The sequence below is a fragment of the Sphingomonas sp. Ant H11 genome (assembly GCF_000797515.1).
Lineage (GTDB): Bacteria > Pseudomonadota > Alphaproteobacteria > Sphingomonadales > Sphingomonadaceae > Sphingomonas.
In genome coordinates this window covers 1-57,671 of sequence record NZ_JSBN01000010.1, presented here as the reverse complement: position 1 = coordinate 57,671, position 57,671 = coordinate 1, and the positions used below count along the sequence as shown (strand labels likewise).

The window sequence follows — 57,671 nt, the reverse complement described above, 5'->3', positions numbered from 1 at the left end:
GCTGCCGCCGCGACCGGTGAGCTTGCGGCCCGATTTGAGCATGTCGTCCCAGATCATGATGGCAGCGGCATTGTTGGGCCAGATCGCCGAGTTCCACACTTCCAGCGAATCGAGCATGTCGAAGCTGAAACCGAAATGGTCCTTGCCGGCGGGATGGTTGCCCGAAAGGTGAATGCCGAGCGCTTTCTTGACCGCAAGGATGTTCGCGTCCCGCGCATCGCGCACATCGAACAGGCGCTGATGGTCGTAGGGCTTGGCCGAGAACACGTTGCCGTGGCCGCGCTCGGTCGTCCATTCGGCACCGTAGAGCAGGATCACCGACTTGGATTTGAATTCGGGATCGCTCCAGGTGTTGTGCGCGACATCACCCGCGACGTGATTGTCGTGATCGGTGATGGCGAGATAGTCGAAGCCCGTATCCTCGGCGAATTTGATGATCTTCGCTTCGGGATTGTTGGTCGAATCCTTGCTGTGGCGCGAGTGCAGATGGAGATCGCCCTTGAGCCACTGGCCATCGGTCAGGCTGGCGACCGGCGGGATGCGCGGGGAATCGCCCGCAGCGGCAAGCAACGGCGTTTGTGCCAGGACGAGCGCCAGCAGAGTAAGACCAACACGCACGGCAGGATCCTTTCGAACAGAGAAAGCGGCGCGCGGCGTGATGGCTTCACGCCGCGCCCGCGTCAGAAGCGGTAGGTGAGCGAGCCGCGGTAGTTGCGCTGATAGAGCGAACTGCCGATGTAGACGGGCTGCCCGGCCTGGCTGTTGTCGATCGTGCCCGCGCGCGGGTTGCCGTTGACCAGGCCAAAGGCATTGGTGACGTTCGCGACGATCAGCCCGAATTGCAGTTTTGGCGTGATCTGGAATTGCGCGTCGAAATCGACCGACCAATAGGATGGCAGCCGGATCTGGTTGGCGACGTCGGTATAGAGCGCACCAACATAATTGACGTCCGACTGGAGCCGCACCTTGCGGTCGAACAGCGTCAGGCCCGGCGTGATGCGGAAGGTATTGTCGGGCACGCCGTTGACGCGGTGGTGCGAATAATCGGTCAGCACGCCCGCGCTGTTGGTATAGACGAACTTGCTGAAGCGATTGTCCTGCCAGGTCCAGGAAGCGTGCAGATCGAACCAGTCCGTCGGCCGCCACGTCCCCTCAATCTCGGTGCCGGTGGTCTTGGTGTCGCCATAGACCGTGACCGGCGACAACAGGCCATTGGCGAGCTTCTGATAATCGCTGATCGCGTAGCTGTTATATACCGTGCGGAAGGCCGTTGCGTAGAGATCGATCTTGCCGCGCGAATATTTGACCCCGCCCTCGAGCATGTTGAGCGTCTGGACGACGGGCGCAGCATTGGCGTTGGTGATGAAGCTCGACACCGCAGGAAGCCGGAAGGTGTCGGTATAGCGCGCGAACACGCCGAAAAACGGACGGACCTGATAATTGGCGGCCGCGGTCCAGCCGACATGATCGTATTTGCGCGAAAAGGGCGTGAACACCCCGGTGCCGACGCGACCGAATCGTCGGCGCTGGTCGGGCTCTGGCCGAGATTGACCTTCTTGGTGCCCTCGACCTGCCCGCGCGTTTTGATCTGCTCGTAGCGCACGCCGCCCTCGAGCCTGAACTTGGGGGTCAGCTGCCACTCGTCGCTGGCATAGGCTGCGATATTGTCCGAACTACCGCTCGCATTGGCATATTCGGCACCGTATTGGATGACGCCATTGTCACTGATCTTGAACAGCTTGTTGCCCTTCGCGTCAACGAGATAGGCGTCGAGCACTTCGGCATGCGGCTTGACGTCGGTCAGCACGGCGGCGCTGAGCGCGTTATAATCTTCCTGCTCGCGCGCATAATAGACGCCGAACGCCAGGTTGTGCGTGCCGAGAAAATCGACCTTGCCGACCAATCGGGTGTCGGTGATGAATTCGTCGAGCGGCACGGTGTGCGTGCGCGCAAGGTCGATCAACGCCAAGCCGTTGCCGTTCTGATTGGCGAGATTGAAGGCCGCACCACTGTCGCGGTAGATTAGGGCATAGCTCGTCCCGGTCGGGGGTTTGCCGAAGGTGCTGGTCAGCAGCGCGCTCGCCGACGCGGCGACCGAATAGGGCGTGATGCTGTTCCGCTGCGTCCAGCTCGTGCGATAGCGGACATTCTCCTCGACCTTGAAGCTGTCGGTAATGTCGTAATGCGCCTGGAAGCTGAGCTGCGTCAGTTTGACGCTGCTGCCGACGCCATTGTCGAACTTGACCGTGCCGTTCGGCGTCAGAAAGGTGAAATAGCGCGTGTCGGGACCGACGACATTGTCGACCTTATTGTCCAGTCCAACCACATTGGCCGGCGTCCCGTCGGCATTGGCCTGATAAATGCCACCGCCCCAATAGCCAACGCGCTCGTCGATCCGCTTTACGCCGAAGCTGATCCCGCCGCGCTCGAACTCCTTCGACAGGTTCAGGCGGATCTGGCCGCCACGATCCTGCGTGAAGCCCGAATTGTGCGGACCATCCGACACGCGGTAATAGCCGCCGGTGAAAAAAATGCCACCCGGTCGCGCCAATCGGCCCGCCGATCCACCCGTCGATCCGGTGCGAATTGTAGCTCGCCGCTTCGTAGCGCGCGAGTGCTTCGAGCGTGTCGCCGCCCTTGCGCGTGATGAAGTTGATCGCAGCGCCCGGCGCATTCGAATAGAAGATCGCCGAGGGTCCGCCGCGCACCACTTCGATCCGCTCGACGCTCTGGTCGATGCGCAAAGACTGGTCGCCGTTGAGCCAGCCGAGCCCCGGGTCGCCCTGGATCGGGATGCCGTCCTCGAGCAAGGCGACGGTCTGATAGCCGTCGCTCGGGATGCCGCGCACGCGCACGCCGCCGGCGACTTCACCCGAGGTCGGTGCGCTGTAGAAGCCCGGCACCTGCTTGAGCGCCTCAGCCACGCCGATCGGCGCGCGGATGCGCAGATCCTGGTCCGAGATCGTCGAGATCGCATAGCTCGTCTCGACCTTGCGTTGGCGCGACGTGCCCGCGCGGCCGGTCACGACGATATCGTCACCATCGGCGACCTGCGTCTTATCCGGTTCCTGCTGCGCCGCCATGGCCTGATCGGCCACCGCATTGTGCTGCGCTTGCGCTGGAGTGGCGATCGCTGTGCCAGCCAGCAAGGTGGCGACCAGCGTCGATCGATGAACGATGGAATGGATCATTATGCGCCCCGAATGATTCGTGTCGACGCGCATATGATAGTATTCGGTATCGTTTTTATGACAGGTCGGGAATTGTCCCGTCAGGCGTCGGCCGATAGCGCAAGGCCCGAAGCCACAGTCGTCTGGGGCGTCGGCGGCACCCTTCCCAAATCGGGATGATAATAGAGCGAGCGAAAAATATAGGTCAGATCTTCAAAGACTTCCTCGCGCGAGTCCGCGTCTTCCTTGAGCATTTCATCCACCGAATAGGCGATCTCCACCGCCAGCCGCGTACGGCGGCGGACCAGCTCGCGCGGCACGCCAGGCAGATAGGTCATGTAAACGTCCGTCATCAGATCGGTGACAAAATGATGCGAAGCGAGTCGGATGTGGGTGAGGCTCGGCACTGCACGGAGGGCGCGCATAATCCAGATCGCGCCTGGCTGCTGACGCGTGATCGCGTCCATTTCGCGAACCAGATCTTCGATATGATCGACCAAGGTATCGTATCCCGCATCCCGATACCGGTCGATCCAGCGGGTCAGGGCTTCATTCTGGCGCTGCATCAGTCGTTCCGCCAATGCCTCGATAACGGCATATTTATCATCGAAATATCGATAGAATGCAGGAGAGGTCAGCTTGGCGCGCTGGACAATCAGGTTGCTCGAAATCCGCTCGATGCCAACCTCCTCAAGCAGCGTTTCCGCAGCCGAAAGCAGGAGCTCATAGGTTTTGCGCGACCGCTCCTGCATCGGCTTGCGATGATTGCTCAATACATCTCTCCTGTCGCGACCGGCGCGCTTCTCACGACCAGAGCATAGCGACAAGGCGATATTGATAGCTATCGTTTCTTGATGTCAACCGCGCGCGCGAATCCCGACCGGCACCGTCACGTTGGCGGCCGGTGGTTTCGCGGTCAGGGGCGACATCGCATGATCAGCGAAGGACGCTGTTTGTAAACCGGTCAATCACAACGGATTGCCCAGAGCACGGCCCCTGGCGCGATCACGCGCCCAATCGGACGGTCCTCGATCGCATCTTTCCACCGCCCCGCAAAGGGTAACGCCTGCGGCACATCACCGAAATTCGCAACGAGTACGACCGTATCGCTATCGCCGCCGCGTGACACGACCAGCAGGCCCGGCACATCGGCCTGCACGTTTGTAGCGGCCTTGGCGTCGAACGCCGGCAAGGTGGCCCGCACCGCGAGAAGCCGCTTGGTCAGCGCCAGCCATTCCGCCCCAGCGCCCTTCCCCGCCGCCGCGCTATCCGCGCGTGACCAGTCCATCGGCGGCCGATGCAGCCAGCGCGCATCGTCCGGCGCAGCGGGATCGACATGGTTGGGCAGCCCGATTTCGTCGCCCATGTACAACATCGGCATGCCTGGCAGCGCCAGCATCGTCGCCAGCAGCAAGCGGTAGCGGCCGAGCGCTTCTGGGCCCTTAGTGCCAACCAGCGAGGCGAGCATCCCGACGGTACTGGCGGCCGCGCCGGGGCGGGCCTGAAAGCGGCGGCCATCGCCGAACCCGCCCACACCGGTGTAGAAATCCGAAATACGATCCAGCGCTTCGGCGGACACCCGCCCATTGAGTGCGGACCAGATGATGTCGTCATGACAGCGCAGGTAGGTGAGCCACGCCGTATCGGGCCGCGTCAGCACGGTATCGCGAACCAGATCGCCGACGATCGCCGCGTCGCCCGTCGCCAACGCCACCCATAACGCCGCCATCACGCCATTGTGATAGGCAAGCTGCGCCGCGCGCGTGCCATCCTGTGGCTCGATATAGGGCAGCACGTCGGCGGTGCGTTCGATCGCTTCCGCCAACAGCGCGACACCGGGCGCGGCGATATCGAGACCGGCGCGGAGCGCGGCAACCAGCGTATGCGTTTCCGGCAGGTTGCGCGATACGCTCCCGCGCCGCTTCCACAGATAGGGGGCGCTATCGAGGCGAAAGGCATCCACGCCGATGTTCGACCAGAACAGCAACACATCGAGCATTTCGCGAAAGACCGCTGGGTTCGACCAGTCGAGATCCCATTGAAACGGATAGAAGCTCGTCCAAACCCACCCGCCGAGCGCGGGCTCATGCGTGAAATTGCCCGGCGCGGTATCGGGGAAAACCTCGTCCAGATCGCGCTCCCAGGCGGCGACTTCGGCAGCGTCGTCGACAATGCGGTAATAGCCACGCATCTCGCGATCGCCAGCCAGTGCGGCCTGCGCCCAGGGATGATCCCGCGCGGTGTGGTTCAACACACAGTCCATCGCCAGCGCCATGCCGCGCTCATGCAGATCGGCGGCCAGCGCCCGAACGTCGTCCAGGCTGCCAAGCGCGGGCTCGATCGCGCGATAGTCCGCGACCGCAAAACCGCCATCGCTGTGCTCCGACTGGCCCAATGTCATGGGCAAGGGATGGAGCAAGCGGATGCCCAGCGCTTCCAGCCATGGCAATCTCTGCCGCAACCCGGCGAGGGTCGCGGCGAACCGATCGACATAGAAGCTGTAGCCGACCATGTCGGGCGCACCGAACCAGGCGGGATGCGCCGCCCGGTCGGCGTCCAGCGCGCGCAAGGTCGGCGATCTGGTCCCGGCGGCGGCGGACACCGCCGCCGCGATACGGTCGCGCTCCACCGGCCAGGCAGGATGGCCTTGGTAGAGCGGTTCCAGCAGATCGAACAACGACTGCAACGTCTCGCTCATCGGGCCAGCATTTGGCGGAAGAAGGCCGCAGCTTCGCCGTACACTTCGCGCGATTCCGGCAGATCCGGATCGCGCTCGAAATCGCCGTGCGACAAGCCCTCATAGACGTTCAAGTCGCTAACGCCCCCCGCCTGCTTCAGCTTGCGATGAACCCTGATGGTGTTGGAGAGGAACAAATCGCGGGTGCCCGTCGTCAGCAAGGTCGGCGGAAAGCCGGTGAAATCGGCATTGACGGGCGACAGCTCCGGGTCGGCCATGTCGTGACCATTCGCATAGAGTCGTGCGGCCGCGCCTAGTAGTCCGTCATAGGACACCAGGGCATTGTCGATATGGTCATTGGTGAAATAGCTGTCCCCGACCTTGTCGAGTTGCGCCCACGGCGTGCCCGCCCACAGCGCACCGGGCAGTGGCAAATGATGCGCCTTGGCGCGCACCACCAGCGCCAGTGTCATCGCCCCACCAGTCGACGATCCGAACACGCCGACACGCTTGGCGGGATATTGGGCGACGACCGCCTTCCACACTGCCTCGGCATCATCGATCGCGGCCGGATATGGGGCGTCCGGGGCCATGCGGTAATCGACGCTCAGCACTCTAAAGCCACGCCCGGCGAGCAAGATGGCATCGCGTAGCCCGGCTTTGCCGGGGGCGAAAACATACGCGCCGCCGTGGAAGTTGAGCAGGATGCGGTCCCGGTTCTCCGACGGCACGGTTTCTGGCTCGACCCAGAACACCGGCACGCCGTTCATCCGGTCTGCGCGGATCGTGACCTTTTCGCGGGCCATCAGCGCCGGCAACGCGGTTTCAATGTCGGCGGCGTAAGTTTTGACCAACGCGCGCCACGCCTCCGCCGATGCCGGATGCTGATCCCAGCTCGGGTTCATCGGCGATCCGATCAGCCGTTGTAATTCAGGGCTAACCGTTTTCGGCACGGGCAAAGGCCGCGGTGGAACGACGACGGTCTCGTCCATCGCTGCCGCCCTGTCCGTCGCCCCGACCGACACAAGCACCGTGGCCATCGCCGCCACCGCAAACGCTCGCCCGCGCATCAAAAAACGCAGCGTCGCGGTGGCGCTGATGTTGCGCCCGGGGAAAGCGCGCGCGGTATCGATGCCGTCAGCCGGCACGCTGTCCGGCACCTGGCCGACCTCGGTAATTGCGATCACGTCGAACAGGTTCTGGACGTTCACCGAAAGCCGGATCGCTGGCGTTATCGCATAAGAGGCGAAGGCATTTGTCATGACATATCCCGGCATCTTCAGCGTGTTGACGTCAGCCGCGTAGGACGAGGTGGTGCCGGTGACGTTTGCGCCGATGTCGAACCGGTCGGTCCTGATCGAAGGCGTCGCCTGGAAGATCAAGGCCGCCTGGCGATACGGGATGTTGCCGTTCAGCGCCGGGGTTACCTGGCTCTCGGTAATCCGGGCATGGGTATAGGTGGCACCGGCCGTAAGGTGGAAAATGCCGCGATCGACCCCGCCTTCGAATTCCACGCCGTAAGACCGATATTTGTTGTTGATGATGGCTTGCTGCGGGATGACGATTTCATTGGCCTCGGCCGTGGTCGCGCGGAACGCCGTCAGGTTGACATAGGCCCCGCCTCGCCGGAACTTGATGCCCGCTTCCTGCTGATTGACGAAATTGACCGCGACTTCGTCCGCGACGCTGCCATCGGCCCGCACGCCGCCACCAAAGAGAATACGGTCCGCGTTGAACCGCGCACCGCGGCTCACGCGTGCGAAGAGCGCCAGACTCGGCATGACCTCATAGTTTGCACCGACCGAGTAGGTGAAATAGTTCTTCCGATAGTTGACGGGTGACGATGCCTGGGGATTGACCACGGGCACGCTGCGTTCCGGCGTCTGAATAATGCCGTCCTGGTTCACATCGACCACGCTCAGCCCGTTATTCGAGGCGTAATGTCCGCTGGCCCTCGAACTGTTGAAACGGACGCTCCCGTCCAGGTTCAATTTACCAATTTTGTACGAAACCGCCAGATAAGGGGCATCGATATTGTAATCGACATTGTAATAACGCTGGCAGCAATTGCCGAACACCGGTTCGCCATAAGCGATGAGTCCGTTTTGCGTAACCGACTGACGGCCGCATTATAGACGTTCAGCAGCGCCGCATCGCGCCCCTTCACTTCCTGAAGATAGCTGTTCCAGTGCCAATCCATCTGGATCGCCTGATAGGATTTGAAATAGCCGGCCGTCACATTGCCGGTGCCGCCACCGGCGCTGAAGTCGCGGTTCAGCGTCAGGATGTTGGTGGCATTGGTGAAATCGTTCAGCGTCACCCCGAAGGTCAGTGCGTTGATGCCGAGGCCGTTGCCATTGAGACCCGCCGGGTTGGCGATGACCTGCCCCGCATTTGGCCCGTTGGCATAGCGCAAGGTGGCTCCGACACCGCCGATTTCGCTCATCAAGGTGGTCAGCGGCGCGACCCGGCCCGGATAGGAGGTGGCGAAGCTGCCCGAATTGCTCGCAACGTTGAACTTGTCCTCGATGTGCCAGCCGCCGCCCAGATCGAATGATGCATCGGCACCGCCGCCGCGCGTCTTGACGCGGTAGCCGTCGCCCAGATCGGAGACGATCCGCTGCCCGCCGCTGCCGATCGCAATGTCCGAGCGGAAATAGGGCGACAGCGACGTTCCCGACCGCACGTCAAAACCCGGGAAGGACGAATAGGTCGGGTTCGCAGCGGTGCCGGTTACCCGAATGGGTGTCGGGACATAGATGGGCGAGCGATCGTCGAGATATTTGAAGTTCAGCCGGATGAAGCCGTTGGCGAAAGTCTTGGTGACGTTGCCCTTGATTTGGCCGCCGCGCTCCGACGTATAATCGGCGTTCCGCACGCCATTGCCGACGCGGTAAAACCCGCCAACATGAAACCGCCATCCTTCGCCGAGCGGCGCGCCATAATCGGCGTCGATCCGGGTACGGTTGAAATCAAGCCCCTTGGTGATGCCGACCGTTCCGCCGGCCACGTCGCCGGTTTTGCTGATGAAATTGATGATCGCGCCCGGCGCGTTGCTGGTGAAGGTCGAGGCGGAACCGCCGCGCACCACTTCGACGCGGGAAACACTATAGTCTGGGCGGACGAAGGTGTCGGCGGTCGCGAAGGCGATATCGCCGAAATCCAGCACCGGCAGGCCGTCTTCCTGAAACTGGACGAACTTGCCGCCACCGCTTGCCGCCGGCAAACCGCGGACCGCGATGTTGGCGTTGCTTTCGCCGCCTGAAGATTCGGCGCGCAGGCCCGGAATGTTGCGCAACAGGTCGGCGCTGCCCATTGGGGCGAGCTTGGCGATTTCCTGAGAGTCGACCGCGCTGATGGAGATGCTGGTCGTCAAACGGCGCTCGGGCCGAGCGGTACCTGTCACAATGATATCGGCGGCATCTGTTTTGGCTTCGGGCTCGACGGCCGCTTCCGGCGCGGGCACGGAACTCTGCGCGAGTGCGATCTGCGGCAGAAACGCCAAAGCCGTACCGGCGAGCAAAAGCGTTGCAAGCTTCATGATAACCCCTCCTAGTGTCCGCTGTATTGCGGCTTGAGGGATGCTCATAAGCGCTTCGCAATCGATTGCAATAATTTTTCGCAATCGTTTGTGAAAAGTTTGGATCGATGGTAGCGACCGCCGAAAGACAGGCTGTCACGAACAGGTTGGAGAGGGCGATGCAACAGAAGGCGGATGACGGCACGGGCAACGCGTCCGCAGGGGAGCGCAAGCCGCGCCTTTCCTTGGCGCGCATCTTCCAAATGAATATCGGCTTTTTCGGGCTCCAGTTCAGCTTCGGCCTGCAGCAAAGCAATATGGGGCCGATCTACAGTTACCTCGGGGCCAGCGAGGCGGCGATGCCGCTGCTGTGGCTGGCGGGCCCGATGACCGGGCTGCTGGTGCAGCCGCTCATCGGCGCGCTCAGCGACCGCACCATCAGCCGCTTCGGCCGACGCACACCCTATTTCCTGATCGGCGCAATCCTGTGCAGCCTGGGGCTGCTCGCCATGCCGTACAGCCCGACGCTGTGGGTGGCAGCATCGTTGCTGTGGGTGTTGGACGCCGCCAACAATGTGACGATGGAACCCTACCGCGCCTATGTCGGCGACCGGCTCGATGCAAACCAGCGACCGATCGGGTTCTTGACCCAGAGCGCCTTCACCGGCCTTGCGCAAACCCTGGCCTACCTCGCCCCCTCCATCCTGGTCTATGCGGGAATGAGCCGCGATGCCGTCGACCTGAACGGCATCCCGCACATTACGAAAGCAGCTTTTCTGATCGGCGCGGTGCTGTCCCTTTCGACGATCCTGTGGTCGGTTCTGTCGGTCCGCGAACTTCCCCTGACGGCAGCCCAGATTGCCGAGTTGCGCCGTGCCCCGTTATCGGCCCGTAGCACGCTGCGCGAGATTGGCGACGCGATCCGGGAAATGCCGCCGACGATGCGACAATTGGCGGTGGCGATGCTGTTCCAATGGTATGCGATGTTCTGCTACTGGCAGTACATCACCTTTTCGCTGGCGCGCTCGCTCCACGGCACGAGCGACCCCGCCTCCCCCGGCTTTCGCGCCGCCGCACTTGCGACCGGGCAGCTTGGCGGATTTTACAATTTCATCGCCTTTGTCGGTGCCTTTGCGCTGGTGCCGGTGACGCGGGCATGGGGCGCGCGCAACGTCCATGCGCTGTGTATGGTGGCGGCGGGCGCTGCGATGCTGACGATCCCCGGAATCACCACGCAAAACTGGCTGTTCTTGCCGATGATCGGCATCGGTCTGGGTTGGGCCAGCCTGATGGGGAACCCGTACATCATGCTCGCGGATTCGATCCCACCGGCGCGAACGGGCGTGTATATGGGCATCTTCAACATGTTCATCGTTGTGCCGATGATGATCCAGAGCCTGACGCTGCCCTTGCTGTACAATGGCGTGCTGCGGGGCGACCCACGCAACGTGCTATATCTCAGCGGCGTGCTGATGCTTGCCGCCGCGCTGGCGACGATGCGGGTCGCGCCAGCGCGAACGGTCGCGACAGCGGCCTGACGTCAGGCCACGCTCGACCCGCGCACAATCAGTTGCGGGTCCAGTTGCAGCGATTGCGCGGGTTCGCCCGCAATCCGGCGAAACAGAATCTCGATCAGCGCTTTGGCACCGACCACCAGATCCTGGCGGATCGTCGTCAGTGCCGGGGCGGTATGCGCCGCCAGCGTCACATCATCATAGCCGACCACGGCGACGTCCTGTGGCACGCTCAGGCCGCGCTCGCGCAACGCCCGCAAGGCGCTCATCGCGACCACGTCGGATGCCGCGAAAATCGCATCGGGAGCGGGATGCTCGGTAAGGTATTTGGCAATCGCAAGATGGGCTGCGTCGGGCGTCATGTGCAGGTCCAGCGCCGCTGCCGCCACGCCGGGACCGGCCCGCGACACCGCGTCTTGAAATCCGGCAAGCCGTTCCGCGAACTCGGGCGCGCTCGCATTGCCAAGATACAGGAGTCGGCGTCGGCCAATCGCGATCAGATGCTCGGCTGCACGCGCTCCGCCCAGTCGATTGTCCGATCCGACCGTCAGATAGCGTTGTCCCGGAAGGCGCGCGCCCCACACCACGATCGGGGCATAGCGTGCCGCGACTTTGTCGATCACGTCGCTCTGGTCGGACTGACCGATCAGGATCAGCCCATCGATCCGTCCGCTATCGACCAGGCGGTCAAGCCAGGTGCCATCGTGCGGGATCACCCGCGATAGAACCAAATCGTAGCCCCGTTCCGTCAGCCCATCCGCCAGATGACCGAGCAGCGACAGGAAAAACGGGTCGGACAGGTGCTGCCCGGCCTCGTGCCCAAGCGGCAGCACAAGCCCGATCGACTGCGTACGCTGCAACCGCAAGTTGCGAGCGAGACGGTTGGGTTGAAAGCCATGGGCGTCGGCCAGCTTCTGGATGCGCAGCCGGGTCTTTTCGTTGACCGACGAATGCCCCGATAGCGCGCGCGAAGCGGTCGATACCGACGTACCAGCGGCCTGCGCCAGATCGACAAGGCTTGCGATCGTCGTCACGTCGCCGGACGAGGGTGGAGGCGGCGGAGCTATCATGGGATGCGCCTAATGATGCGGGATGTAGGAACGCTTCGTCTAGGGCAGCGTCGTGAAACGATCAAATATCCTATGCTCTTGCGGTGCAACGCGCGCTCGTTCGCCACGCCGCAGGTCAGGTCGCCGTGCGGCCAGCGGTGCCGGCCATAAGGTCGCCGCGAGCCACCCGTCCCGGAGGCTTGTGTTGCAGTCTGCCGCAAGGCGCCTTGCGCCCGGCCTATACTCGCTACCTCCAGGGGCTACGTCCTACGCAGTTTGGTAGACGGATCAGCTCCGAATCCGCCAGTGCCGCTATATAATACCGCGCCTGTCATGGCACCGTCATTGTCCTGTGGTGACAGCGACCGGCGGCCTCACCCAATCGCCCGCATTTAACGGGACATAGTGAAACGTGATCGATCCCCTTCGTGAGCCGCGCGGATCGATCGCGTTCACCAATCGGGACGATGAGTCGTGATGCAGAAATGGCTTGCGGCGCTGGCATTGGCGTTGTGTGCCGCAGCGCCGATCGCGGTGCGGGCCCAGGATGTGCCGCTCAACGGGATGCACGTGCTTGGTTCCCACAATTCCTACCGTCCGGCATTGACGGAGCAGACGCTTGCCGAGCAGCGGCGCATCCTCGGGGAACACTCCGCCGCAGTCGAATATGGCCACCCGTCGATTGCACGGCAGCTCGATCTCGGGCTGCGCCAACTCGAATTCGATCCCGTCGCCGATCCCTTTGGCGGGCTGTTCGCCGCCCCCTATGTCGGCGATCCTGCCAGCTTCGCCGCTATGCGCCGCCCGGGCGCGAAGGTTTTGCATGTGCCCTTTGTCGACAGGCGCAGCCTGTGCCTGACGCTGGCAGACTGCTTCGCGCAGGTTGCATCGTGGTCGCGCGCGCATCCCGGCCATGCGCTGATCACCGTGGTGGTCAATGCCAGTGACGGGCGGGACGACAATCCGATCATGCCGCAATTGATGCCGTTCGACGCGGCCGCCTTGGCAGCGATCGATACCAGCGCGCGGACCACCTTCGGCACCGCGCATCTCATCACGCCCGATCAGGTTCGCGGTCGATGGCCGACCTTGCGCGCGGGCGTCCTGCATCGCGGGTGGCCCCGCCAAAGCGCCGCGAAGGGCAAGGTGATGCTGATCCTCGACACCAACGACCGTGTGCTCGACGCCTACCGACGCGGCCACGCTTCGCTGCGTGGTCGGGCGATGTTCGGCTTTTACGGCGAAGGCGATGCCGAAGCGCCATCTTCAACGTACAGAATCCGGTCGAGAACGAAGCGCGCATCCGTCAAGCCGTGGCGCAGGGCTTTATCGTGCGCACTCGCGCCGATTCCGACACGGTGGAGGCGCGCCGCGGGGACTATCGCCGGTTTCAGGCCGCGCTCCGTTCGGGCGCGCAGATCATCAGTACCGATTATTATCCGGGTGCGCCCGACCCGTTGCACCTCGGCTTTGTTGTGAGGCTTCCATGATGCGGCGTATGTTGGGCTGGCTTGCCGTCGTGGCGGTCGCGGCGAGCGCGGTCGGCGATGCGGCGGCGCAGACGCGCGCGCCTTTGACCCTGGAAAAGGTGGTGCTGCTCTACCGGCACGGCGTGCGTGCGCCGTTGGAATCGGAAGCCGCGATCGACGATTTACCGCATGCCCCATTGCCCGCCTGGCCAGTCTCGCCGAGCTTGCTCACCCCGCATGGCGCAGAGGCACTGCGCCGGATCGGCAGTTGGCGCCGGGCGCGCTTCCAGCGTAGCGGACTGTGGCGCGGGCGATGCCCGGCGGCACGCGATTTGGCGATCTGGACCAACACCGCCGCCCGTACCATCGCCAGCGGCGCGGCGCTCGCCAATGGCCTCGCACCGGGCTGCACGGTGCCGATCGGCCACTTGGCCGACGGCCAGACCGACCCGTTGTTCGAGCCGATGCGTATAAGCCCGATGCCATTTGACGGCGCAGCGGCGATCGCCTCGGTCCAGGCCTATACCGGTGGCGTGGCCGCGATGACCGCGCGCAATGCCGCCGCTCTACGCGAGATGGCGCACGTTCTTGGCTGCGACCGGGCTCCTGCCCCCTGCGATCTGGCGGCAGTGCCCGCTACGGTCAGCGTCGGCGACGATGGCCGCGATGTGGCACTGACCGGGCCCATCCGTCGCTATTCCGGCACGGCGCAGGTGCTGCTGCTGGAATATTTGGAGGGGCTGCCGATGGCGCAGGTGGGCTGGGGGCGCGCCACGCCCGCCACGCTCAAACGCCTCGCCGTACTCCATGCCGCCTTATTCGACGTTTACGCGCGGCCGCCCTACATGGCCGCGCGCGTGGCGGGCCCTTTGGCGCTCCGGATCGCGGCGCTTCTGCGCAATCCCGCTGCCCCCAAGGTCAGCATCTTCATGGGGCATGACACCAATGTCGCGGCGCTCTCGGCGCTCTTGGGGGTACAGGTCACCGCCCGCGATTATGCACCGGGCGATCCACCGCCGGGCGGCGCGTTGGGAATCGAGGTGTTGCGCGACGGACGCGGACACCGTTGGGCACGGCTGTTCTTCGAATCCGCCAATCCGGAACAGATCCGGCACCTGGTGCGCTTTTCCGACGGCGATGCGCCAGCGCGTCAGATTTTGAACGTGCCAGGCTGTAGCCGCGCCAGGCGACACGATCTGTGTCCGCTGGCCACATTGACCGAACTGATCGAACGAAGGGCGGTCGGCTAGAACAGGACGCAACGCGGCTTGGCTGGCGATTGTGCGACATGGCAGCTCCGATCGGATTTCGTATCCGATCCGTAACGAAACTGACGCTGCAGTGCACCATCACTGAAACACCCCCCTGTTAGGCGGCCCCGGTCCTGTTCGCGGCAGGCCGCGAAAAACGCTTCGCAGCCTGCCCGACGGGGTTTTTCCTTTTGGGGGTCGCCGTGAAAAATTATCGCCTGACGTTGAAATCCATGTTGGTCGCATCGGTGTTTACGATGCCGATCGCCCTCCACGCCCAAACCACCAAGCCGACCGAGGCTGAGCCGGAGTCCGATACAACCAGCTCCAAAACGATCGTCGTCACCGGCAATCGCAAGGTCGCGCAGAGCCCGGCGCAAGAGCAGGTAGCGTCGCCCAACGCCATCGCGGTACTCTCCCCCGAAACGATCGAGCGCGCGCCCGATGTGAACATCGCTGAGGCGCTCGCACGTCTGCCGGGCGTATCCGTATTCAACGGCGGCCAGGGCAACACCAACAGCGTGTTCGTCGATATCGCCGGTCGCGGGCAGGGCAATTACGTCTCGCTGCGTGGCATGGCGGCTGAATATAACATCAACCTCATCAATGGCGTCGAAGGCGCGCAGGGTATGCCGTTCAGCCGGCAGGTGCCGCTCAACCTGCTGCCGCCCAGCGGCATGCACCGCGTGGTGGTCAACAAATCCTTCCTCGCCACGGAAGACGGCGGCGCGATTGGCGGCTCGATCGATTTCCGCACGCCGACCGCGGCGGATTTCGAGAACAGCTCCGCGTTCAACGTATCGGTGACCGGCCGCCTCAACACGCGCGCGCGGGACTATGGCCAGAAGGCCGATGGCGAAACCGCCTCGCTTGAATTCGCACATGGTTTTGGCGCGTCGAAGGCGTTCACCCTCTATGTCGGCGGCTATTATGACCGCTCCAACTTCACCAACACGATCATCGACGGTGTCTACCCGGCGGCGACCAACGGCCAATGGGCCTATGCCAGCCAGAATAAGGACGGCACCAGCGCCTCGGGTCTGTCGCCCGCGCAGAATCTTACTTCCACCGGTGTGAATGCCGGGTTCACCCAGGGCACCAACCAGCGCTACGGCGGCAGCATCTCGCTCGACTGGGCCCCGAGCGATACCCAAAGCTGGTATCTGCGTGGCACTTATGCCCAGAACGAGATCACGCAGAATTCCTATTACGCGCAGATTTACGGGGACAGCATCGGCCAGACCCAGATCGGCACCAGCGGCGTTTACGCGCCGAGCATCGGCGCGATCCGTCCGCGTTATTATTACACCACCTCACCCGAACAGGCGTTGCTGGCGACCGCGCAGTTCGGCGGCAAGATCACGTTCGGCCAACTGACGCTGCGGCCCAACATCTTCTTCAGCTATGGCGAATATAACGCACCCGACCACGCGGAAATTTCGGCACGCAAACCTAATAGCGGTACGGCTCTCCCGTATAGCGGCTCGACCATGTTCACCTACCAGAACGGGATTCCGCTGCTGATCGGATCGGCGGCGCAATATGCCTATATCAACGACATCGCCAATTATAACGCCCGTCGCTACGGCGATCTCTCGGCGGAATTTAGCAACCAGAGCAAATATGGCGCAAAATTCGATGCTGACGTCAATTTTGATGGCGACTTTCTCAAAACCATCAGCTTTGGTGCCAAATATCGCGATGCCTATCGCAAGCATACCTACAACGACTATTATACGCCGCGGGTCTACAACGCTGCTGGTGCCGAGATAAATTGGACCACTCTGGGGATCTTCGGCGGGAGCGTGCCATCGATCGTGCCGGGCGTTTACAATTTCGCGGCCCCGCTGATCGACCGCGCTGCATATGACCAGGTGTTCAACAAGGCGATCCTCGCGACCTACGGTTCGTTCGCAGCCGCAGACGACAGTTGCAATGATCCCAATCCGGCGATCAAGAACGTCAACAACCAAAATTGTAACACGCAGACCGGACATGAACGCATCACCTCGCTTTATGCGATGGGGACGTTTGAGGCCGGGAAGGCCGAAATTCTGGCGGGCCTGCGTTACGAGCATACCGGCATCACCAATACCTTCTGGGTGCTGCCCACCGACGGCACCGGTGCGGAGATCGCCGGCAATTTTGCATCGAGCAAAACAACCTACGACAAGGTTCTGCCGAGCTTCGCGGTCAATTATCGGCCCACCGGCAACAGCGTGTATCGTTTTTCGGTCTCGCGCTCCTATGTCGCCCCGTCCTTCTTCCAACTTGCCGGTGGTCAGCGCATCAACCGGTCGAGCGGGGGTGCCGAAGCGGGCGGAACCACCTCGATCACCATGGGCAACCCCAATCTGAAGGCGCTCGACGCCACCAACCTTGATGCCTCTGCGGAGTTCTTCAATACCAAGAGCTCTGCCTCGATCAGCGGCTTCTACAAGCACATCACCAATTTCACCTATTCGCGGGTGAACAGCTTCACCAACGTCACCAGCTCGAAGGAAAATGGCTCGACCACCATTTCGCAGCCGGTCAATGGCGGATCGGGCGACGTCTACGGGCTGGAACTCGCCGCCTCGACCATGCTCGGTGCCGCGCCCAGTATTCCGGGCAATTTCATCCTGTCGGGTAACGTCACCCTCGAAGGGTCCAGCGTCGACCCCAAGGGCGGCCTGTCGAGCAACGAACGTTTGCTCAACCAGCCCAACCTGACCGGCAACGCCCAATTGTCCTATGTGCTTGGCGGGTTCGAGGCCGATTTCTCGTATCGCTACATCGGCTCCTACGTGTATCAATATGCGGTACTTGACGGGAAGAGCGACCTGGACGGCTGGGTGCGGGCCAACAGCCAGCTCGATCTTCACGTCGCCTATCGCTATGGTCGCGCCAAGTTCGAAGCCGCGCTGTCGAATTTGACCAACCAGCGTAGCTATTATGCCACCATCGGTCGCTCCAGCTCAACCATCGGTTCGATCGTCGACTCCGGCCGTACTGCGACAGTAAAGGTCTCGTATCAGTTCTGAGGCGTTCACACCGACCGGCGCGCAGGGCCTGACAGGCCTTGCGCGCCGACCTTGATGCTGATCGGCGCGGTCACACGCCGTTGCAGATCGTTTCGTGGGGCTGTGCCTGCGCGGTGAAGAACACCGCGCAGGACTCATCGGCCAGGTGGCCGGTTGGCTCAGAAGCCGTATGACAGCCGCAAATAACCGAACTGTCCGGGCACATCGTAGGTCGTCGTGTCGAAGTTCGCGCCGTCGCAAGTGATGCAGACGGGCGGTTGCTTGTTGAAGACGTTGTTGACGCCTGCGACCAGCTTGAACTTTTGCATCCAGTCTGCCGACAGATACAGTTGCACATCGCCATAGAAAGTTGGCGTCATGCGGTGCTTGGTCGCATCGCTTTCGGTGACGGCGCTGATGTAGCGGCCGGTGAACGACGCCCCGAAATACGGCGTCGCGAAGTCGACCGTGCTGTTGAGCTTGAAGCGAGGAAAGGCCTGATCGACCGACAGGCAACGCTCGGTTCCGACGCATTTCTGCAAGCCGGTAGGCAGCAGCGCGTCATATTTCAGCAGATATGCGGCATTGACGCTGAGGCCAGCGGTGCCGCCGCGGAACCGCGGGGTGCGATAGAGCAAGGTGCCGTCGAGTCCGTTGGTCTTGATCGAGTTCAGGTTCTGCAGGACGGCACCGACCGATGCGATGGTGCCGACGGTCGTGCGCTTGATCAGCGCGCAGCTCGCGGCATCGGCGTTGAACGCACAGCGCGAGAGGATCAGCGATGCCGGTGCCGAGTCGATCGCGTTCTTCAGGCTGATCGCGTAATAATTGACCTCGAGGCTAAGCACGCTGGCCAAACCGCCACGTGCCCAGGACGGGCTGTAGACGCCCCCCGCAGTCCAGGTCTTCGCGGTTTCGGGCTTGAGGTTGATGTTGCCGCCCGAAAAGACGCCGATCTGGCCGGCCGGCTCGGCATAGCTGCCGTTCGCGGGCACCCCATTGGCGATGCAATTCGCCTTCACGGTCGCGTTCGTCTGGAACGAGCCGCCCAGGCCGCTGGTGCACGGATCCTGGATCGTCTGGTCGGACCGCGAGGCACCGGCGTGGAGTTCGCCGATGCTCGGCGCGCGCAGGCTCTCGGCATAGCCGCCGCGGAACAGCAGGTCGGAAACCGGCTTCCACAGCCCCGACGCGGTGAAGACCGTGTTGCCGCCAAAGGTCGAATAGTTCGAGTGGCGCACCGCGCCGTCGAATTCGAGTTTCTGGAAGAACGCCGTGTCGGTCAGGATCGGGACGCGAAGCTCGCCATAGATTTCGTTGACGTTGAAGCGGCCGCGGCTTGGCTGGGTCGGCACGTCGGCACCGAGCCCGGCGACGATGACGGGATCGGGGTCGTAGCTCGCCCCCTGATCGCGATGTTCATAGCCGATCGCCAGGCCGACATCGCCGGCGGGCAGTGTGAACAGCGAGCCCGACAGGTTGGCGCTGAAATCGTTGAGCTCCTGTTGGCTCTTGTCGCGCTCGTTGAAGGTCACGAAGGCGAGCATCGCCGGGGTGATCGAGCCCGCGCCGCCGACCGTCGCCCCGCCGAAGATGTTGAACGGCACGCACGCACCGGTGCATTGCGATACCGGCCCGAGCGCTTGTGCGAGCTTGGCGGCATTGACGTTGCCGGTGAAGAGCTGGTGCGCGTCGTTGAGGCCATAGACCGCGTTCGCATCCCAGAACCACTTATGGTCGCCGATGTGGAACGAGCCGTCGAGCGTCACCGTTCCCGAGAAGGTATCGACATCCTGCGTGAAGACGCGCTGGCCGCCCTCGACGAAGCGACGATTGATCGCGACGTAATTGGCGGGCACGCCCGACGGCGTGCCGTCGAGGTTGACGCCCGAGGACAGCGTGACGCCAAACGGATTGTAGGGATTGCTGGCATCGACCGAGATGCGGTCGAGCAAATTGCCGTTGCCCGCGCCCGGCCCGATCACAAGCGGCAGGAACGCCGCCTCGGTGGTCGAATGGCGGTGGTTATAGACCAGCTTCACCCGCATGTTCACGCTGTCGCCCAGCGCCTGCTTGAAGTTCAGGAATCCGCCGTAGCGCTCCGACGGTGTCAGCAGATAGTTGAACGGGGCGAAGTTGAAACGGTCGGCATCGGTGAAGGTCTTGAAATCGGCCAGCGTCGTGGTGCGCCCGACGACGGGTGCCTTGAGCGTCAGGTTCTGGCCCAGCACGCGGTAGCGCCCGAGCGGCGGCGAGCCGCTGCACCCGACACCACCGGTCGCGGCAAAGGCCGGATCCTGGCACGACACCGCCCCCGACGCCGGGAATTGCGAAATCGCCCGATTGCCGGTGCTGACCGCTTCCTGCTTGGTGTAATAGCCACCGAACACGACCGAGGTGCCGCTTTCGGGCTTCTGGATGCCGTAGCTGAGCTCGTAATTCTGGGTATGGCCGTCGCCCTGGCGGAAGGTGCCGAACTGGGCGTTGGCCTGCAGCCCCTTCTGCGCCTGCTTGGTGATGATGTTGACCACACCGGCCACCGCATCGGTGCCGTAGAGCGGCGACGCGCCCGATTGCAGCACTTCGATCCGTTCGATCGAGTTCATCGGGATCTCGTTGAGATCGACCGATGCCGGGATGCCACCCGCTGACGAACCGTTGACGTAGCGCAGGCCGTCGACCAGCACGAGCGTGCGCTTGGCACCGAGATAGCGCAGGTCGATTTCCGCCGCGCCCGAGCTCACGCCGGTGCCGTCGGGCGGACCACCGATATTGCCGGCATTGTTGACCTTGGTGTTGAGCCCCCCGCCGGCGCTCGGCAAGCGCTGCAGCACGTCGGCGACCGAGCTCAGGCCAGTGCGCGCGATCGCGGCCTGATCGACGGTGACGACCGGCTTGTCCTGGTCAAGCGGGCTGCGGCGAATGCGCGATCCGGTGACGACAATATCCTGGTCGGAGGCAGCCGCGCTCCCGGGCGCGATTTGCGCGGACGCTGGAGCGGTCGAAATGCCGGCCGCGAGCGCAACAATGGCGGCACCGAGATAGTAAGGCGAGATAGCTTTGAGCATGATTGTTTCCCCGTTTGTCGTCTTTGCGACATCCTCTCCGGGTTTATGACAGGATGGTGAAACAATCGGCACGGTTGCCGCAAGGGGCAATGAAAGCGACAGGTCGTTTCATTGGCAGTGTGGTTAATTTGTAACTATAAAAAAAACTCCCCGGAATTGGACCACTGATACCCGTTTTTAAGCGTTGGAATCGCTTGCAGGATTTCAAAACGGAGCGAGATTTGATTCAGCTTGTCGGCTCCCGGCAGGCCCGCGGGTATCGCGAGAGTGCGGTCGAGCGATCTTTGGGAACGCGCAACGTCCTGTTGCCGTGCGCCTTCCGGCACGGTTAGCGGGTTGCCTCAACCCGTGCGATCGAAATGGAGACTGACCGCACCTCCGTCATACCGGAGGGTTCGCGTATCCTCTTGCCCAGCCCTTTCGTCACCCCCGCGGTCGACGACGATGACCTTTAACGTCCGTTGCCGCACCATGCCGGGGAAGGCCCCGCGCCGCGCGCCGATCATCAGCGTCCGCTTGGCGTCGTCCCACACCAGATCATATTGCGCCGACTGCCCTTTCTCATAGGCATAGGTCTCGTTGTCGTCTTCATAGAGCGTGAAGCGACCGTCCGCTCCCGGATAGACGCGGATCTCATAAGGGGCATCGGGCCGCTCGGTCGCATATTGCAGCACGGGCCCCATCGGGACGATCGCCCCGGCGCGGACATAGAGGGGAATTACGTCGAGCGGCGCTTCGCGGGCAGCGGTCACGCCGCCGGGGTAGCGCTGGTTGGTCCAGAAATCATACCAGTCGTTCCCGCGCGGCAGGTAGGTCCGCATGGTCAGGTCGCGCGGCGCACTCAGGATCGCGGCATCCCGCTTCAGCTCGCTCGGGGTGCGCCAGATAAAACGGAAGACGCGCCCGCCCTCGGGGTGGAAGAATTCAAGCCGCACCGGCAGCCGTTCGCCTTGCTTGAGCGTGTAGCGCACCACGCGCGAGCGCGTGGCACTGCGCTTCCAGTCGTCGATCGCCAGCTTGCCGCCAAGGAATAGCCGCATACCATCGTTGCCGGTCACCCCGATCTCATACTCGCCATCTTCAGGCGCGATCAACTCGCCCTGCCAGCGTGCGGAGAAGTGGCTAAGCGAGGTCAGGCCCGGCGGCAGTTCGGCAAGCGGCGGATCGGGCCAGGTGTGGTCGATCTTCGCATCGGACACCACGCCGCCCGCCTTTTCGAAATCCTCGCCGACGAAATATTGCACACTCAACCCGGCTTTCCCGTCGGCAGTGCGCAAGCACTCGGTCGGCACGGTGCCCGCTTCCGAGGGCAGGATATTGTACATCGCCCGCGTCACCGGATGGACGAGAAACGCCGATCCGAACATGAAGCTGTCATTGATGTTGCGCGTCGCGGCATCGTCCGGAAAGTCCATCGGCAGCGCGCGCATCAGCGTATAGCCAGCGGACGTCACCTGTGCGCTCAGGCTGTAGATATAGGGCAGCAATTGATAGCGCAGATGCACGCTGTCGAGCAGGGTCTTGTACACCGCCGGATCGAGCGTCTTGAAGATATATGGCTCGCGTTCGACGTTGGTGCCGTGCACGCGCATGATCGGGTTGAAGGTCGCATATTGGAACCAGCGCGCGAACAGTTCGCGCCATGCCGGGTTCTTCTCGCCACCGGGAAAATCGCTGACGAAGAACCCGCCAGTGTCCTGCGTCCAATACGGATTGCCGGTGATCGTGACGTTGAGACCGCCCGACACCTGCTGTGCGAACGTCTTCCAATTGGCATAGATGTCGCCCGACCAGGATGCCGCCGCCGTGCGTTGTGCCCCCGCCCAGGCCGAACGCGTCAGCGTGAAGACGCGCTTGTCGCCGGTCGCGCGCTCGCCGTCATAGGTGCCTTGCGTGGTCAGCAGCGAATAGGGGTTCAGATAGCGCGTAAAATCGCCCATCGCATTGCGGCCGAGCGCCTTGGTGTCGCGGACATTGTCGACCGGATTCCACATCGCCGAGCTGACCTCGACCTCGGTGCCGTCCATCCACAGCGCATCGACGCCTTTGTCGAGCAGGCCTGACTTGACGTATTTGAAATAGATCTGGCGGCCCCTCGGGCTGTACGCGTCGTAGACGCGCGCGTGCTTCGAGATCCAGTGTTCCGGTGCAAACCGCAGATCATACCGATCGAGATCGTGCGCGAGCGCGGTGTCGTCGCCGACCGATGGCCAGATCGACACCATCAATTTCATGTGCAGATCATGAATTTCCCGGCTCATCGCCACCGGGTCGGGATAGCGCTTCGGGTCCCAGATCATGCCCGACCAGCTTCCGTCCTTGTCGCTGCCCCAATATTGCCAGTCCTGCACGATGTAATCGAGTGGAAAGCCTTCCTTGCGGAACGCCCGCGCGACATCGACGATGCGCTCTTGCGTCGGGTAGCGCTCCTTGCTCATGAACAGCCCGAACGCCTGTTTGGGGAACATCGGCGCATCGCCGGTCAACCAGCGATAGGCACCGACGACCCCGTCCATCGTGTCGCCGGCCATGAAGTAATAATCGACGCCGCCCGGCGCGCTTTCCGCCCATAACCGCGCGCCATCGGCATCATCCTTGAAGCGCATCTGCGAATAGGTGTCCCACAGCACGCCGTACCGCTCGGTCGAGACCATCACCGGGATGATGATGCCGACATTGGTCTGGACGAGGAGCAGATCCTTGCCGCGCCGGTTGATCTCGTCGTCACTGGTGAAGCCGAAGCCGTAAATGCCTTCATCGGGCTTGAGCGTGAAACGATTTTCCACCTCATAGGTCGGGGCGTTGGAAATGATCCGCTTGTCGATCGATTGCGGCGCGTCGTCCTTCTCCCGCGTCAGCAAGCGACCCGAAGGGTCATAATAGCGCACCGCGCCGGTGTGCGTGTCGATCGCAACGCGCAGCTTTTGCCCGACGAGCTCCAGCGTGTCAGCGCTTTCGCGCAGCGTGAACGGCACCGCGCCGGGCTCGCGGATCACGACGAGGCTGCGCTGCGTCCAATAGGATTGGCCGAGATTGGCGTTCACCCGCACCACGCCCGGTGCGTAGAAAATCACCGATTTGGTGACGCGCCCAGCATGAACTGCACGCCGCCGCGCAGCCGCCGATAGTGGAACGCCGCGTCCGATGCCGGTGCCGCCAACTGCATCTGCCCGAGCGGGTCGAGGCCAGTCGGTGCCGCCACCGACTGCGCGAGCGCCGGGCTTGCCGCCAGAACGGCGGCAGGGATCGGCACGGACATCGGCAGTAGTACGGTCGCGAATAGTCGGTGTAATGATCGCATGGCAGATCTATCTCCCGGAAGTACCATAGCTCGGGGTATAACCCTCACGACCGCGCCCTGCGTTTTTGCTGGCGCAACGCGTGGAACCGCCGTCGGAGCAGCATGGCAGGGGAGCAGTGCCGCACAGCCCACCACGCTCGACAGTGTCCGCATCATCCCTCCCCCCGCCGCTCGCCCGGCATTTGGTGTTGAGGGCAGCCTACGCATCCAGAGTCAATACTCCTACAAGAAAAGCACATCATTCCACTGCTGCGGCTTCGCGCACCGACACGTTTGCCTGCCTTTACGAGGCGACAGATCTGGCGGTTCTCGCCTGGTTGCCCTACGCTTTCTCATCTGGCGCGACGTGGGACGCTTTAACGGCGCGACCTTCGCAATGGACGCAAAGCTACGGGCGCGGAGAAATTCTGATGCATGATCGCTCTCGTCGAGAAGTTATAGGAGACGGTTTGGTGATGTCGGCAGCCGCGCTGCTGCCAACCGCCAGCATGGCTGCGCCTGTCCCCACGACCGCATCCAAGCAGCGCCCGAACACGGGGATATCGCCGCGCGAAGAGTCCCTGTTCGACTTTGGCTGGCGCTTTGCATTCGGCCATGCGAGCGATCCCGCCAAGGATTTCGGCTATGGCGCGGGACAGGCCGACTTCGCCAAGACCGGCGATTTCAAGATTGCCAAGGCCGCCTATGATGACGGTGGCTGGCGCATGATCGACCTGCCGCACGATTGGGCGGTCGAATTGCCCTTCGTCAACGACGAGGGCGGCGAGGGCGACAGCAAGCTGCGCTCGCACGGCTATAAACCGCTCGGTCGGCGCTATCCCGAGACCAGCGTCGGCTGGTATCGTCGCCTGTTCGACGTGGCCGAAAGCGATCGAGGCCGACGCATCTGGATCGAGTTCGATGGCGCGCTGCGCGACGCGATCGTCCTGGTCAACGGGTGCTTCATCGGCCGCAACGATAATGGTTATGCGCCGTTCCGTTTCGATCTGACCGATTTCCTCGTCTATGGCGGCAGCAATTGCGTCGTGGTGCGCGTCGACGCGAGCTTCGGCGATGGCTGGTTCTATGAAGGAGCCGGGATCTACCGGCACGTCTGGCTGCGCAAAATCGACCCGCTCCATCTCGGCAAATGGGACAGCGTCGTACGCGCAACGCCAAATGGTGACGGTGCCGCGCTCGAACTGGCGACGGTCGTGGAGAATGAGGGCGAGCAGGCGACCGCCACCGCGGTCGAATGGACGATCCTCGATGCAGCCGGCCAGACGGTCGCGACGGCGACAACGCCGGTGCAGCACATCGCTGCAGGCACCTCAGCCCTTTTCACCGCCAGCGCGACGATCGCGATCGCGCAGCGCTGGGCACCCGGCCAGCCCTATCTCTATTCGGCCGTCGTAAAAGTGCTGAGCGGTGCAGCGGTGCGCGATGCCGAGCGGCTGACCTTCGGCGTGCGGAGCGCGCGCTTCACGGCCGACCGCGGTTTCTTCCTCAACGACCGCCCGCTCAAGATCCAAGGCACCTGCAACCATCACGACCATGCCGGCGTCGGCGCGGCATTGCCCGATCGATTACAGGCCTTTCGCCTGTCCGTCCTGCAGGAGATGGGATGCAATGCGGTGCGTACCTCGCACAACATGCCGACACCCGAATGGGTCGAGGCGTGCGACCGCATGGGCGTCATGCTGATGTGCGAGACGCGCCAGATGAGCTCCAATGCCGAAGGAATGCAGGAGCTCGAAATGATGGTGAAGCGCTACCGCAATTCACCCTCGATCATCATCTGGTCGATCGGCAATGAGGAATGGCTGCTGCAATCGGGCGACATGGCCAAGCAAGGCAGCGCCATCGCCGCAGCGATGGTGCGGCGCTGCCATGCGCTGGACCCGACGCGGGTCGTATCGGCTGCGGTCAACGGCAATAACGAGCAAGGCGTGTCCGACCCGCTCGACATCATCGGCTTCAACTACAATCTCAAGCTGCCCGACGAATTCCATCGCAAGCATCCGACCCGACCGGTGTTCGGCTCGGAGACGTCGAGCGCGATCTCGACGCGCGGGGAATATAGCAGCGACCCGGCGCGGAACACCGTCAACAGCTATGACGGCGTGGTCCCCTGGGGCGAAACGCCCGAACAATGGTGGGGCGTTTACGGCGCGCGCGAGTGGCTGGCGGGCGGCTTCGCCTGGACCGGTTTCGATTACCGCGGCGAGCCGACCCCGTATGGATGGCCGTCGATCAGTTCGCAATTCGGCATCGTCGACATGTGCGGCTTTCCGAAGGATTATTTCCATTACTACAAGGCATGGTGGCGTCCGGAGCCGGCGCTCCACCTTTTCCCGCACTGGAACTGGACGGGCCGCGAGGGGGATGAACTCGCCATCTGGGTCTATTCCAACCTTGATGAGGTCGAACTGCTGGTCAATGGTCGCAGCCTCGGCAGCCAGACGGTACCGCACCTCGGGCACGTCGCGTGGAAAGCCATATATCAGCCCGGCGTGATCGAGGCGCGCGGGCGGCGTGGGGGGCGCGTCGTGATGACGCAGCGGCGCGAGACAACCGGCCCGGCGCGGTCACTGCGCCTGACCGCCGACCGGCTGACGATCGATGCCGATGGCGAGGACGTCGCGCTGATAAAGATCGAAGCGCTCGATGCGCGCGGGCGTCCGGTGCCAACCGCCAGTCAGAAACTCGGCTTCCGCGTGTCCGGAGCGGGCAAGCTGATCGGCGTCGGCAACGGCAATCCCAATTGCCTGGAGAGCGACAAGGGGAGCGAGCGGTCGCTGTTCAACGGACTGGCACAAGTGATCGTCCAGTCGAGCAAACGCAGCGGCGCGATTCTGATCGAGGCAGCGGAAAGCGGAGCGCTGGGCATGCCGCTGGTCCCCGCAACACTGACCGTTCAGGCGCAGAAAGCGCCGCTTCGTTCAGCAGTAGCGGCTTCCCGCAAGACGTAGCAGGAGATACTGGCATGGCTGCGTTGGGCGTGCGCAGCATTGCGCAATGGCGCAACGTGCCGGGTCGAGTGCCAAGCGTCGGATCACGCCCAATAGCGGACATTCGATTTAGCTACACGCAACATCGCAGTGCGATGGATCGCGCGCAAAGGCGGGTTGGAGGGGCGGGCAAAGCAGCATATAGCTGCGGGCATGATAGTCGTGCACGAAGATATAACACAGTCGGAGCTACTGTGTAGATATGCCTCGGGGCAGAGGCGTTTCCACAACTTAGATATTGGCGATGATGGATCGGACGCTCTCGTGGGCGCAATTCTTGACGATATTGAGATTATTGACTGTTTTGTAACGGCGTCGTTCCGCAACGCTTCTCTGAAGAACGCTGTCGTCCACGCGAACGTGAAAACTTGCGACTTTACCGACGCTGATCTTTCCGGGTCTGACTTTCGGGGATCGGCACTTTGCGCGACAATTTTCACTGGCGCGAAGATGGAAGGTGCCGACTTCACCGATGCTTACAACCATGGCTATGAACTGGCGGCAGGCGAAAAACCCCACTGGTGACCCGCTTCGGCAGAGGCGCGGCCAACGACAGCTTTCCACCCAAGGCGTCAGGTCACCCGTATATCGCCCGACGAACGAAGGGCTGTTTCTGGGCAGTCACATTGCGATACCCAACCCCCTGCTACGCCCGTGCCCGATCATATCGGCAAGTGACTGGCCAGCGCTTCGGTTTGGCATCCCGGGCAAGCCAAACCCACCCTTCAGAACGGGATCATGCCTCCCAAGCCGCAAGGACAAACTTCCCAATCTGGCGCGGTGGTCCTGCAGCTCCGCGTCCGGAAATCAACGAACGCGGTCGTGGAAGGAACGGCCTGCCCAGTTAACCGGCGGGGCCACTGGCTATGCTTGAACGGTGAGATCACCCTCCGCGGGAGCAGTTTTATCCTTAAAGTAAATCCCATTTTTGGCCAACGGCATCATCCATTTTTGCTATGGAAAGCGTTTTTTTTAGGTGTAATAGTGAAATGTGGTTTTACGAGAAGTGTCCTCGGTCCGTGCATTTCACCGACGTAAACGCCGGGTCGAATCTGTTGTACCTTTATCACGCTCAGATCGAACATTTTACGGCGTGGGAGACGTCAAAATCTCCAATGTGCATTTGCACAATATTGCTGCACCGCAAGATAGATCGCTCTCGATCAATCACGTTTATTTCGGAGAGTTTGTTTCTTCTGACTGCCCGGCACAAGGCGTGATCCGCGCGCCGCCGTTCCCACGTGGGGATAAAGGGCTTCAGGAAACAGTTTCGCCACGGCCAGCGGGGTAGCCATGTTAAAACAGATTTATATCGTCGATGACGACGAACCGGTGCGTAAATCGCTGCAATCCTTGCTCAACATGCGCTCTGAATTCATCATCAGCACCTTCAGTTCGGGCGACGAATTTCTGGCGGCGGCACAAACCCTCGAACCCGGAGTCGTGCTGCTCGATGTGCATATGACCGGCGCGTCCGGGATCGACGTACTGACCGCCATTAGCGCGCGCGATTTGCCCCTGATTTGCGTCATTATCACTGGGCATGGCAATATCAGCATGGCCGTTGAGGCGATGAAAGCCGGCGCAATCGATTTTCTGGAAAAACCGTATGATCACGGTTCGCTGATCACCACCATCGAGCGTGCTTATGATCGCTTGCAAAAGGTCGAAGCGGACGCGGCACGCGTCCTTGCCGCACAGCAATCGATCGCGCGCCTGGCCCCGCGCGAAGTCGATGTTTTGATGGGTTTGATCGCGGGGAAGGTCAACAAGGTCATCGCGCACGAACTCGACATCAGCCCGCGCACGGTCAAGGTCTATCGCGCCAACTTGATGACCAAGCTCCACGTCCGGTCCCTACCCGACGCGCTGCGCATCGCTTTTGCAGCCGGGCTCGTGGATTGACCCGCCCGCGCATTGTTTGAATTGCGGGGGCCTCGGCTCAAGGGTCGCAAAATCGCGCCTATCGGTGCGGTGTCATCTGTTCCAGACACACGCTCCAATATGATGTATGGTGCGCTGCATCGCGGAGCTATAAGCGACCGGTGATGAACGGCGCACGAGAATCGGATAAGCCCATGGGTGGCGATCATGCGATCGCGCGATCCATCCTGGCCATTGTCCCTTTTCCGATGATGGTGATCGACGATTGCGGAATCCTGCGATCGTCCAATCATCATGCCGAGATTTTGTTCGGCTTTGACGGCAAGACCGCGCCGGGCCAGAACATCAACGAATTGATACCCCAACTATATCATCATATCCACGATAGGACCATCGCGGAGTATGCGGGAAGCCTGGACGGCGAACGAGTCGCGCAAAGTCGGGTCTTCATGGCGCGCCACCGCGACGGTTATGAAATTCCGGTCGCCGCGCTGGTGAGTAAGGTGGTCATTGAAGGGCAACGGGTGTTTGCCTGCTCTTTGCAAACCCTTTCGGATTGGCTTGGCAACGGCGCACATGCCGCGCAGGCGAGCGAGCGTGATGCGAACGCGATTGGATCGGACGACACCGTCGCGCTTCTGGTGCATGAACTGAACCAACCGATGACCGCGATGACCAATTTTCTAGCCGCTGCCCAAATCGCGCTGATGGCGGGTTCTTCGCCCGAGACGATCACCGGGTTCGTAAAGGATGCCAGCGCTCAATCCTTGCGCGCGCGGGACCTGCTGCAACGCCTGCGCACAATCTTCGAAGACTGAATCTGCGGTCGGCGACGGCGTTCAGGGCTATAACTGGGCCACGCGAAGCGGGGACCGTGGAGCACCTTTCAGCCCGCGCGCGCCGGTGGAGATCAGGGCCTTCGCCTTTCCGGCCGGCATGCCCTTCCCAAACAGATAGCCTTGGCCAAAATCGCATCCCCATTCCGACAGATGCGCCCACTGGCTCATCTCCTCAATGCCCTCGGCGGTGATCGCCAGATCAAGGCTTTTCCCGAGCGTAATCATGGCGCGCACGATTCCCTCGTTTTTGCTGCCTCGGTCGAGCCCGCGCAGGAAGGACCGATCGATCTTGATCTTGTCCAACTTGAATTCGCGCAGATGGTTCAAACTGGCATAACCGGTCCCGAAATCGTCAAGCGCGATGCGGATGCCGTGCTTCTGGAGGCGGCTCAATACCTTCTTGGTCGCACCAAAGTCCGTGATAAGGGCATTTTCGGTGATTTCCACTTCGATCCGCTGCGGTGCGATGCCGTAGCGATCCAGGATGGCAATCAGTCGCGACGCAATCTGCGGATCGCGCAACTGACTCGGCGCCAAGTTAATGGAAAAGGTCAGCGTGTCGGGCCATTCCCGAATTTCCCGGCAAACCCGTTCCAACAAACGATAGGTAAGGTCGGTCAGCACGCCGATTTCATCCGCCACCGGAATGAACGCATCGGGCATAACCACTCCACAATCGGGATGGATCCAACGCGCCAACACCTCGAAACCAACCAGCCCGCCTCCATCTATAGCCACAAGAGGCTGATAGTAAGGGACAATTTCTCCGGCGACAACCGCACGCCGGACGTCGATGTGCATCGCGGCCCGTGCCTGGACATTGTCTTCGATCGACGGATCGAAAAAAACGATAGCGTCCTTGGCCACCGGTCTTGGCTTGATACATTGCCAGATCGGCAGCTCGCAGCAGCGCGGCCGGGCTTGTCCCATCGTGCGGAAAGAGCGCGATGCCGATCGCCGCGCCCACCTCGACCACGGCATCTTCCAGTTGAATCGGGCGGGAAATGATGACGCTGAGCAATTGGGCAACGCGCGCGGCATGGCTGCGATCGTTCGAAGAGGGGAACACTACCGCAAATTCGTCTCCGCCAAGCCGGGCGACCGTTCCCAGTTCATCGCGGTGGGCAATGAAACGTTGCGCGAGCTCGCTCAGCACGAGGTCGCCGGCATCATGCCCATAGATATCGTTCACTGGTTTGAAGCGGTCCAGATCGATCATCATTACGGCTGCGGGATGCTCTGCGTTCGCAGTGATGCGCCCAAGAACTTCCGTAAAGAAGCGCCGATTGGGCAGACCGGTCAACGAGTCGTGCCGCGCCAATCGCTCGGCGCGGGCTTGGGCCTCCAGGGTCCGCTCATGCTCCGCCTCGATCAGCCGAGCCTGGGCGCGGAACACATCCAGCGCCCGCACCATCGCGCCGATCTCGTCACGCCGCTCGCCGCCAACCAGCACGACGTCGGTTTTGCCCGACGCCAGTGCCGTCAGCGACTTGGTAATGTCGACCAACGGTCGCACCACCCGGCGGTGAATAAAGATTTGAACCAGGAAGCGGGCCAGGAAACCAACGGCCGAAAACGACAGTACAAACACCGCGACGAAGTGCGCCACCCCGGTCGCCATTTGCCCGGATCGATCGGCATTGGCACGAAACTGGCCGGCCAAAAAATCCGCCTGCCGGTCAAAATCGAGGTATTTCTTCTGTAGCTCCCCGCGGAAAAGGGCAAGCGCGTCAGCGGCATGCCCATCCCCGTCCATAGCGATCATTCGCTGCTGCGCCTTTTGATATGAGTCCCAATCCTTCTCCATGGCATCGACCATCGGCCTGAGTGGACCGGGCGGCGTCAGGGCGCATAAGCGCGCCAGCTCGACGGTTAGCGCGCCGGTGCGCTTCGCCAACAGCGCGCGCGCAGCCTGCCCGTCCTCAAGCAGCAACGAAGCCTGCGCCACGCGATTTTCGGAAATCAGATCAGCGACTTCCATCACCGCTGAAACACGGCGGATGTCCTCGAGGTTCTGCTCCATCGCCACGCTGGTCTGGTGCATCCCGCCAACGACCAGCGCCGCCACCGCAAAAACAGCGCGGCACCGAGCACCTGCAGCCGTGCAATCCTGGTTCCGATATTGGTCATGCTCATATCCCGCGCGGTGACACGGCGCGCGAAGGCGACGCAGCCATCCGCAAGGTTCCGGGCCAGATCCCTAGCCTTCATCATAGAGGATTTTTGCGGGAGAGGCCGTCGTTCGGTGCCCGTGCGACCATCATCTCTTGGGATGGTTGCCGCTCCCGCAAACGCGCATTGGCGATTCCCGCTACATTCGCGGCGTGTCGCATTCAGCGACCGCAGGGACGCCCACCCCGCCCTTTTCCCGCCGCCTGGTCCGTGCCGCTGCGAAGAGCCACGTGCCCAATTTGCACAGGACGACGCCAAGTTCCGCACCAATATCCTATAATGATCTGGAAACGAATAATTGCCCCTGTCCACGCTCACTCCAGGAGAGCCCCATGCGCTTTCTCGACAATATGAAAATTGCCCCCAAGATCATTTCCCTCCTTCTTTTTCTCGGCGCGATCACCGGAACGATCGCGTACCTCGGCATATCCTCGCTATTGCGCGCCGATGCAGCCTATTCCGATGTTATCGCAAATGATTTGCCTGTCCCGACATTGCTCGCCCGCGTGGTTCGCCGCGCGAACGAGATGGATCTGTTCGCCTACCAGGCTATGGCCTACGACGCGTCGACGGAGATGGCGCAGACAGCACCTGCTCGACAGGACGCATCCTACAAGTCCGCGCTTGATCTACTCAAGCAGGCCAATGAAAAAACTTCCTAGATACTCAGCGGAGTTTGCGCAATTCGGACAGCGCATAACCGCGCTGCATGCCTTGACCGACAAGGCGGCCAAGCTGGGCGCGCTGAATCGCAACGATGAAGCCAAGGCGGTACTTGCCCAGGTCGATGCAATGCTCGAACCGTTGTCGAAGGACACCGTGGCCTTCAACGATCGTATCATCGCCGAAGGGCAAAAGCTCTCCGACCAATTAAGCGCTGACGCGGCATCCACCAGCATGACGCTCACGATCGTGAGCATCCTTGGTATCGCCATCGGCATCGGCCTTAGCATCGTCGTCGCCCGCAAGGGCATCACCGGGCCGCTGCACAAGCTGCAAGGCACCATGAGCAAGCTCGCCGATGGCGACAATTCGGTCGACGTCCCTTGCGCCGTCCGCAAGGATGAAGTTGGCGACATGGCCAAGGTCGTCCTTGTTTTCCGCGACAACGCAGTCAAGCTTGAAGAAGCGCAGGCCGCCAAGGCAAAGGACGACGCGACACAGCATATGGTCGTTGCGACCGTCGGTGAAAATCTCGGCGCGCTGGCCGCTGGCGACCTGACCGCGACGATCAACGCCGATTTCCCCGGCAACTATGCCGAACTCAAGACCAACTTCAACGCCGCCACCGCAGCGTTGCGCGGCTTGATCGGCGGGGTCGTGGAAAGCACCTCGGCCATCGGCACCGGCTCGACCGAAATCGCGCAGGCGTCGGAAGATCTCGCACGCCGGACCGAAGGCAATGCCGCCAGCCTGGAGGAAACCTCCGCCGCGATCACCCAGATCGATGGTCGCCTGAAGGCGAGCGCAGATGCGGCCGGGCGCACCGTTGCCCGTGCCGACGGCGCGATCGCCACCGTCTCGGGCGGTCGTGAAATCGCCGATGAAGCGGTACAGGCGATGGGCCGCGTGTCCGAAAGCGCCAAGGGCATCGACAGCGTGATCGAAGGCCTCGACAAGATCGCGTTCCAGACGCGCGTTCTGGCGATGAACGCGGCCGTGGAAGCGGGCCGTGCAGGCGACGCCGGTCGCGGCTTCGCGGTCGTCGCCGATCTCGTCTCGGCGCTGGCAATGCGCGCCGAAGAGGAAGCCAAGCGCGCCCGCGACCAGTTGACCGTCACGCAGAGCGAAATTCTGTCCGCGGTTGGCGCGGTGCAGAAGGTCGATGGCGCGCTGGTCAACATCGCCGGTGACGTTGGCGAAGTGCACAAGCTGCTCGGCGACATGGCCGCCGACAACCAGGCCCAGGCCGCCGCGATCTCGCAGATCAGCGTTGCCGTCGGCAGCATGGACCGTGCGACGCAGCAGAACGCCGCGATGGTCGAACAGACCTCGGCTGCCGCCCGCAACCTGACCACCGAGGTCAGCTCGCTGTCGCAGCAGACTGCACGCTTCGACATTGGCGGCAATGCCGCCGCTCGCCCGGTGGCCCGGCCCGCTGCAAAGCCCCGCGCCGCTGCGCCGGCCAAGAAGGAAAAGGCCCCCGCCTATACGTCGCCGGTGAAGGCGCTTGAATCGGTCAATGGGGAGGATTGGGCCAGCTTCTGAGCCCATCCAACCCAAACAAAAGGGGCACCGCAGGTTCTCTGCGGTGCCCCTTTTTGTGTCCGAGCGACGGGAGCGGCGGGAAAGTCAGTTCACCAGCGAAGGTGCGCGCAGCCCTTCCATGATCGTGCGGTTCAAATCGATCAGTGTCTCGATCTTTTCCCGGCCCATCATCACCTCGGTGGTGAAGCGGTCGACGAACAGCGCCAGCGAAATGATCTGCGCGCGCAATGTCTCGGGCAGCGCATTGCCTGGGGCGGCGCAATCGCTGGCAAAGGTACACCACATCTCGCGGTTGCGGTGCAGCGGCTGGATCAGCGCTCCGCCCGACAGGCGCGCAGCCTGCGCATCCATCAATTCGCCGGTAATCTGGCTCAGCAGGCGGGCCTCGGCCGCGCGCGGGGTTTCGGCGCGGCTCCGGGCACTTTGATAAGCATGCAGTGACATGAAATCTCCTCTTACGGTTCTGTTATCATTCTAGGCGGTCGGAGGCCGTCATCTTGGGAGGATTGCAGATTTAGTATCGTTCCCGCGCCCAAGCGCCCGCGTTCATCCTATAATCAAAGGGTCACCCACCTTTCATTGCGGACGCGTTATCCATCATGCTGAACGGTATCGGCTTCATAGTGATCCTCGGCTGCGTGTTCGGGAGCTTCCTGCTCTCGGGCGGCAAGCTGGCGGTCGTGCTGGAAGCGCTGCCGCACGAGCTGATGGCGATCATGGGCGCAGCGATCGGGTCCTTCATCGTCGCCAATTCGCTTGGCACGATCAAGAAGGCGATGGGCGGCTTGCTGCGCGCGTTCAAGGGCGAGCGCTGGAAGTCGAGCGACTATCGCGATCTTCTGACCATGATGTTCGGCTTGCTCACCACCTTCAAAAAGGGTGGCGCGACCGGGATCGAACCGCATCTCGACACGCCGTCGGAGAGCAAGCTGTTCTCGCCCTATCCGCGGCTGCTCAAGGACCATCACCTGATCGAATTCATCTGCGACTATCTGCGGATGATGACGGTCAATTTCGAAGACCCTAACCAGCTTGAATCGGCAATGGATGCCGATATCGACAAGCACCACCACGAGGAACTGGCACCGCAGCACGCGCTGCAGATCATGACCGACGGCTTGCCCGCAATCGGCATCGTCGCCGCCGTGCTCGGCGTCATCAAGACAATGGGCTCGATCGACCAGCCGGTCGAAGTGCTCGGCGCGATGATCGGCGGCGCGCTGGTCGGCACCTTCCTCGGCGTGTTGCTGTCCTACTGCATCGTCGGCCCGCTCGCATCGAAACTGCTCGAAGTGATCGAAGCCGATTCCAAACCCTTCCTGGTCGCGAAATCCGCGATCGTTGCCTACGCGCAGCACGTGCCCGTTCAGGTCGCGGTGGAAATTGCCCGACGCATGGCGCCCTCGGCCCATGCCCCAACCTTCCAGCAGCTCGAAGCCGCACTCGACGAGGCGAAAAATGAACTCAATGCCACCCCCGCTTGACCCCGAGACCGCATCGTCGGTGATCCACCTGCCATCGCATGCGACGACGGTGACCGCCGAGGATCTGCTCGCTCGGCTCATCAACGCCGCCGACGACGGCGCAACGACCATCGACGCGTCCGCGAGCGAGAGCATTGGCCAGGCCGCGCTGCAAGTGTTGCTCGCCGCGCGCATCGAAGCGCGCGACGCCGGACATGAATTTCACATCATCGACCCCAGCCCCGCCTTCGTCGAACGAATGGAGAAGTGCGGTCTTGCCGACGCGATCGGCCTCATCAAAACCATCGGAGACCAGGCGTGAGCAAGTTGATCCTGACCGTCGATGATTCTGCCAGCATGCGTATGCTGCTGAAGGCATCGTTGACCGCACAAGGCTATCGTATCGAAAGTGCCAATGACGGCGAGCATGGGCTTGAGCGCATGCGCGAAGTCCAGCCCGACTTGCTCATCACCGACATCAACATGCCGAAGATGGATGGGTTCGAGCTGATGGAGGCGGTGCGCGCAGAGCCCGCCTTCCGCGGCACACCGATCCTCGTGCTGTCCACCGAATTCTCCGACGAGAAGAAGATGCGCGCCCGCGAGGCTGGCGCGACGGGGTGGATCACCAAGCCGTTCGACCCGGCAAAACTGGGAGCCGCCATTCGGCGGGTATGCTCATGAGCGACGAAATGGACGAAATCCAGGGCATCTTCTTTGAAGAATGCGCTGAAGGGCTGGCCGTCGCCGAGCAGGGCCTGTCGGCCATGCGCGCGGGCGACCTGTCGTCGGAAACCATTGCCGGCGTGTTCCGCGCGGTGCATTCGATCAAGGGCGGCGCCGGCGCGTTCGGTCACGCTGCCCTGACCGCCTTTGCCCATCGTTTTGAAAAACGTGATGGACGAGGTACGTGCCGGTCGCATTCCCGCGACGCCCGGTGTGACCGATGTCATGCTGTCGGCCTTCGACATTCTGACCGACCACGTCGCCGCCGCCCGCGGCACCGCACCCTTGCCCCAGGATTCTGCCGTCCTGGCCGCGCTGGAGAACGTGTTGGAGACAAAAGGCGTCGGCGTCGGCGGCGGTGCTACCGCCGCACCCGCACCCGCGCCCGCCACGCCCGACGCGCCCCAGCCGGAGGCCGAGGAAAGCGACGAGGACGAATTCGGGTTCCGCCCGGTTGGTGTCGCGCTCGACATCTTCGATGCGACGGAAGAGCCGGTCGAGCCCGACTGGATCATCGATTTCGCACCGTCGCACGCCGCCTTGGCCAATGGCGGCGAGCCGCTGCTGCTGGTGCGGGAAGTCGAAGCGCTTGGGGGCTCCATTGTTAGTGTCGACCTGTCGGCGCTGCCACCGCTGCGCGAGATGGAACCCGAGCAGAGCTATCTGCGGTGGACGATCCGCGTCCCGGCAAGCATTGAAGAAGCCGCGCTGACCGACTGCTTCGATTTCGTCGCCCCGGATTCGCTCGTGAGCATTGCGCGCGCAGAGTCGGTTGTTCCGGCAACCTCTGCCGCGGCCACCGATCCCCTCGACCAGACCTCGGACGACATTGCCGATGCGGAGCCCGAACTGTCGGCACCGGTGCTCACTTTGGTATCGACGACAGCACCGTCGCCAAGCGCGCCAACGCTCGAGCGCGCTTCCGAACCCGCCGCGCAGACCATCCGTGTCGACCTGATCAAACTCGACTTGCTGCTCAATCTGGTCGGCGAACTGGTCATCCGCAACTCGATCCTCGCGGATCGCTTGACCCCGGCCGACCAGCAGCGCGTCGAACTTCCGGAACTGGCGCGCCTGACGCGCCAGATCCAGGACAACGTGATGTCGCTGCGCGCGCAGCCGATCCGTCAGGCATTCAGCCGCGTGCCGCGCATGCTGCGCGATCTCTCGGCCGAAACCGGGAAGCAGGTCATCCTGGAGACCACGGGCGAGACGACCGAAGTGGACAAGGGCGTGATCGAGAAGATCGGCGACCCGCTGACCCACATGATCCGCAACGCGATCGACCACGGCATCGAACCGCCCGCCGACCGCATCGCCAAAGGTAAGGAAGCCCAAGGCACGATCCGGCTATCGGCCGAACAGAAGGGCGCGCGCATCTTCGTGCGCGTGGCCGATGATGGCCGCGGCATCGATCGCGTCCGGGTCCGCGCCAAGGCGATCGAAAAGGGCATCATCCAGGCGGATGCGCAACTGACCGACGAAGAGATCGATCAGCTGATCTGCGCGCCCGGCTTCTCGACCGCCGAGACGATCTCGAACATCTCGGGCCGCGGCGTGGGCATGGACGTGGTCCGCTCGAACGTCGAGGCACTGGGCGGTCGGGTCGAGATCGCCTCGACCCCCGGCGAAGGCACGACCTTCACGATGATCCTGCCGCTCACGCTGGCGATCCTCGACGGGATGATCGTGCGCCTCGGCGGGCAACGCTACGTCCTGCCGCTGGCGAACGTGATCGAAACCGTCCAGCCGGCCCCCGGCCAAGTCAAGCGCACCAGCCCGACCAACGAAGTGATCGACATGCGGGGCCAGTATCTGCCGGTCAAGCGTGCGACCGACATCTTCGATCTGCCCGGCAGCAACCGCAGCCTGGAAGATTCGCTGGTGGTGATCGTCGAAAGCGAAAGCGCCGGCCATGTCGGCCTGATCGTCGACACGATCGATGACCGTCGCGAGGTCGTGATCAAGAGCCTCGACCAGAACCTCTACCCGATCCGCGGGCTGGGTGGCGCGACCATCCTGGGTGACGGATCGATCGCCCTTATTCTCGATATCGAGGCACTGGTCGCCTCGAACAGTTTCAACCGCTTCACTCCAAAAGGAATCGCAGCATGAGCTCCCTCGACCATCGCACCGCGAACAAGCAGGCCGACCGTAAGATCGTGACCTTCTCGCTGGGCCATCAAACCTTCGGGATCGACATGCACTCGCTGATCGAAATTCGCGAGTGGGAAGAGCCGACTCCGCTGCCGACCGTCCCGTCGTTCATCAAAGGTGTCACCAACCTGCGCGGCAACGTCGTTCCCGTCATCGGCCTGGCCGAGCGCCTTGGCTGGGAACCCAGCAAGATCCATGCGCGGAGCTGCGTGCTGGTGGTCTCGATCGGCGAAAAACAGGCCGGCTTCCTGGTCGACGAGGTCAGCGACATCGTCTCGATCGGCGACCAGGAAATTCAGCCGCACCCGATGTCGAAATCGGCGAACCGAGCGTCATCCTGGGCCTGGTCCGGGTCGAATCGCGGACGATGGAAGCGCGCGGCGACGACACCGGGCAGATGATCCTGCTGCTTGATCTCGATGGCCTGTCGCTGACCCGCCATCTGGAACTCGTAGCGTGACCGCGGCCGGGGGCGCCCCCGCCGCGCCCGCCGGCGGCACCACCATGACGAACGCAGAACTGACCTCGTCGGATTTCGCAGCGATCGCAGCGATCATGCAGAGCGACGCGCGTATCTCGCTTAGCGCGGGCAAGATGACGCTGGTCCAGTCTCGACTGGCCAAGCGGCTTCGGCAACACGGCTTGGCGCATTTTCGCGATTATGTCGCGATGGTGCAGTCGGACGAGACGGAACGCGCGTCGATGGTGGTCGCGCTGACCACCAATCACACGCATTTCTTTCGCGAGGTCCATCACTTCGACCATTTCCGCAAAGTCGTTCTGCCTGAACTGAAGCAACGGGCTGCCAAGGGGCACCCGATCCGCATCTGGTCGGCAGGATGTTCGAGCGGGGAGGAAGTGTACAGCATCACGATGTGCTTGCTCGGCCCCGATCGGGCGTCGGCAAGCTGGCTGCGGCACGCCGATGTTCGGCTGCTCGCAACCGATCTGTCGCCGCCCGTGGTCGAAGCCACCCGGCGCGCCGTCTATGACGCGGCGACCGTCCGCCCTATTCCCGCCGAGTATCGCTCGACGTGGATGCGCCAGGACGGCGAGGATTACGTCATGGTCGACGAAGCGCGTGCGCTCGTCACGGCCAAGGTGCTGAACCTGTTCGAACCGTGGCCGCTGCGCCAACTCTACGACGTGATCTTCTGCCGCAACGTGATGATCTATTTCGACGAGGAAGCGAAGGCCGAGTTGGAAGAGCGCTTCGTCGATCAGCTTGCGCCAGCGGGACACCTCTACATCGGCCACTCGGAACGTCTCATCGGGGTCTCGGCGACCCGGATGCGATCGAGCGGCCAGACCATTTATGCCAAAATCGAGGGCCAAACATGACCCGCCGTGTCCGAACCCTGATTGTCGACGACAGCGCCACGATGCGCGCGACGCTCAAAATGATGCTGTCTGCCGACCCCGAAATCGAAGTCGTCGGCATGGCTCCCGAGCCGTTTGCCGCACGCGAAATGATCAAGTCGCTCAATCCCGATGTCCTGACGCTCGACGTCGAGATGCCGGGTATGGATGGCCTGTCCTTCCTGGAACGGGTCATGCGCCTGCGGCCCATGCCGGTGGTGATGTGTTCGACGCTGACGGCGCATGGTGCCGAGGTCACGATCGAGGCGCTGCGCCTGGGCGCGGTCGATTATATCGCCAAGCCCACCGGCACGCCCGAGGACATTGCACGCGATGCGACCCTGTTGTGCGAGAAGGTCAAGGCGGCCGCCCGCGCTTCGGTGCGGCCGGGGCCGACGCCGAACCTCCCGCCTGCCAAGGGCGGTGGCGTCGGCAAGGGTTCGATCATCGCGATCGGTTCTTCCACCGGCGGCGTCGAGGCGCTGTTCTCGGTGCTGAAGGCGATGCCCAAGGACAGCCCGCCGATCCTGGTCGTCCAGCACATGCCAGCAGCGTTCACCCGCAACTTCGCGGCACGCCTCGATGGCGAATGTGCCGTAAGGGTGGTGGAAGCGACCAATGGCAGCCCGGTCGAGCAGGGAACCGTCTATATTGCTCCTGGGGGGAAAGCACATATGGAACTCGCGACCAACGGCGACCGCCGGATCAAACTGCGCGAAACCGACCCGATCAGCGGCCATCGTCCTTCGGTCGACGCTCTGTTCCGCTCGTTCTGTCCGGTCGCGTCCGGATCGGTCGGAGTGATCCTGACCGGCATGGGATCGGACGGGGCGCAAGGCCTGCTCGAAATGCGACGCGCCGGTGCGCGCACGCTGGGGCAGAACCGGCAAACCTGCGTGGTCTACGGTATGCCGCGCGCGGCGATGGAAATCGGCGCGGTAATGGAAGAAATCAGCCTGTCCGCCATGCCCGAGGCGATCCTTGCGGCATGCCGGGCCAAGCCCCTGGGAATTGTCTGATGCCTGCCGCTGCACAGATCAAGGTTATGGTGGTCGACGACCAGACGAGCATGCGCGCCATGATCCGGCGCACGCTCCAGGATCTCGGCTTCAAGGATGTGCGCGACAAGGGCAGCGCAACCGAGGCGTTGAGCGCGGTCCGCAGCGACCGGGTTCATCTCATCATTTCCGATTACAACATGCCCGAAATGGACGGACTCCAGTTTCTCGAGCAAGTCCGGGCCGACCCGGTGATCGGGAAGACCGTCTTTATCATGCTGACCGGTTCTTCTGACCGCGATCTTGTACAAAAGGCGGCAGCCCTCGGCGTCAACAACTATGTCGTAAAGCCGTTTGCGCCGGCTGCCCTCAAGGAAAAGATTGAGCGCGTCTTCGGCGCGTTGACCTGACGCCATGCGGAGGATCAACATCATCCAGGGCGAGCATTGCGTCGTATCCGAACCGGATACGATGGTGACGACCCTTCTCGGCAGCTGCATCGCAGTCTGCCTGAACGACAGCGTCTCTCGGATCGGGGGCATGAATCATTTCCTGCTCGGCGAACCGGGAGCCGATGTCAAACCGCGGCCCGACGAGATGCAGCGCTATGGCGTCCATGCCATGGAATTGCTGATCAACGGAATGATGGCCAAGGGCGCGTCCCGGGCGCGGCTGAAAGGCCATATCTATGGCGGTGCCAACATCATTGCCGGGCTGGGCTCGATCGGGTCGCAAAATGCGGAGTTCGCGCGTCGCTTCCTTGAAACCGAAGGAATCGAGATCGGGCACGTCGACATTGGCGGGCGCTCCGCCCGCAAGGTCGAGTTCATTCCCTATCAGGGGTTGAGCCGCAGCAAAAAACGTTTCGGATGCGGTCCCCCTCGTCCGCGCGCCCGTCCCTGTCATTGCCCCGCCCAGCGATGGCGAACTGGAGTTGTTTTGATGGCCTATCTTCCCTCGATCACAACCCAGGACGGAACCCCTGTCACAGCCTTCGACCCGTTTTCGGGCCTGTTGCACGGCGTGATGGCGGCCGAGCTGCGCGAAATCCGCGAACAGTTGGAAGGGTTGGCCGAAGTGCTCGTCGCGGACGAACACTTCGTGACCAGCTTTCTGGAACAGCTCCAAAGCTTCGATTACCTGATCCAACATGCCGATGAATGCGCCAATCTGATGGACCGCATCGCGGCTGGCGAAAATTCGGTGGAGGCGATCAAGCATGTTCGCCTTGGCGCGGTGCAGGAACGTCTGCGTATCGCGCTGATCGGAACCTGACATGGCTGGCAAAGCGGCCAATGATCGCCCGATCATCATCAAACGGGTCAAGAAGATCGCTGGCGGCCATCATGGCGGGGCGTGGAAAGTGGCTTATGCCGATTTCGTGACCGCGATGATGGCGTTCTTCATGCTGCTGTGGCTGCTGTCGAGCCCCGACAAAGCGAAGCTGAAGGGCCTGGCCGAATATTTCACGCCGTCCCCGCCCAGCAGCGCCAGCGGCACAGGCCCGCAAGGCGGCGCACCAGGATCGGGGGCGGGCAGCCGCTCCAAAGGCAGGACTTCGACCGAAATTGCGGCAGCCGGCCCGGCGCGCGGCGGCACCGCCAATGTGCCCGATGCGTCGCAACGCGTTGTCGCCGCCGAATTGCAGATCGCGATCGACAGCGTGCCGCAAGCCAATGACGGCCAGAAGAACGTCACTCTGGCAGTGGCTCGCGACGGCCTTCGCATCACGCTGATGGACAATGACCGACAGTCCATGTTTCGCGCCGGCACGGCGGAGCTCAACCCGTATGCGCGCGTAGTGCTTGGCAAGCTTGCCGAAAAACTGTCCCGCTCTTCGGCACAACTGGCGATCGAAGGGCATACGGACGGCACCGGCGGCCAAAGCGACGCAAACTGGCAATTGTCCGGCGCGCGCGCGCTCGCCGCGCGCTCGGCGTTGATCGCGGCGGGCATGACGCCCGATCGCTTCGCCGAGATCGTTGCGCTGGGTGCGAGCCAGCCGGTCTATCCCGAACAGCCCGATCGTGCGGAAAACCGGCGCATTACGGTTGTCGTGATGGGTCAGCAATCTGCGCTGCCCAGCGACGCCAGCTTCAAATTCTGAGGAGATCCGGTTCGTGAAACGCGCGCTCTCCCTGCTGTTGCTGCTCATCCTTGGCGTCGCGATCGGCGGCGGTGCGGGCTATGGTGCAGTTCTGCTGTTCGCCAAACCGGGCGGCAGCGAACCCAAGGCCGCTGCGACACCGGCAGCAGAACCGCCGCGCAGCTTTGTGTCCAGCGCCAAGATCCTCGCTCCGCTGGTGTTTTCGGACGGTCGCCTCGCTGGTTACGTGAATTTCGACGTGTCGCTCGAAGTCGCGAGCGACAAGGCCGATATGGTGACGTCGAAGCTGCCGCTGATGCTCCACGCGATCAACATGCGCACCTGGCGAACCCCGCTCGCGACCGGGCCCGACGGCCTGTTGGCCAATATCGGCGGATTCCGCGACGTGGTGCGTGCCGCATCGACCGAGGCATTCGGTGAGGGCACGGTCAAGCGCATCGCAATAACACGCGCCGAGCCCGCCTGACGGGTCGATCATCCTATAAAAAGAGGGGATACTCTTTTTTTCATGAGAGACGATCATGACCTCTGTTGAACCTCACCCACCGGTCGATCCCTCAATCGCCTCACCGGAGGGACTGCGCCAACGCGCGCAGCGAACCGTTACGACGCTCATTGCGGCGAAGCTTGAGCTAGGCCCGGGCAAGGAAGCGCTGTGCCGATTGCGCAACGTGTCGACGACCGGCATGTTGGTGGAGACAGGTCAACCGCTCACCCGCGACGATGCCGTCGTCATCGAACTCCGCTCGGGCGAGCGCCTGTCGGCAACCGTGGTATGGACCGACGAAGGGCGTGTCGGCATCCAGCTCGACCATGAAATCGATGTAGCGAGCACCTTGCGACCGCAGGTGGTAAAGGCAAAGGGCCATATCCCCGCGATCGGCCGGGCCCCGCGCTTCGCCGTCGCTGCGCCAGGCCGTTTGAGCAGCCTCGGTCGGTCATGCCCGGTCACGGTCGAAAATCTCTCGCAGAGCGGCGCGCGGTTGACGCTGTCCACCGACATCCCGCTTGACGCGCCCGCCACGCTGACGATCCCTGGACTTTCCCCGCGCGCGTGCTCGGTGCGCTGGCGCAACGAGCTTCATGTCGGGGTCGCCTTCATCGAATTGATTTCTTTTGCCGAGCTGTCGGCGTGGCTCGCAGGCGCAAGCCGCAATAATTAAACCGACGCCCCCAAAGCCCCCCGCCTTTGCTGGAGGGGGGCGGTCGGGTTCACGTCGTGCCGAAGCTCTTGACCAGCGACCCCGCGACCAGCGCCCACCCATCGACCAGCACGAAGAAGATGATCTTCATCGGCATGGCGATGGTCGGCGGGGGCAGCATCATCATGCCCATCGCCATCAATACCGCGGCCACGGCCAGATCGATGACGAGGAACGGCAGGAGCAACAAGAAGCCGATCTCGAACGAGCGGCGCAGTTCGGAAATCATGAAGGCCGGGGTCAACGTCGTCAGCGCGACGTCTTTGCGCGCCGTCGGCTTCGCATGCGCCATGTCGATAAACAGCTTCAGATCGTCATCGCGCACCTGTTTCAGCATGAATTGCCGGAACGGCTCGGCGGTCGCCGCAAAGGCTTGCTCCTCGGCGATTTTGCCTGCGGTATAGGGCTTGATTCCCTGGTCCCACGCCTTTTCGAAGGTCGGGGCCATGACGAAGAAGGACAGGAACATCGCGAGACTGATGATCACCGGATTCGGCGGCACGCCCTGGGCACCGATGCCGGTGCGCAACAGCGACAGCGCGACGACGATGCGGGTGAAGCTGGTAACGGTCATCAGGATGCCGGGCGCGAGGCTCAACACCGTCAGCATCAGCACCAATTGGATCGCCCGGCCCGATACCGACCCGCCAGCGCCAGCACCGGGCAAGCCCAATGCGGATTGGGCCAATGCGGACTGCGCGTGCGCGGCGACCGGGATCAGCAGCGCAGCTGCGGCGAGCGCAAACAGGGCCGACTTACGCAACGACGTTCGCCCGATGATGCTGCTCGGTCAGATGGTCCAGCAATGCCGACACCGAACGACGCGGCGTGGACGAGGCGGAAGCGACAGCGGAGACAGGCAAAGACTGTTCGCGCGAGGGCGAAAGCGACGCCTGAATCAAGGCCGCTTTGTCGCGGCGCGACTGGAGATGGTCGAGCAGCAGCGTCAGGGCAGTGCGCAACTCGGTTTCGGGTTCCGGCGCGGTCTCGTCGCTGACGATAGCATCCTTGCTGTTTCCAGGCGTCGGTTCCGACGCCTGGCCTTCGCGCTCACGCGCCGCCATTTCAGGGACTACCGTCTGCGCGATTGCCTCCCCAGCCATCGCGGTGCCGACCGCAGCCGCTCCGTCAGAGGGGATAGACGGCAGGATACCGCTTTCGACCACCATCTGCCCATCCGGGCCGATCAGGATCAGATGTTCACAGCCATCGCGCCGCACCAGGGCGAGCGAGCGTTTCCCGTCGAGCGTGACCCGCTCGACCACTTCCAAGCGCCGCCCGCGACCGAGCGTAACGCGCCCCGGCAAGGCGATATTGTAGCGCCGCACCACCCACAGCGCACCGCCGAGCAAGCCAAGCACGACCCCGAGCGCCCCCATCGTGCGCAGCAGCGACAGCACATCCATCAGTTGCGGCTCTTGCGCGTGATTTCGGTCACTTCCAGCGACATCTCCTCGCTGTTGACCAGGATCCGGCCCTTGGCGATCAGCTCGCCATTGACGAACACCAAAGTCGGGTCGTCCTGCCCGCAATCGAGCGGGATCATCGCGCCGCGGCTCATTTGCAGGATCTGGCGGATCTGAACCTGGGCCGAGCCCAGAACGATCGACAGCTCGACTTCGATATCTTCGAGGATGGACAATGCACGGCTCCTTCCCCCGAGTTATAGGATTATTTTTCCGCATTGACGGTCTGGCTAGGCAATAATTGCCTATGAAGGAGGGGTGACGGCACGGAGCCGGTGGAGCGACTTCATGGATCTCAAGACATCGTTGGCAGTATCGGCATCGGGTTTGCGCGCGCAGTCGCTGCGGATGCGGGTGATCGCGGAAAATCTCGCCAACCAGGATTCGGTCGCGCGCACCGCCGGTGGCGATCCCTATCGCCGCCGGGTCGTCAGCTTTCAGGCCGAAGTCGATCGGGCAAATGGCGGAACCGCCGTCAAGATTTCCAGCGTCGACGCCGACAAGACCGCCTTCACCAAGGTCTACATGCCGGGCAGCCCGGCCGCGGATGCTCAGGGGTACGTCCTGAAGCCCAACGTCAATCCCCTGCTCGAGGCCGCCGACATGAAGGACGCGCAGCGCTCCTACGAAGCCGACCTCAACGCCATCGAAGCGGCCAAGAACCTGACGATGCGCACCATCGATTTGCTGAAATAAGGAAGAGCGACAATGTCCATCGGATCTCTCGACGCCAGCTCGGCCTATGGCCGTACGCTTGGCCTTGGCAACACGCTCAAGACCGGCTCGACCAAGGAAACCGCGCCCGGCGCATCGGGCGGCTTTGGCGGCATGGTCGAGGCGATGATCTCCGACACCTCGACGCAATTGCGTGCCGCCGAAAGCGCCTCGGCCAAGCAAGTCGCGGGCAAGGGCGACTTGATCGACGTGGTGACCGCGATCGGATCGGCCGAAACCGCGCTCGACACGATGGTCGCGGTGCGCGATCGCGTGGTGAACGCCTATTCCGACATCATGCGCATGCAGATCTGAGGCGCACGCCAATGGATGCGCTCGCCGCGATGGAGCTTGCCCGCGCTTCCTTGATTCTGGTGATGACGATCGTCGGACCGCTGCTGATCACCTCGTTGATCGTCGGCGTCGCGATCGGCCTGTTGCAGGCGCTGACCCAGATCCAGGAAATGACGCTGACGTTCGTTCCCAAGATCATCGCCATGGGCGTGGTGATGCTGCTGTGCCTGCCGATGATCGGCGGTGCGCTGTCCGATTTCATGGCGCGGATCAGCGGCATGATCATCGCTGGCTGAAAGGGTGCTCGCCCCCCTCGCCCCGCCATCGTTCGACCTGTCGCATCTCGATGTGCAGGCGACCGCGTTCCTCATCCTGTTCGCGCGCGTCGGCACGGTGTTGATGCTGCTGCCGGTCTTTTCCGAGGATGCCGTGCCCGGGCGGATCCGCTTGATGATCGCGCTGGGCATGAGCATCGGCCTGTGGGGCGTGCTTGCGCCGTTGATGCGCACGGCGGCCGCGGCGGGCGGGGCGCTGCCGGCGGTGCTGCTGGCAGAACTGATTACCGGGCTCGCAATCGGCGCGCTGGTCAAGATCGTGTTCAGCGCGGTGTCGATGGCGGGATCGATCATCAGCTCGCAAATCGGCCTGTCCTCGGCGCTGCTTTATGATGCCTCACAGGGCGGCCAAGCGGCGTTGCTGTCCAAGTTCGTGACCGTCGCCGCCGCCGTGGTGTGCATGTCGATGCACGTCCACCATTTGTGGATTGGCGCGATCGTCGAATCCTATCGCACCTTCCCGATCGGCGGCATGCCACCAGCGCATGATTTCCTGCGAGCCGCGCTCGACGCGGTGGCGCGCGCGATGACGCTGGGAATCGGCTTGTCGGCCCCGTTGCTGGTCTACGGCATCGTGTTCAACGTCGCGCTTGGCCTCTCGACCCGGATTGCGCCTGCGATCCAGCTCTTCTTCATCGTCCAGCCGCTCAACATCCTGCTCGGCCTGGCGGTGATGGCGATGACGCTGGGCGGACTGCTGACCGGCTTCGCGCAGGCGATGGCCGCCTATATGCAGACAAGCTGGAACTAAAGCGTGGCCGACAACGACCAGAAAACCTTCGATCCCACCGAAAAGAAGCTCGCCGACGCGCGTGCCAAGGGCGACATGCCGTCGTCGCCCGAGATGAAGCACGCGGCCATGTTCGCCGCTGCCATCGTCGTGGTCGGCGGTATGGGCACCTATACGGTGCAACAGCTCGGCGTCATCTTCGTGCGGTTGTGGGGCGGCGCGGACGATTATCTGTTCAATCCGCAAGGGGCCGAAAATTTCGCAATCGGTCTTCTCGGTGCGGTCGGCCTGGCGGTGGCACCGTTGCTGGGCGTGTTGTTCGTGTTCGCGCTGCTTGGCGGTGTGTTGCAGGGGCGACCAAGCTTCGCGCTCGCCCGGCTCAAGCCGCAATGGTCGAAGCTCAACCCGTTTTCGGGCCTAGGCCGCATGTTCGGCCCACGCGCGCTGATCGAGTTCGGCAAGACGCTCGCCAAAATGACCGGCGTTATCGTCATTGCGACCAATGTCATCTGGCCCAAGATTGTCGGGCTGGACCAGTTGGTCGGCGCCGATCCGGCTGCGGTCACCGCCGCCGCAGTCGGGGTCGTGCTCGCCATGATCAAGGCGGTGGCGATCCTGGTCGCCGCGCTCGCCATTTTCGATTTCGTCTATCAGCGCTGGTCGTTCACCAACCGCATGAAAATGTCGCTGCAGGAGATTAAGGACGAGCATAAGGAACAGGATGGCGACCCGCTGATCAAGAGCAAGATCCGCGCGATCCAGATGCAGCGCGCGCGCAGCCGGATGATGTCCGCCGTGCCCGATGCCAGCGTGATCATAACCAATCCGACCCATTATGCGGTTGCGCTGAAATATGATCACGCGCTATGGCCGCGCCGATTGTGGTGGCCAAGGGCGTCGACGCGATCGCCGCCAAGATCCGCGAGATCGCGACCGCCAATGGCGTGCCGATCGTCGAGAATGTCGCGCTCGCGCGCGCGCTCTACGCCAGCGCGGAACTGGATCGCCCGATCCCGACCGAGCATTTTGCCGCAGTCGCCGAAATCATCAGCTACGTTTTGCGCCTCGCCCGCGGGCGCTGAGCCTTACACCTCGATGTCGTGCTTCGCCAGTTCGACGCGAACGCGGACGTCAATGTCGTGGAAGATCTGCGCCAGCACCGGATCTTCGGGTTGCTCGGTCGTTTGCGCCCACTCGACGATCTCGCGCAAGCGCGTCGGTGCCGCAACACCGACCAGCAACTCCTGGTGCAGCCGCTCGAGCATGTCGAGGCCACGGCTCGCGTCGCGGGCAATCCGGCGGCGGCGCTCGATCGGCGCTTCGTTCATCGCCAGCGTAACCAGCATTTCAACGCTTGGCATCGCCGGCGCGGTCGGCGCGGGGGTCGGTGCCTGCACGGCGTGGGGATGCAATTCCTGCGCGGCGAACTGCGCCGCCGCCTTGGGCAACGCGCCCAAGAGCAGGGTCCGTGTCACCGGCACTGTCAGGGCATCGATCCGCACCGAAACTTACACCTCCAGACCGTCATCGGCCATACCTATCCTATAAGAGATTCATGAGATCTTTTCCACGAATTCGCCGCTTTATCCGACAAGGGCTGCGCGCGTCCGCGACGCTTGCGGTTGTGCTCGGTTGCGTCTCGCCCGGCATCGCGCGAACGCGGATCAAGGATATCGTCAATGTCGAGAATGTCCGGCCCAACCAACTGGTCGGATATGGCCTCGTCGTCGGCCTGGCCGGCACCGGCGACCGGATGCGCAATTCGCCCTTCACCGAGGAATCGATGCAGGCGATGCTCGAACGCATGGGCGTCAACATCCGGGGCTCCGACATGAAGACCCAGAATGTCGCGGCGGTGTCGATCACCGCGTCGATGCCGCCCTTTTCGCGCACTGGCTCCAGCATCGACGTTCAGGTCGCGGCGCTCGGCGATGCCTCCAGCCTGCAGGGGGGCACGCTGATCGCTTCGTCGCTGCGCGCGCTTGATGGGGAAATCTACGCCGTCGCACAGGGCCCGGTCGCGGTATCGGGCTTCAAGGCGCAAGGGGCCGCCGCCAGCATCAGCCGCGGTGTTTCGACCTCGGCACGGATCGCCGGCGGCGCGATCGTCGAGCGCGAGGTGCCGTTTGCGCTACGCACCGCGACCAGTCTGAAGCTCGCACTGAAAAACCCCGACTTTACGACGGCGCAGCGAATCGTGACCGCGATCAACGGCCGTTTCTCGGGGACGGCCGAGATGCTCGACCCCGCCACCGTCGAAATCGCGCCGCGCGGAGGCTTTCAGGGTTCGGTCGTCGATCTGATGACACAGATCGAGACGATCGACGTCGATGTCGATCAGCCGGCGCGGATCGTCATCAACGAAGCGTCCGGCACCGTCGTAATGGGCGCGGACGTACGGATAAGCTCGGTCGCGGTGGCGCAGGGTGGGCTGACCATCAGCGTCACCGAAACTCCGCAAGTGTCGCAGCCGGGTCCGCTTTCCAGCGGCCAGACGACGGTCGTCCCGCGCACGCAGGTATCGGTCAACGACGGTAACGACGCCCATCTCGCGCTGATCGGCGGAGGCGCATCGCTCAAGACGCTGGTCAGCGGGTTGAACGCGCTCGGCGTTTCCCCTCGTGACCTCATCACCATTTTGCAGGCGGTGAAGAGTGCAGGCGCGCTCCAGGCCGACATTGAGGTCCAATGACGATCGAAATCCCGACTCCTGCTGCGACCGTCGGCGCGGCACCCGCCAAGGCCGCAACGCCCGCGCAAAAGGCCACCGCCCAGTCCTTTGAGGCGGTGTTCCTCGGACAGATGACGCAATTGATGTTCGAAAGCGTGCAGACCGGCGAGTTTTCCGGGGGGCATGGCGAGGAAATGTTTCGCGGTGTTCTCGCTGAAAAGCTCGGGACTGCAATTGCCCAAAAGGGCGGCGTCGGCCTTGCCCCCGGCGGTGCTCGCTCAAATTCTAAAAATGCAGGAAAATGCTGACAATGGACGATGACCTGATCGATCTTGTGACGTCGCTCTCGCACTTGATGGAGCAGGAGAGCGAGGCGCTGACCCGAAGCGGCCGCTTGCAGGGCTTGGCAGAACTCGTCGCGGCGAAATTGCGGTTGGCTGGACAAATCGAGGCCGAAGTTACGAAGCGGGAGCGCGAAACTCCCGATTGGGCCGATGCCCTGTCCGAGGAACAGCGTGCCGAAATGGCGCTTGTCTTCGGGCATTTACGCGACGCCTCGATCGTCAACGCGCAGATTTTGGAGCGGCAGATCGCGTTTTTCGAGCGACTTGATGCGCGCGATCGCAGCAGAAGCACAGCGCGCTACGGGAAAACGAAGTTCTACCTATGGCGCGTCAGGCGACATGATGCGGATCGACTTGCCCGCGCCGATCTCGATCAACGCACGCCTCTAGCGCAATTTCCGAGCGGGGTCGGTCTGTCGACACCGCAAGACCGACTCACATCCCGATCTTCGCGCGTACGTTCGAACACGCGTTTTGTTTCCACGATGTGACCGGATAAATTGTATAAAAGCGACATCCAACCAAGGCTCCTCGAAAAATTCGGGCCAAATCGGCCAATTTTCATACTATAAGACGATGCCAACGCGGCATTCGCCGCTTTTTATTGTTATAAAACCGTGGCATCCGGGATCGCAGAGAGGAAATATCGATGCGATCCAGCAGCGCCTTACGGTTATATGACAACGGTATCATTCCTTCGAATGATGATGGCGTTAGTCCTTATCTGGGACTCTTGGCGGATTGCGCCGCACGAATTCTTTGCGCCTCCGATACGTCGTCGATGCTGAACGCCCTTTTTGAGTCAGTCCGCGTCAAGCTGAATCTGAGTGTGTATTTCTGCTATCGTTACGATGGCAGGAATGGCCTCATCCTCGAAGAACATGGCGGCCTGACCCCGACGCAAAGCGGAGCGGCTTCCCATCTTGCCCTCGGTCAAGGTCCGTGCGGGCTGGTGGCTGCGGATCGCGCGCCGCATGTTTTCAATCGGGTTCGCGGCTCAAAGGACGCGCGGCTCGCTTATGCCCGCGCAATCGGGCTCGCCGCTTATGTCGGGACGCCGCTGATGCAGGGTGATACCTTGCTTGGCACCCTCGGCTTTGGCCGCAAGGCGACGATGCCATTCAGTCGCGCCGAAGTGCAGTTCCTGCGTGCAATCTGCAGCTTCGTCGCCATCGCCAAAAACCGTCTGCGTACCGAGCTGACCCTGTGGGAGACGACCTGTGCTCGCGATGCGCTTGCCGTCGAACAAACGCGGCTCGTCGATCGCATCGCCACTTTATCGCGCTTGTCGGATACATCCGCTGTCGCTTCAACGCTTGCCCATGAAATGACGCAGCCGCTCACCGCCGCCGCAAACTATATCGCCTCCGCCGAAATGGCGCTCGGCGGGCTGGGAGATGCCGACATCCTGCGTCGCCTCGTACAGGCCCGGACCCAGATTACCCGATCGGCTCAGATCATCGCCAAGGCACGCCAATTGGTCGAAACCGGAACGGTCGCGAACGAGCATGCCAACCTTTGTGAAGTGCTGTCGGACTCGCTCGAACTTGCGCTCGCCGATCACGATGGTGCCGCGCCCGCGATGATTTATGATATCGACCCCAGCGTCACCGCGCTCGTCGGAGACGGTGTGCAGATCACCCAGGTGATGACGAATTTGCTGCGTAACGCGGCGACCGCTTTGCGCGGCGTCGCGTCACCGACCATTACCGTTTCCTGTCGCCGGACACAGGACGGCACGGTCGAGATCGGCGTAATCGACAATGGTCCCGGCTTCGATCCGGAGGCCGATAGTGCGCGTTTCCATCAGCGGGCGACCTCAACCACAGGTGGTCTAGGCATCGGCTTATCGGTATGCCGATCCATCGTAGCTGCGCATCACGGTACGATCCGCGCCGAAAACACCGCCCAGGGCGGCGCGGCAGTCTACTTCACGCTGCCGGGCCAATGAAAGCAGCCCAGAGCCCACCTTCAGGGATTGCCATGCTGTCATAATTGTGCGGCATAGCGTCCGAAGGAGATGGTCGCATGCGCACTTCACGAACCGGACGAACGTTGGCCGCGCTGGCCGCAATGCTGGCGGGTGTCGCGCTGACTGCCGGAGCGCCAGCGGACCCGTTACAGGTTGATCGCGTCGTCCTGATGATGCGTCACGGCATCCGCCCGCCCACCAAAGCGCAGCCGATGCCGATCGGTACCGCCGCCGCCGCTTGGCCGACTTGGAGCGTCAAGCCCGGTTGGTTGACCGAACACGGTGCCAGCGCGATCGTGGCGGTGGCCGATTTCGACCGGATTGGCTTTATTAAAGCGGGGCTGCTGCCCTTGACCGACTGCCCCACCCGCATCGCGCTCCTTGCCGACAGCGACCAACGCACCATCGCGACCGCAGCAAGCTATGCCAAGGGCGTCGCCCCTGGCTGCTCCCTCACCATAGAACATCGTCCGCAGGACGAGCCCGATCCGATGTTCAACCCAATCGAGAGCGGGCAGGCCCCGCTTGACCCTGCGCGCGCCGCCGCCGCCATCGACGCGGCGGTGGGACCGCGCGGGATCGCCGCGACCGAGCGCGGCATGAAACCGCTGCTGATTCGCCTGGACCGCGTGTTGTGCGGATCCGCGACCGCGACTTGCGGCGTGGCGCGCGAGCCGACCACCATCCGCCCGGCTACGGCCACCTCACGGCCCAAGCTCGGCGGCGCACTCGACCGTGCGTCGACCGCAGCGCAGATTCTCCTGTTGGAATATGCGGAAGGCAAACCGGCAAACGAAGTCGGCTGGGGCCGCGCCACCGCTTCCGACATCGCGGCTTTCGGAGCCTTCCATGCGCTCGAATTCCGGCTGCTGGCGCGACCACCTTATATCGCGACGCGCAATCTGGCCGGTCTGTCGCCGCGCATCGCGACCTGGCTTACCGATGAAGCCCCCACCGCCCCGAAAGTGGCGTTGATTGCTGGTCACGATACGAACGTCGCCAATCTTGCCGGAGTGCTAGGCCTGCACTGGAACGTCCCCGGGATTGCAGCGGATGATCCCGTACCAGGTGGGGCCATCCAATTGGAACGGCTGACCGACGGCAAGGGCAACCATTATGTCCGCGCCAGCTATCGCGCCCAATCGCTGTCCGAGTTGCGCGCGGCGACGGCCAAGACACCCTATCACAAAGTATTACCAATTGCGGGCTGCAAGGCACGCGGCATCGATGGCCTGTGCACGCTGTCCGATTTTCTGGCAAAGCTTCGTGGTTAACGTGTATCCGTAACGCGGACGCGCTCGTGATGACGAATGACCTCGTCGATGATGAAGCGGAGGAACTTCTCGCTGAAATCGGGATCGAGATTCGCATCATGGGCAAGGCCTCGCAACCGCGCGATCTGTGCTTCTTCACGACCCGGATCGGCAGGCGGCAAACCAGCCTCGGCCTTATAGCGACCGACCGCCTGCGTGGTCTTGAAGCGTTCGGCGAGCAAAAAGACGAGGGCGGCATCGATATTGTCGATGCTCTGGCGGTATCCGTTCAGCGTTTCGTCGGTCACCATCCACTCCTCATCAGCCGTCGACGCTCTTTTGCGTGCGCTGACGGCCCGGCGCAACCCGAGAAAGACTTGCCTTTAGCGCGCCACGCCGCCACATCGCAGCGCAGATGAGCGCCACCATTCTCCGCATTGATCCTTCGCGTGCCCAGCCCTCGCTGGAGCCCATGGTGCAACTCGTCGCGGGTGACCTGAATTTGGTCAACGCGGTCATCCTGTCGCGGATGCAGTCCGAAATTCCGCTGATCCCGGAACTTGCGGGGCACCTCATCGCGGGCGGTGGCAAGCGGATGCGCCCGATGCTGACGCTCGCCAGCGCACGGTTGCTGGGCTATCTGGGGTCTCGCCACCACCGGCTGGCCGCCGCCGTCGAATTCATCCATACCGCCACGCTGCTGCACGACGATGTGGTCGATGGGTCGGATTTGCGCCGGGGCAAGCGCACCGCCAATCTGATCTGGGGCAACCCGGCCAGCGTTCTGGTCGGCGATTTCCTGTTCAGCCGGTCGTTCGAACTGATGGTGGAAGACGGCTCGCTCAAGGTGCTGTCGATCCTGGCGGGCGCGAGCGCGATCATCGCCGAGGGCGAAGTCAACCAGTTGACCGCCGCCCGCCGCATCGACATCCCGGAAGAACGCTATCTCGACATCATCGGGGCAAAGACGGCCGCGCTGTTTGCGGCGGCGTGCCGGGTCGCGGCGGTGGTGGCGGAGCGCCCCGAGGCGGAAGAACTCGCGCTCGACGCTTATGGCCGCAATCTCGGCATCGCGTTCCAACTGGTCGATGACGCAATCGATTACGTGTCCGACGCAGGCACGATGGGCAAAGACGCGGGCGACGATTTTCGCGAAGGCAAGGCGACGCTCCCCGTCATCCTTGCTTATGCCCGCGGCGGTGCCGAAGACCGGGCGTTCTGGAAGGCGGCAATCGAGGGCCATCGTAACCGCGACGAGGATTTCGTGCGAGCGATCGACCTGGTGCGCTCGACCCACGCAGTTGACGACACGCTGGCGCGCGCGCGGCATTACGGGCAACGCGCGATCGACGCGCTCGGCATCTTTGGCAATGGCAAAGCCAAGGATGCGATGGTCGAAGCCGTCGAGTTCGCGATCGCACGCGCCTATTGAGCGTCAGTCACGGCGATTTGGCTCCTTTGTCGCCGATCCGCATTTGTCGCACCGCCTCCTTTCCAGTACCTTCAGTGCCGGACTGCAGGAGCGTCGGAGATGTTCGTCGATTTCCAAACTGGCTGGCCGCCGCCTGAGCGCTGGGAAGCCAAGCCCGCACCGACGCCAAACCCGCGTCGGGAAAGCATCGCAGCGTGGATTATCGGTTTCAACCTGGTGATGCTGTTGGTCGGCCCACTGGCGGGCGTCACGCTGTTTGATGCCGTAATGGCGGCATGGCGGCATTGACCGTCGGAGACGTCTAGCAGCCACGCACCTCGGCATCGCCTGCTTCAGCGCCGGACAATTCCACCTGCAACGTCGCATGGCCGATGCCGAAACGGCCCTTGAGCATAGCGCGCGTCGTATCCAGGAAGGCGTCGCCCGGATGGCCCGCCGGTATCACCAGATGCGCGGTCAGCACGGTCTCAGTCGTGCTCATCGGCCAGATATGAACGTGGTGGACACGCGCGACGCCTGGCAGCGCGCGCAGTGCGTCCCACACCTTGTCCGAATCGATGCTGCGCGGCACCGCCGCCAGCGCCATCTCGACCGATTCGCGCAGCAGGCCCCAGGTTTGCAGGAAAATCAGCACCGCGATGACGATGCTGACCACAGGATCGATCCAGGTCAGCCCGGTCCACCAGATTACCAGCCCCGACACGACCACCCCGGCCGATACCATCGCATCGCTCGCCATGTGGAGATAGGCACCGCGAATGTTGATATCGCCCTCACGACCGCGCAGGAACAGCAGCGCGGTCGCACCATTGACCAGGATCCCGGCTCCGGCGACCCACGCCACCGTCGGCCCGTCCACCGCGCGGGCATCGCCAGCCGCTGCACCGCCTCGAGCAGGATCGCGCCGAGCGCGACCAACAATAGCAGTGCGTTGAGCAAGGCCGCCAGAATGGTCGAGCCCTTCAGCCCATAGGTGAAGCGCTTCGATGCCGCGCGCGTCCTAGGGCAATTGCCGCCCACGCCGCGCACAGGCCGAGCACATCGGAAAGGTTATGCCCGGCATCCGCCAACAGCGCGACCGAGCCCGCGATCAGGCCAAACGCCGCCTCGCCGACGACAAAGGCGAGGTTCAGCCCGATACCGATCGCGAACGCGCGATCGTGACCCGCCACCGGCGCGTGGCTGTGGCCGTGGCCGTGCGAATGCCCGTGATGATCGCCGTGCCCGTGGGAATGGCTATGCCCCGCCATGTCGGTCTCCAATGTCCTAGCGCGGGCCTAGCATTTCAAATCCGTGAGATACTAGGACGCCGCACATGACAATTACGTCACGACGCGGTGGTTCCAAAACCGGCGCAAGGCGGTAGGAGCGAGGCGTGACGTCCACCCTCCCCATCCACGTCGTCCTGCCCGACCTGCTCCGCCACTTGCGAGACGCCCCCAACGCCGTGCTGGTCGCGCCGCCTGGGGCGGGCAAGACCACCGCCGTCGCGCCCGCATTGCTGGACGAGCCATGGTGCAGCGGCGAAATCCTGCTGCTCTCCCCCCCGTCGCCTCGCCGCGCGCGCCGCGGCCGAGCGGATGGCCGCCACTGCCGGTGAAAATGTCGGCCAGACCTTCGGCTATGCCACGCGGATGGATACAAAGCGCTCGGCGGCGACGCGCGTCACGGTGGTGACCGAGGGCATCTTCGTCGCGCGCATCCAGAACGATCCCGAACTCGCCGGGGTCTCCGCCGTGCTGTTCGACGAAGTCCATGAACGCAGCCTCGACAGCGACTTCGGCCTCGCGCTCGCGCTCGATGCGCAGGCCGCGCTGCGGCCCGATCTCAGGCTGGTGGCAATGTCGGCAACGCTCGACGGCGCACGCTTTTCCGGGCTGATGGAGGGTGCCCCGATCATCGAAAGCGCCGGGCGGATGCACCCGCTGAGCTTGCGCCATCTCGGTCGCGCCGCCGAAGCGCGGATCGAGGATTCGGTCGCCGCCGCAATCCGGCTGGCGCTGCGCGAGGAAACGGGCGGCATCCTCGCCTTCCTGCCCGGCGTCGCCGAGATCGAGCGCACCGCCGAGCGGCTGGAGGGGCTCGGCCCCGATATTCTGCTCCACCGCCTGCATGGCAGCCTCGACCCCGCCGCACAGCGCGCCGCGATCGCGCCCGACCCGCAAAAGCGGCGCAAGGTCGTGCTGGCGACATCGATCGCCGAGACCAGCCTGACGCTCGACGGCATTTCGGTCGTGGTCGATTCCGGCCTCGCGCGCGCCCGCGTTATGATCGCGCGGCGGGGAATGACGCGGCTGGTGACCGAACGCGCCAGCCAGGCCGCCCAGCGTGCCGT

48 protein-coding genes and 7 pseudogenes (1 of these 55 running past the window's edge) are annotated in these 57,671 nt (G+C 63.0%); 35 read left to right on the top strand and 20 right to left on the bottom strand.

The window, feature by feature from the left end; all coding sequences use genetic code 11:
* The 8 genes and pseudogenes from NW75_RS03045 to NW75_RS25755 all read right to left on the bottom strand — a co-directional run.
* Positions 1-618 carry the 5' portion of a CehA/McbA family metallohydrolase gene (locus tag NW75_RS03045; RefSeq protein WP_033963676.1) on the bottom strand. It extends 546 nt beyond the left edge of the window, so only the first 618 of its 1,164 coding nucleotides appear in the window; its start codon is at positions 616-618; its stop codon lies off the left edge, out of view.
* 62 nt (positions 619-680) lie between these two features.
* Positions 681-1,640: a TonB-dependent receptor domain-containing protein gene (locus NW75_RS27205; RefSeq protein ID WP_269430262.1), complete on the bottom strand. Its 960-nt coding sequence runs from the start codon at positions 1,638-1,640 to the stop codon at positions 681-683.
* A pseudogene (locus NW75_RS28065) lies at positions 1,634-2,326 on the bottom strand (hypothetical protein); the annotation flags it as partial. The pseudogene NW75_RS28065 and the gene NW75_RS27205, both read right to left, overlap by 7 nt.
* Complete coding sequence (locus NW75_RS22660; RefSeq protein ID WP_197057699.1) at positions 2,307-3,191, bottom strand: TonB-dependent receptor plug domain-containing protein; 885 nt, start codon at positions 3,189-3,191, stop codon at positions 2,307-2,309. The gene NW75_RS22660 and the pseudogene NW75_RS28065, both read right to left, overlap by 20 nt.
* 80 nt (positions 3,192-3,271) lie before the next feature.
* Complete coding sequence (locus tag NW75_RS03035; RefSeq protein WP_052192096.1) at positions 3,272-3,943, bottom strand: TetR/AcrR family transcriptional regulator; 672 nt, start codon at positions 3,941-3,943, stop codon at positions 3,272-3,274.
* A gap of 191 nt (positions 3,944-4,134) precedes the next feature.
* Complete coding sequence (locus tag NW75_RS03030) at positions 4,135-5,868, bottom strand: alpha-amylase family glycosyl hydrolase (protein WP_033963675.1); 1,734 nt, start codon at positions 5,866-5,868, stop codon at positions 4,135-4,137.
* A complete protein-coding gene (locus NW75_RS25760) occupies positions 5,865-7,925 on the bottom strand; it encodes a TonB-dependent receptor domain-containing protein (protein WP_231564912.1) in 2,061 nt (686 codons plus the stop codon). The genes NW75_RS03030 and NW75_RS25760 overlap by 4 nt, the downstream gene beginning before the upstream one ends.
* Positions 7,835-9,388, bottom strand: a complete 1,554-nt coding sequence (locus NW75_RS25755; protein WP_231564911.1) for a TonB-dependent receptor plug domain-containing protein — start codon at positions 9,386-9,388, stop codon at positions 7,835-7,837. The genes NW75_RS25760 and NW75_RS25755 overlap by 91 nt, the downstream gene beginning before the upstream one ends.
* Before the next feature lie 158 nt (positions 9,389-9,546).
* Between NW75_RS25755 and NW75_RS03015 the strand changes: the two genes are divergently transcribed.
* Positions 9,547-10,905, top strand: a complete 1,359-nt coding sequence (locus tag NW75_RS03015; RefSeq protein WP_033963669.1) for an MFS transporter — start codon at positions 9,547-9,549, stop codon at positions 10,903-10,905.
* A 2-nt stretch (positions 10,906-10,907) separates the two neighbouring features.
* Here the strand turns inward: NW75_RS03015 and NW75_RS03010 are convergent, their stop codons facing one another.
* Positions 10,908-11,951, bottom strand: a complete 1,044-nt coding sequence (locus NW75_RS03010) for a LacI family DNA-binding transcriptional regulator (RefSeq protein ID WP_052192093.1) — start codon at positions 11,949-11,951, stop codon at positions 10,908-10,910.
* Positions 11,952-12,407: 456 nt separating this feature from the next.
* Here NW75_RS03010 and NW75_RS03005 point away from each other — a divergent pair.
* From NW75_RS03005 to NW75_RS02995, 3 genes and pseudogenes are all read left to right on the top strand, one after another.
* Positions 12,408-13,420 (top strand): annotated as a pseudogene (locus NW75_RS03005) (phosphatidylinositol-specific phospholipase C domain-containing protein).
* Positions 13,420-14,649, top strand: coding sequence for a histidine-type phosphatase (locus NW75_RS03000; protein ID WP_033963741.1), 1,230 nt, complete (start codon positions 13,420-13,422; stop codon positions 14,647-14,649). The pseudogene NW75_RS03005 and the gene NW75_RS03000 overlap by 1 nt, the downstream one beginning before the upstream one ends.
* Before the next feature lie 203 nt (positions 14,650-14,852).
* The gene (locus NW75_RS02995) at positions 14,853-17,672 is read left to right on the top strand and encodes a TonB-dependent receptor (RefSeq protein WP_137903194.1); all 2,820 of its coding nucleotides are present in this window, start codon (positions 14,853-14,855) and stop codon (positions 17,670-17,672) included.
* 158 nt (positions 17,673-17,830) lie between these two features.
* Here the strand turns inward: NW75_RS02995 and NW75_RS02990 are convergent, their stop codons facing one another.
* From NW75_RS02990 to NW75_RS24895, 3 genes are all read right to left on the bottom strand, one after another.
* A complete protein-coding gene (locus tag NW75_RS02990; RefSeq protein ID WP_033963667.1) occupies positions 17,831-20,719 on the bottom strand; it encodes a TonB-dependent receptor domain-containing protein in 2,889 nt (962 codons plus the stop codon).
* 341 nt (positions 20,720-21,060) lie between these two features.
* Positions 21,061-23,793 carry a glycoside hydrolase family 31 protein gene (locus NW75_RS02985; protein WP_197057698.1) on the bottom strand — a complete coding sequence of 911 codons (2,733 nt, stop codon included), beginning with the start codon at positions 23,791-23,793 and terminating at the stop codon, positions 21,061-21,063.
* Positions 23,790-23,978 carry a hypothetical protein gene (locus NW75_RS24895; protein WP_197057697.1) on the bottom strand — a complete coding sequence of 63 codons (189 nt, stop codon included), beginning with the start codon at positions 23,976-23,978 and terminating at the stop codon, positions 23,790-23,792. Before NW75_RS24895 ends, NW75_RS02985 begins: the two co-directional genes overlap by 4 nt.
* Positions 23,979-24,475: 497 nt before the next feature.
* Here NW75_RS24895 and galA point away from each other — a divergent pair, with 497 nt between their 5' ends.
* From galA to NW75_RS02965, 4 genes are all read left to right on the top strand, one after another.
* A complete protein-coding gene (gene galA, locus NW75_RS02980) occupies positions 24,476-26,971 on the top strand; it encodes a beta-galactosidase GalA (protein ID WP_231564921.1) in 2,496 nt (831 codons plus the stop codon).
* A 303-nt stretch (positions 26,972-27,274) separates the two neighbouring features.
* On the top strand, positions 27,275-27,535 hold the full coding sequence (locus NW75_RS02975; protein ID WP_171010598.1) for a pentapeptide repeat-containing protein: 261 nt from the start codon (positions 27,275-27,277) through the stop codon (positions 27,533-27,535).
* 768 nt (positions 27,536-28,303) lie between these two features.
* Entirely contained in the window at positions 28,304-28,915 is a 612-nt protein-coding gene (locus NW75_RS02970; protein WP_033963663.1) for a response regulator transcription factor, read from the top strand.
* 143 nt (positions 28,916-29,058) lie between these two features.
* Positions 29,059-29,712 carry a PAS domain S-box protein gene (locus NW75_RS02965; RefSeq protein ID WP_033963662.1) on the top strand — a complete coding sequence of 218 codons (654 nt, stop codon included), beginning with the start codon at positions 29,059-29,061 and terminating at the stop codon, positions 29,710-29,712.
* Between the two features lie 27 nt (positions 29,713-29,739).
* Here NW75_RS02965 and NW75_RS22655 read toward each other — a convergent pair whose 3' ends face one another.
* Positions 29,740-30,471 (bottom strand): EAL domain-containing protein, encoded by a 732-nt coding sequence (locus NW75_RS22655; protein ID WP_231564909.1) that lies wholly within the window; start codon positions 30,469-30,471, stop codon positions 29,740-29,742.
* A complete protein-coding gene (locus tag NW75_RS22650) occupies positions 30,365-31,801 on the bottom strand; it encodes a diguanylate cyclase domain-containing protein (protein WP_052192083.1) in 1,437 nt (478 codons plus the stop codon). The genes NW75_RS22655 and NW75_RS22650 overlap by 107 nt, the downstream gene beginning before the upstream one ends.
* A gap of 436 nt (positions 31,802-32,237) precedes the next feature.
* Between NW75_RS22650 and NW75_RS25750 the strand changes: the two genes are divergently transcribed.
* Together NW75_RS25750 and NW75_RS02950 are read left to right on the top strand one after the other, a co-directional pair.
* Positions 32,238-32,567, top strand: coding sequence for a hypothetical protein (locus NW75_RS25750; RefSeq protein ID WP_033963660.1), 330 nt, complete (start codon positions 32,238-32,240; stop codon positions 32,565-32,567).
* A 52-nt stretch (positions 32,568-32,619) separates the two neighbouring features.
* Positions 32,620-34,113 carry a methyl-accepting chemotaxis protein gene (locus NW75_RS02950; RefSeq protein WP_231564908.1) on the top strand — a complete coding sequence of 498 codons (1,494 nt, stop codon included), beginning with the start codon at positions 32,620-32,622 and terminating at the stop codon, positions 34,111-34,113.
* 84 nt (positions 34,114-34,197) lie between these two features.
* On the opposite strand, the gene flaF is transcribed toward NW75_RS02950, so the two are convergent.
* Positions 34,198-34,557 carry a flagellar biosynthesis regulator FlaF gene (gene flaF, locus NW75_RS02945; protein ID WP_033963658.1) on the bottom strand — a complete coding sequence of 120 codons (360 nt, stop codon included), beginning with the start codon at positions 34,555-34,557 and terminating at the stop codon, positions 34,198-34,200.
* Positions 34,558-34,712: 155 nt separating this feature from the next.
* Here flaF and motA point away from each other — a divergent pair, with 155 nt between their 5' ends.
* The 12 genes and pseudogenes from motA (at position 34,713) to NW75_RS02880 (ending at position 44,086) form a co-directional block, all read left to right on the top strand.
* Positions 34,713-35,597 (top strand): flagellar motor stator protein MotA, encoded by an 885-nt coding sequence (motA, locus tag NW75_RS02940; RefSeq protein ID WP_033963657.1) that lies wholly within the window; start codon positions 34,713-34,715, stop codon positions 35,595-35,597.
* Entirely contained in the window at positions 35,524-35,898 is a 375-nt protein-coding gene (locus NW75_RS02935) for an STAS domain-containing protein (protein ID WP_405052977.1), read from the top strand. The genes motA and NW75_RS02935 overlap by 74 nt, the downstream gene beginning before the upstream one ends.
* Complete coding sequence (locus tag NW75_RS02930) at positions 35,895-36,260, top strand: response regulator (protein WP_033963654.1); 366 nt, start codon at positions 35,895-35,897, stop codon at positions 36,258-36,260. The genes NW75_RS02935 and NW75_RS02930 overlap by 4 nt, the downstream gene beginning before the upstream one ends.
* Positions 36,257-38,417: pseudogene (locus NW75_RS02925) on the top strand (chemotaxis protein CheA). Before NW75_RS02930 ends, NW75_RS02925 begins: the two are co-directional and overlap by 4 nt.
* A pseudogene (locus tag NW75_RS02920) lies at positions 38,414-38,919 on the top strand (chemotaxis protein CheW). The pseudogenes NW75_RS02925 and NW75_RS02920 overlap by 4 nt, the downstream one beginning before the upstream one ends.
* A gap of 44 nt (positions 38,920-38,963) precedes the next feature.
* Entirely contained in the window at positions 38,964-39,800 is an 837-nt protein-coding gene (locus tag NW75_RS02915) for a CheR family methyltransferase (RefSeq protein WP_231564907.1), read from the top strand.
* A complete protein-coding gene (locus tag NW75_RS02910; RefSeq protein ID WP_033963652.1) occupies positions 39,797-40,837 on the top strand; it encodes a protein-glutamate methylesterase/protein-glutamine glutaminase in 1,041 nt (346 codons plus the stop codon). The genes NW75_RS02915 and NW75_RS02910 overlap by 4 nt, the downstream gene beginning before the upstream one ends.
* On the top strand, positions 40,837-41,226 hold the full coding sequence (locus NW75_RS02905) for a response regulator (protein ID WP_010404669.1): 390 nt from the start codon (positions 40,837-40,839) through the stop codon (positions 41,224-41,226). Before NW75_RS02910 ends, NW75_RS02905 begins: the two co-directional genes overlap by 1 nt.
* Before the next feature lie 64 nt (positions 41,227-41,290).
* Positions 41,291-42,091, top strand: coding sequence for a chemotaxis protein CheD (locus NW75_RS28060; protein ID WP_443024432.1), 801 nt, complete (start codon positions 41,291-41,293; stop codon positions 42,089-42,091).
* A gap of 1 nt (position 42,092) precedes the next feature.
* Entirely contained in the window at positions 42,093-42,923 is an 831-nt protein-coding gene (locus tag NW75_RS02890; protein WP_033963646.1) for a flagellar motor protein MotB, read from the top strand.
* Between the two features lie 13 nt (positions 42,924-42,936).
* Positions 42,937-43,389 (top strand): hypothetical protein, encoded by a 453-nt coding sequence (locus NW75_RS02885; protein WP_033963644.1) that lies wholly within the window; start codon positions 42,937-42,939, stop codon positions 43,387-43,389.
* A gap of 55 nt (positions 43,390-43,444) precedes the next feature.
* Entirely contained in the window at positions 43,445-44,086 is a 642-nt protein-coding gene (locus tag NW75_RS02880; RefSeq protein WP_033963642.1) for a PilZ domain-containing protein, read from the top strand.
* A gap of 49 nt (positions 44,087-44,135) precedes the next feature.
* On the opposite strand, the gene fliP is transcribed toward NW75_RS02880, so the two are convergent.
* From fliP to NW75_RS02865, 3 genes are read right to left on the bottom strand one after another with little or no spacing between them, the layout of a single operon-like run.
* Positions 44,136-44,888, bottom strand: a complete 753-nt coding sequence (gene fliP, locus NW75_RS02875) for a flagellar type III secretion system pore protein FliP (protein ID WP_033963639.1) — start codon at positions 44,886-44,888, stop codon at positions 44,136-44,138.
* A complete protein-coding gene (locus NW75_RS23415; RefSeq protein ID WP_081988599.1) occupies positions 44,881-45,531 on the bottom strand; it encodes a flagellar biosynthetic protein FliO in 651 nt (216 codons plus the stop codon). The genes fliP and NW75_RS23415 overlap by 8 nt, the downstream gene beginning before the upstream one ends.
* Positions 45,531-45,767, bottom strand: coding sequence for a FliM/FliN family flagellar motor switch protein (locus NW75_RS02865; protein WP_033963637.1), 237 nt, complete (start codon positions 45,765-45,767; stop codon positions 45,531-45,533). The genes NW75_RS23415 and NW75_RS02865 overlap by 1 nt, the downstream gene beginning before the upstream one ends.
* A gap of 112 nt (positions 45,768-45,879) precedes the next feature.
* On the opposite strand from NW75_RS02865, the gene flgC reads away from it, so the two are divergent.
* From flgC to NW75_RS02810, 10 genes and pseudogenes are all read left to right on the top strand, one after another.
* Positions 45,880-46,287, top strand: coding sequence for a flagellar basal body rod protein FlgC (flgC, locus tag NW75_RS02860; RefSeq protein ID WP_033963734.1), 408 nt, complete (start codon positions 45,880-45,882; stop codon positions 46,285-46,287).
* 12 nt (positions 46,288-46,299) lie between these two features.
* Positions 46,300-46,620, top strand: coding sequence for a flagellar hook-basal body complex protein FliE (fliE, locus tag NW75_RS02855; protein WP_033963636.1), 321 nt, complete (start codon positions 46,300-46,302; stop codon positions 46,618-46,620).
* 11 nt (positions 46,621-46,631) lie between these two features.
* Positions 46,632-46,895: a flagellar biosynthetic protein FliQ gene (locus tag NW75_RS02850; protein WP_033963635.1), complete on the top strand. Its 264-nt coding sequence runs from the start codon at positions 46,632-46,634 to the stop codon at positions 46,893-46,895.
* Between the two features lie 4 nt (positions 46,896-46,899).
* On the top strand, positions 46,900-47,685 hold the full coding sequence (gene fliR / locus NW75_RS02845; protein ID WP_081988598.1) for a flagellar biosynthetic protein FliR: 786 nt from the start codon (positions 46,900-46,902) through the stop codon (positions 47,683-47,685).
* Between the two features lie 3 nt (positions 47,686-47,688).
* Positions 47,689-49,212 (top strand): EscU/YscU/HrcU family type III secretion system export apparatus switch protein, encoded by a 1,524-nt coding sequence (locus NW75_RS28055; protein ID WP_443024431.1) that lies wholly within the window; start codon positions 47,689-47,691, stop codon positions 49,210-49,212.
* Between the two features lie 7 nt (positions 49,213-49,219).
* Positions 49,220-50,356, top strand: coding sequence for a flagellar basal body P-ring protein FlgI (locus tag NW75_RS02830; protein WP_033963633.1), 1,137 nt, complete (start codon positions 49,220-49,222; stop codon positions 50,354-50,356).
* A pseudogene (locus NW75_RS02825) lies at positions 50,353-50,656 on the top strand (rod-binding protein). Before NW75_RS02830 ends, NW75_RS02825 begins: the two are co-directional and overlap by 4 nt.
* Positions 50,646-51,170, top strand: a complete 525-nt coding sequence (locus NW75_RS02820; protein WP_231564906.1) for a hypothetical protein — start codon at positions 50,646-50,648, stop codon at positions 51,168-51,170. The pseudogene NW75_RS02825 and the gene NW75_RS02820 overlap by 11 nt, the downstream one beginning before the upstream one ends.
* 158 nt (positions 51,171-51,328) lie before the next feature.
* Positions 51,329-52,630, top strand: coding sequence for a sensor histidine kinase (locus NW75_RS02815; RefSeq protein ID WP_081988597.1), 1,302 nt, complete (start codon positions 51,329-51,331; stop codon positions 52,628-52,630).
* Between the two features lie 77 nt (positions 52,631-52,707).
* Positions 52,708-53,925: a histidine-type phosphatase gene (locus NW75_RS02810; protein WP_033963631.1), complete on the top strand. Its 1,218-nt coding sequence runs from the start codon at positions 52,708-52,710 to the stop codon at positions 53,923-53,925.
* Here NW75_RS02810 and NW75_RS02805 read toward each other — a convergent pair.
* The gene (locus NW75_RS02805) at positions 53,922-54,212 is read right to left on the bottom strand and encodes a chorismate mutase (RefSeq protein WP_081988603.1); all 291 of its coding nucleotides are present in this window, start codon (positions 54,210-54,212) and stop codon (positions 53,922-53,924) included. The genes NW75_RS02810 and NW75_RS02805 overlap by 4 nt on opposite strands.
* 107 nt (positions 54,213-54,319) lie before the next feature.
* On the opposite strand from NW75_RS02805, the gene NW75_RS02800 reads away from it, so the two are divergent.
* Together NW75_RS02800 and NW75_RS02795 are read left to right on the top strand one after the other, a co-directional pair.
* Entirely contained in the window at positions 54,320-55,336 is a 1,017-nt protein-coding gene (locus NW75_RS02800; RefSeq protein ID WP_033963629.1) for a polyprenyl synthetase family protein, read from the top strand.
* A 99-nt stretch (positions 55,337-55,435) separates the two neighbouring features.
* On the top strand, positions 55,436-55,624 hold the full coding sequence (locus NW75_RS02795) for a hypothetical protein (protein ID WP_033963628.1): 189 nt from the start codon (positions 55,436-55,438) through the stop codon (positions 55,622-55,624).
* Positions 55,625-55,637: 13 nt separating this feature from the next.
* On the opposite strand, the pseudogene NW75_RS02790 reads toward NW75_RS02795, so the two are convergent.
* Positions 55,638-56,586 (bottom strand): annotated as a pseudogene (locus NW75_RS02790) (cation diffusion facilitator family transporter).
* A gap of 125 nt (positions 56,587-56,711) precedes the next feature.
* Between NW75_RS02790 and NW75_RS02785 the strand changes: the two are divergent.
* A pseudogene (locus tag NW75_RS02785) lies at positions 56,712-57,671 on the top strand (DEAD/DEAH box helicase); the annotation flags it as partial.

Coding starts and splice junctions, on each gene's coding strand:
- NW75_RS22660 (WP_197057699.1), bottom strand. CDS start 3,191: ATGATCCATTCCATCGTTCATCGATCGACGCTGGTCGCCACCTTGCTG.
- NW75_RS03030 (WP_033963675.1), bottom strand. CDS start 5,868: ATGAGCGAGACGTTGCAGTCGTTGTTCGATCTGCTGGAACCGCTCTAC.
- NW75_RS25755 (WP_231564911.1), bottom strand. CDS start 9,388: ATGAAGCTTGCAACGCTTTTGCTCGCCGGTACGGCTTTGGCGTTTCTG.
- NW75_RS03015 (WP_033963669.1), top strand. CDS start 9,547: ATGCAACAGAAGGCGGATGACGGCACGGGCAACGCGTCCGCAGGGGAG.
- NW75_RS03010 (WP_052192093.1), bottom strand. CDS start 11,951: ATGATAGCTCCGCCGCCTCCACCCTCGTCCGGCGACGTGACGACGATC.
- NW75_RS03000 (WP_033963741.1), top strand. CDS start 13,420: ATGCGGCGTATGTTGGGCTGGCTTGCCGTCGTGGCGGTCGCGGCGAGC.
- NW75_RS02990 (WP_033963667.1), bottom strand. CDS start 20,719: ATGCTCAAAGCTATCTCGCCTTACTATCTCGGTGCCGCCATTGTTGCG.
- NW75_RS24895 (WP_197057697.1), bottom strand. CDS start 23,978: ATGTCCGTGCCGATCCCTGCCGCCGTTCTGGCGGCAAGCCCGGCGCTC.
- galA (WP_231564921.1), top strand. CDS start 24,476: ATGTCGGCAGCCGCGCTGCTGCCAACCGCCAGCATGGCTGCGCCTGTC.
- NW75_RS02970 (WP_033963663.1), top strand. CDS start 28,304: ATGTTAAAACAGATTTATATCGTCGATGACGACGAACCGGTGCGTAAA.
- NW75_RS02965 (WP_033963662.1), top strand. CDS start 29,059: ATGAACGGCGCACGAGAATCGGATAAGCCCATGGGTGGCGATCATGCG.
- NW75_RS25750 (WP_033963660.1), top strand. CDS start 32,238: ATGCGCTTTCTCGACAATATGAAAATTGCCCCCAAGATCATTTCCCTC.
- flaF (WP_033963658.1), bottom strand. CDS start 34,557: ATGTCACTGCATGCTTATCAAAGTGCCCGGAGCCGCGCCGAAACCCCG.
- motA (WP_033963657.1), top strand. CDS start 34,713: ATGCTGAACGGTATCGGCTTCATAGTGATCCTCGGCTGCGTGTTCGGG.
- NW75_RS02935 (WP_405052977.1), top strand. CDS start 35,524: ATGCCCCAACCTTCCAGCAGCTCGAAGCCGCACTCGACGAGGCGAAAA.
- NW75_RS02915 (WP_231564907.1), top strand. CDS start 38,964: ATGACGAACGCAGAACTGACCTCGTCGGATTTCGCAGCGATCGCAGCG.
- NW75_RS02910 (WP_033963652.1), top strand. CDS start 39,797: ATGACCCGCCGTGTCCGAACCCTGATTGTCGACGACAGCGCCACGATG.
- NW75_RS02905 (WP_010404669.1), top strand. CDS start 40,837: ATGCCTGCCGCTGCACAGATCAAGGTTATGGTGGTCGACGACCAGACG.
- NW75_RS02890 (WP_033963646.1), top strand. CDS start 42,093: ATGGCTGGCAAAGCGGCCAATGATCGCCCGATCATCATCAAACGGGTC.
- NW75_RS02880 (WP_033963642.1), top strand. CDS start 43,445: ATGACCTCTGTTGAACCTCACCCACCGGTCGATCCCTCAATCGCCTCA.
- NW75_RS23415 (WP_081988599.1), bottom strand. CDS start 45,531: ATGGATGTGCTGTCGCTGCTGCGCACGATGGGGGCGCTCGGGGTCGTG.
- flgC (WP_033963734.1), top strand. CDS start 45,880: ATGGATCTCAAGACATCGTTGGCAGTATCGGCATCGGGTTTGCGCGCG.
- fliE (WP_033963636.1), top strand. CDS start 46,300: ATGTCCATCGGATCTCTCGACGCCAGCTCGGCCTATGGCCGTACGCTT.
- NW75_RS02850 (WP_033963635.1), top strand. CDS start 46,632: ATGGATGCGCTCGCCGCGATGGAGCTTGCCCGCGCTTCCTTGATTCTG.
- NW75_RS02830 (WP_033963633.1), top strand. CDS start 49,220: ATGAGATCTTTTCCACGAATTCGCCGCTTTATCCGACAAGGGCTGCGC.
- NW75_RS02820 (WP_231564906.1), top strand. CDS start 50,646: ATGGACGATGACCTGATCGATCTTGTGACGTCGCTCTCGCACTTGATG.
- NW75_RS02815 (WP_081988597.1), top strand. CDS start 51,329: ATGCGATCCAGCAGCGCCTTACGGTTATATGACAACGGTATCATTCCT.
- NW75_RS02810 (WP_033963631.1), top strand. CDS start 52,708: ATGCGCACTTCACGAACCGGACGAACGTTGGCCGCGCTGGCCGCAATG.
- NW75_RS02800 (WP_033963629.1), top strand. CDS start 54,320: ATGAGCGCCACCATTCTCCGCATTGATCCTTCGCGTGCCCAGCCCTCG.
- NW75_RS02795 (WP_033963628.1), top strand. CDS start 55,436: ATGTTCGTCGATTTCCAAACTGGCTGGCCGCCGCCTGAGCGCTGGGAA.